We start from the raw sequence: 53,076 nt of genomic DNA on the forward strand, positions 1-53,076 counted from the left end.
TGATGGCGTGGCCGAACTCCCCCGCGACGCCGTGCCGGCCCCGTTCCAGACGGCCGTCGTTGACCATGCCGCCGCCGATCCCGGTGCCGAGCGTGACGCAGACCAGCCGGGGCTCTCCACGGCCGGCACCGAAACGCCACTCCGCCCACGCCGCCGCGTCGGCGTCGTTCGCCACATGCACCCGGCGCCGGAGACGCTCCTCCAGCCGCTCCCGCAACGGCTCGTTCCGCCAGGCGAGGTGGGGGCTGAAAAGCACGGTGCCGCCGTCGAGGTCCATCCACCCGGCGGCCCCGATGCCCACCGGCACCGCCCAGCGGCCGCGGCTCAGCTCCTGGACGAGTTCCGTGATGACCTCCTCCACCTGAACGGCGTCATGGCCCGGAGTGTCGCGGCGCAGCGTGCGCAGGATCCGGCCGCGCCGGTCCACGAGGCCTGCGGCGACCTTGGTTCCCCCGATGTCGATCCCGATGGAGAGGAGGGGACCCGGAGCCGGTGCTGAACGCTGCATGGCCCCATCGTAGGGAGCAACACTAAGTTACTGGCCAGTAGGTATAATGTGGATCACATTCCCCGCAGGACCGTCCGCCTCCGGTGGGCCCAGGTACGCTGGTGTCACGCCCTGCCGGGGGACGGGATATCGAAGGAGCCACCGTGCGAGAATTCAGCATGCCGCCCAAAGTCCACCTGGACCGGCAGAGCAACATCACCGACCTCCTGCTGCGTCACACCGGTGGTGCAGGGGACCCGGCGCTCTTCGCCACGAGGGACGCCTCCGGCGTCTGGCAGGACGTGACCGCCTCCGCATTCCTGGCCGACGTCAGCGCCCTCGCCAAGGGACTCATCGCCGCCGGGGTGCAGCGTGGCGACCGCGTCGGCATCATGTCCCGCACGCGCTACGAATGGACCCTCGTCGACTTCGCCGTCTGGTTCGCGGGCGCGGTGTCCGTCCCGATCTATGAGACCTCCTCCCCCAGCCAGATCGCCTGGAACCTGGGCGACTCCGGCGCCGTGGGCGCCTTCGCCGAGCAGGCGCACCATGAGCACGCCATCCGGGCCGCCGTCCAGGCCGAGAACCTGGACCGGATGAGGAACGTCTGGCAGATCGAGGCCGGCGGCCTCGACGAGCTGCGCGACCTGGGCACCCAGATCACGGACGCCGAGCTCGAAGAGCGCCGCAGCGCGGCCGTCCTCGATGACCTCGCCACCATCATCTACACCTCCGGGACCACCGGCCGTCCCAAGGGCTGCGAGCTGACTCACGCCAACTTCGCCGAGCTCTCCGACAACGCCCTGTCCGAGCTCGGCACGATCGTCAACGATCACTCCTCCACCATCATGTTCCTGCCCATGGCCCACGTGTTCGCCCGTTTCATCGCGGTCCTGGCCGTGGCAGCGGGCGCCCGGGTGGGCCACACCCCGGACGTGAAGAACCTTCTGGCGGACCTTCAGAGCTTCCGGCCGACCTTCATCCTCACCGTCCCCCGGGTGTTCGAGAAGGTCTACAACTCGGCGCTGTCCAAGGCCGACGACGGCGGCAAGGGGGCCATCTTCCGTAAGGCCGCCGAGACGGCCATCGCCTACTCCCGTGCCCGGCAGAACGGGGGCGCAGGACTGGTGCTGAGCCTGAAGCACCGCCTCTTCGACGTGCTGGTCTACAAGAAGCTGCGCGACGCCATGGGCGGGCGGGTCTCCCACGCGGTGTCCGGCGGCGGTCCCCTGGGCGAGCGGCTGGGTCACTTCTTCAACGGCATCGGCCTGCTGGTCCTGGAGGGCTACGGCCTCACGGAGACCACCGCGCCCATCACGGTCAACACCTTGCAACTGAACCGCATCGGCACCGTGGGTCCGCCCCTGCCGGGCAATGCGGTCAGGATCGCGGACGACGGCGAGATCCTCGCCAAGGGCGTCTGCGTCATGCGCGGCTACTACAACCGTCCGGAGCTGCAGGCCGAGGCGTTCACCGACGGCTGGTTCCACACGGGTGACATCGGCGAACTGGACGAGCAGGGCTTCCTGCGGATCACGGGCCGGAAGAAGGAGATCATCGTCACCGCCGGCGGCAAGAACGTGGCCCCCGCCCAGCTGGAAGACCAGATCCGGGCCGACGCCCTGGTCTCCCAGGTCCTGGTGGTGGGCGACAACCGGCCGTTCATCGGCGCCCTGGTCACGCTGGACGAGGAGGCCCTCCCCGGCTGGCTGGAGCGCCACGGGCTCCCCGCGGGCCTGACGGTCGCCGAGGCAGCCCGCCGCACCGAGGTCAAGGATGCGGTCCAGTCCCTCATCACCAAGGCCAACGGCTCCGTGTCCCAGGCCGAGGCCATCAAGTCCTTCCGGATCGTCCCGGCAGACTTCACGGAGGCCTCCGGGCACCTGACCCCGTCCCTGAAGGTCAAGCGCGCCCAGGTGGTCAAGGACTACTCCGAGGTCATCGAGGAGATGTACTCGGCTCCCAAACCCGCCTGATCCGCCCGGCACTGCAGAGGCCCGGCACCCCCACGGGGTGCCGGGCCTCTGCAGTGTCCGCGCTAGCCGATGACCAGCAGGAGGTCACCGCCCTGGACCTGCTCGACGTCGGAGATCGCCGCCCGCTGCACGGTGCCGCCGACGGGGGTGGTGATGGAGGCCTCCATCTTCATCGCCTCGATGGTCGCCACAGCGTCCCCCGCGGCGACGGTGTCCCCCACCTTCACCTTCAGGGACACGGCGCCGGCGAAGGGCGCGGCCACCTGCCCGGGCACGGACGGGTCCGCCTTCTCGGCCGCCTTGACGTTGCTCTGCACGGCGTGGTCGCGGACCCGGACCGGCCGGGACTGGCCGTTGAGCTTGCACAGCACCGTGCGCATGCCCTTCTCATCCGCCTCCGAGATCGCCTCCAGGCTGGCGATGAGGCGGACGCCGCGCTCCAGCTCGATCACGTGCTCCTCGCCGAGCTGCAGGCCGTAGAGGTAGTCGCGGGTGTCCAGGACGGACAGGTTCCCATAGCTCTCGCGGCTGCGCTGGTAGTCCTTGGTGGGGCCCGCGAAGAGAAGCCGGTTGAGCGTGCCACGCCGGGTGACGGAGTCGGCCTGCAGGGCGTCCTGGTCCTCGGCGCTCAGCTCCACATCACGCGGCTTCACGGCCCGGCCCTGGAGGGCCTTGGTGCGGAACGGCTCCGGCCAGCCGCCCGGGGGGTTCCCCAGCTCACCGTTGAGGAAGCCGATCACCGAATCCGGGATGTCGAAGTTCTGCGGGTTCTCACGGAACTCCTCCGGGTCGGCGCCGAGGCCCACCAGATGCAGCGCGAGATCGCCCACCACCTTGGACGAAGGAGTGACCTTGACCAGACGGCCCAGGATCCGGTCCGCGGCCATGTACATGTCCTCGATCGCCTCGAATCGCTCCCCCAGCCCCAGCGCCATGGCCTGCTGGCGGAGATTGGACAGCTGGCCGCCGGGGATCTCGTGCTGGTACACCCGGCCCGTCGGAGAGGCGAGGCCGGACTCGAACGGCGCGTACACGCGGCGCACGGCCTCCCAGTACGGCTCGAGCGCGTCCACACCGGCCAGGCTCAGGCCGGTCTCCCGCGGCGTGTGGGCCAGGGCGGCCACCAGGGCCGACATGGCCGGCTGGCTGGTGGTGCCGGCCAGGGAGGCGGAAGCGACGTCGACGGCGTCGACCCCGGCGTCCACCGCAGCCAGCAGGGTGGCCAGCTGGCCGCCTGCCGTGTCGTGCGTGTGCAGGTGCACCGGGAGGTCGAAGCGCTCCCGCAGCGCCCTCACCAGGGTGGCGGCAGCGGCGGGACGCAACAGACCGGCCATGTCCTTGATGGCCAGGATGTGCGCACCGGCGTCGACGATCCGCTGGGCCAGGCCCAGGTAGTAGTCCAGCGTGTAGAGGTCCTCCGCCGGATCCAGCAGGTCACCGGTGTAGCAGAGCGCCACCTCGGCCACGGCGGTGCCGGTCTCCCGGACGGCCCGGATGGCAGGCTCCATCTGATCGACGTCGTTCAAGGCGTCGAAGATGCGGAACACGTCGATACCGGTGGACGCGGCCTCCTGAACGAAGGCACGGGTGACCTCCTCAGGGTACGGCGTGTAGCCCACGGTGTTGCGGCCGCGGAGGAGCATCTGGAGACAGACGTTCGGGATGGCCTCGCGGAGCGCGGCGAGCCGCTCCCACGGGTCCTCACCCAGGAAGCGCAGCGCGACGTCGTAGGTGGCGCCGCCCCAGGCCTCCACGGAGAACAGGCCCGGCAGGAGCTTGGAGACGGCCGGTCCGGCCGCGACGAGGTCCCGGGTGCGGACGCGCGTGGCCAGGAGGGACTGGTGGGCGTCGCGGAAGGTGGTGTCCGTGACGGCGACGGCGGTCTGCTCGCGCAGCGCCTTGGCGAAGCCCTCCGGTCCGAGCTCCAGAAGCCTCTGGCGCGAGCCGGCGGGCGCCTCGCCGTCCGGCACTGCCGGAAGCTTCGCGGACGGGCCCGTGGTGACGCGCGGCTCGCCGTGCGGCTTGTTGACCGTGGTCTCGGCGAGCCACGTCAGGAGCTTGGTGCCGCGGTCGGCGGAGCTGCGCGCCTTCAGCAGCTCCGGGCGCTCCTCGATGAAGGAGGTGGCCACCTTGCCCGCCACGAAGTCCGGATCGTCCAGGACGGCCTGCAGGAACGGGATGTTGGTGGAGACGCCACGGATGCGGAACTCGGCCAGAGAGCGGCGGGCGCGGGCGACAGCGGCCGGGTAGTCCCGTCCGCGGCAGGTCAGCTTGACCAGCATCGAGTCGAAGTGCGGGCTGATCTCGGCACCGGAGTAGACGGTGCCTCCGTCCAGCCGGACACCCGCACCACCGGCGGAGCGGTAGCCGGTGATCTTCCCGACATCCGGCCGGAAGCCGTTGGCCGGGTCCTCCGTGGTGATGCGGCACTGCAGCGCCGCTCCCTTGAGGCTGACGGTCTCCTGGGACAGGCCGAGGTCCGCCAGCGTGGCCCCGGAGGCGATGCGCATCTGAGCCTGGACCAGGTCCACGTCCGTGACCTCCTCCGTCACGGTGTGCTCCACCTGGATGCGGGGGTTCATCTCGATGAAGACGTGCTGGCCGGCGCGCTCACCGGCCGTGTCCACCAGGAACTCGACAGTTCCCGCGTTGACGTAGCCGAGCGCCTTCGCAAACGCCACGGCGTCCCGGTACAGGGCCTGACGGATGGAATCGTCCAGGTCCGGGGCGGGCGCGATTTCGATGACCTTCTGATGCCGCCGCTGCAGGGAACAATCGCGCTCGAAAAGGTGCATGACGTTTCCCTCGGCGTCCGCCAGGATCTGGACCTCGATGTGGCGGGGCCGCAGTACCGCCTGCTCCAGGAACATCGTCGGATCGCCGAAGGCCGCATCGGCCTCCCGCATGGCGGACTCCAGCGCGCCACGCAGCTCCTCACGGGTCTCCACACGGCGCATGCCGCGCCCGCCACCGCCGGCCACCGCCTTGGCGAAGATCGGGAATCCGATCCCGTCCGCCGCGGCGAGCAGTTCCTCGATGTCACGCGAGGGCTCCGAGGACTTCAGAACCGGCACTCCCGCTTTGCGGGCCGCGGCCAGGGCCGCGACCTTGTTGCCGGCGAGCTCCAGGACCTCGGCGGGCGGGCCGATGAAGGTGATGCCTGCGTCCTTCGCGGCCCGGGCCAGGTGAGGGTTCTCGGAGAGGAAGCCGTAGCCCGGGTAGATGGCGTCCGCCCCGGACTCCTTGGCGACCCGGACGATCTCCTCGACGTCCAGATAGGCCCGGACCGGGTGCCCTTCCTGACCGATCAGATACGCCTCGTCCGCCTTCTGGCGATGGATCGAGTTCCGGTCCTCCTGGGGGAAGACGGCAACGGTCTTGGCGCCGAGCTCGTAGCCCGCGCGGAAGGCCCTGATCGCGATTTCACCGCGGTTGGCCACCAGAATCTTGGAAAACATTTCTCTCCATTGGTCATACGCCGGGTGGGTCCCGTGCCCCAAGTCTGGAGTTCGTCCCAGACGTGCGACAAGCGACCGTGATGGGTATCACAGTAACGTCCGGGAGACCGCATCACTTCAGGTGTCCACGGATTGTGACTCGCAAGGTCGGAGGCGCCAGGGCCCCTGACCCGCGGAAACGCGGCGATGTGGCGTCGCACCACCTCGACAGCTGACGGCATCCGGACCGGAAATGTGCAACGCGGGCCCGTCCAGGCACGTCCCGGCGACACACGCGCGTCCACTCCGCGCCGCAATCAGGGCGGCCAGGCGGACGCCGCCCCTATGATGGAGGAAGCGCCCGTCCCAGGGCCGGACACCGGAGGGGATCCGGACGGCCGGACGGCGCAGCACATGCGAGAGTCGAGATGGCAGGGGTGTGGAGTCAGAAGTGCGAGTCGTAAGCGTCAGCAGTCTCAAGGGTGGCGTCGGCAAGACCTCCGTCACCACGGGACTGGCCTCCGCGGCGCTGGCGGCCGGTGTGCCCACTCTGGTGGTCGACCTTGACCCGCATGCCGACGCATCGACGGCTCTCGGCGCGCACGCCGGCGACGTGACCGACATCGGCCGCCTGCTGAAGAACGCCCGTCGCGCACGCCTCGCCGGGAATCTCACCCCCAGCGCCTGGACCACGGGCCCCGGACAACTCGACGTCGCCATCGGCTCCGCTTACACGGGCATCTATGACCGGCCCGATCTGGGGCGGCGCGATCTGCGGCGGCTGAAGAACCTCCTGGCGCCGGTCACCGGCTACGAGCTGGTGCTCATCGACTGCCCGCCCTCACTCAACGGCCTGACCCGTATGGCCTGGCACGCCAGCGACGACGTGATCCTCGTGGCCGAGCCCGGCCTGTTCTCCGTGGCCGGCACGGAACGGACCCTGCGGGCCATCGACATGTTCCGCCGAGAGTTCTCCCCCGCACTGAACCCCGCGGGAATCGTGGCCAATCGCGTTCGCGTCGGCTCCAGCGAACACGTGTACCGGCTCGAGGAGATGCGCTCCATGTTCGGACGGCTGCTGCTGGAACCCGTGGTCCCCGAACTGGCCAATTGGCAGCAGATCCAGGGCGCCGCACACGCCGTGCACCAGTGGCCCGGCGATTCCGCGAAGGGCGTCGCCACCGTCTACGACAAGCTTCTGGCCGGCATCCGCCAGGCCTGACGGCACGCGGCAGTCCCGGGCAACGAAAGGGCCGCCCCACCATCAGGTGGGGCGGCCCTTTCCATGTTCCGGGGTGATCAGCTGATCTTCGCTCAGCTGATCTTCTTTTGGGCCCGGCGGCGGCTCAGCTCGTCCCCGGGAAAGTCCTGAATCAGAGCGTGCTCGCTGGGCAGCTCCGCGAGCGTCCCCTCCACCTCGCGCCAGACCCTGCCGACGGCGATGCCGAAGACGCCCTGGCCGCCCTGGACCAGATCGATCACTTCATCCGCCGAGGTGCACTCGTATACGCTGGCGCCATCACTCATCAGGGTGATCTGGGCCAGGTCTTCGACACCGCGTTCCCGGAGATGTGAGACGGCAGAGCGGATCTGCTGCAGCGACACCCCGGTGTCCAGAAGCCGCTTGACCACCTTCAGGACCAGGATGTCCCGGAAGCTGTACAGCCGTTGGGAGCCGGAACCGGCCGCTCCCCGGACAGTGGGTTCAACCAGTCCCGTACGGGCCCAGTAGTCGAGCTGACGGTAGGTGATGCCGGCCGCCTTGCAGGCCGTAGGACCGCGGTACCCGGCATCCTCGTCGAGGATCGGCAAGTCCTCGGTGAACAGCAGTCCTTGTGAACCCGCGGCGGGCACGGTGGGGACGCCTGCGTGACGGCGCTGGCCTGCCTCGACTTCCGGACTCACGTCTTCCTCCTCTTCACGGGTTCCCGGGGCGCGAAACGCTTCCCGGTTGCGGAGCCGACATGGATTGCGCCATCAGTGGTGACGATGGTGATGTTTCCAGTCTGGACGGGCCCGCGCCGGGAGGCAATGGGAACCTGATACTTCGACGTTAGGGCCGCACGGCCCCCAGGTCAAAGACGTTCGGGCCTTTTTAATGGCGTGTCGAAACTTTGAAGCTGAAGTTGAACCTTGGGACACTGTCAGGACTCAGGGCTCGAAATCCTCGGGCTCGATGTCATCCAGGAACTCGCGGAAGCGCCGGAGCTCACTCTCCTGCTCCGCCGTCGCGGCCGAGGCGTCACCCGCGCCGCCCTCCCCGGGCTGCTCCGCGGCGTCGTCGCCGACCGGACGGGCCACCTCCGCGTCCTCATCCTGCACATCGATGAGAACGCCGGCCTCCTCCAGGACCTGTTCCGCGCACCAGATACGGCAGTGACCCCGCAGTGCCAGCGCCAGCGCGTCCGAAGCCCTCGAACTCACGCTCGTTCCGTCGTCGAACTGGAGCTGAGCGTAAAAGACCGAATCCTCCACACTCACGATCGTCACCGAGACCAGTTCCCGGCCCAGCGAATGGACCACGTCGAGCAGAAGGTCGTGCGTCAGCGGACGCGGCGGAACCACCCCCTGCTGGGCCAGCGCGATGGCACTCGCCTCCGGCGGGCCGATCCAGATGGGCACATGGCGTTCCCCGTGCACCTCCTTCAGGAGGACCAGAGGCTGGTTCCCCGGAAGCTCGATCCGCACGCCGACGACTTCGACCTCGATCATCACTTCTCCAATCGGGCGATCTGCCCCTGGATCACGGCTTGATGCAGGTCCAGCAGCAGGCCGCTGAGTTCCCGCGCCGCCTCCGCGGCCCGGGCCTGTGACGCGCCGTCCCGGCGCGACGCCAGGGGCGCCACGGCCCGCTCCACCAGGGCGAACTCACGTTCCGCCGACGCCAGCACGGGACGCAGGTGGCGGGGCTGGAGCCCCTGTGCCTCCAGCTTGGCACACGCCAGCGTGACCTGCAGGGCGCATTCGTCGAACAGCCCGTCCTGGTGGGTGATGATGCCGAAGTCCAGCAACTCCTTGACCAGGCGGACGCCGGCTCCGGACTCGGTCCTCAGCTGCGCCTCGGTCAGGCGGCGGGACCGTCCCCGGAGGGCCTCCGCGGGGTCGTCGGAGACCGCGCGTGGCGCGAGCTTCATCCCACCGGGAAGATTCTCCGGACGCTCTCCGCGGTCGATGGCGTCCAGGTAGTCCCGGATGACCTTCAACGGCAGGTACTGGTCCCGCTGCAGAGCCAGGACGAAACGCAGGCGCTCCACATCCGAGTCGCTGTACTGCCGGTACCCGGCCGGGGTGCGCTGGGGCGCGATGAGCCCCTTCTCCTCCAGGAAGCGGATCTTGGAGGCGGAGATGCCGGGGAAGTCCTCACTCAGCCGAGCGAGGACTTCCCCGATGTTCAGGACGACGGCGGTGCCGGAGCGGCGGCCGCCGGGCTGTGCGAAAGCCACCAGCGGCGCGCCTCAGTGCCCGCTGGCCGGGCGTGCCGGGCTCGGGTAGTAGCTCAGGCGGAATTTGCCGATCTGGACCTCCGCACCGCTCTTGAGCAGCACCCGGTCCACCCGGTCGTGGTTGACGTAACTGCCGTTCAGGCTGCCTGTGTCCACCAGTTCGTAGCCTGACGGGGTCCGGACGAACTCCGCGTGCTTGCGGGACACGGTCACGTCATCCAGGAAGATGTCCGCGTCCGGGTGCCGTCCCACGGTCACCCTGTCGGTGTCCAGGAGGAAACGGGAGCCCGCGTTGGGACCCCCGTGGGCGATCAGCAGCGCGGAACCGTGCGGCAGCGCGCCTATGGACGCGACGTCATCGGCGCTCAGCTGGGGATCGGAAGCACCCATCCCGGAGAGCACCGGAAGGAAGACCGAGGTGGTGTCAGTCGACGTGCCGTCGGTGACGGCATCGTCCGTGGGTTCGACGGGGACCGATGGTTCTTCAGACATCGGGCGGCTCCTCACTCTTCTTCGCCTCGGAATGCATATCCGCCTCCACCATGCCGGAGGGGCGGGAAAGGGACGTGCTGCCCGGGACAGGACGTCCCGGGCAGCACGGACCTGTGGTTTTCTAGCCTACCTGCTGGCCGTAGGCTTCCGCGTTGAGCAGGCCGGACAGCTGGCCGGCATCGCTCAGGCGGATCTCGAAGAGCCAGCCCTCACCGTAAGGATCGGAGTTGATGAGTGCGGGATCCCCGTCCAGGCCCTCGTTCCGGGCCACGATCTCGCCGGAGACCGGAGCGTAGATGTCGCTGACGCTCTTGGTGGACTCCACCTCGCCGACCACGTCGTTGGCGGTGATGGAGGAGCCGAGCTCGGGGACCTGCGCATACACGACATCACCGAGGGCATCCTGTGCGAAATCGGTGATGCCGACGCGCACCACACCGTCCTGCTCCGTGCTCGCAACCCATTCGTGTTCGGCGGTGTAGGACAGCTCTGCGGGGATGTTGCTCATCGCGTGGCCTTTCATCTGGTCTTGGAAGGCTGCCGGTCCTTGGCAACCATCGCTGAAAGTATAGGCACATCCCGGCCCGTCACGGGCCGGAATCAGCCATGTTGGTGCTCGTGGGGAGTGGAAGAGCTCCAGAGCGCTTCCGCCCACGTCAGAGCGGGCAGGCAGCCCGCCTGAGGCGGCCGCCGGGCCGGCCGGACACGACGACGGCGCCGCCCGCCTGCTGCGGCGGGAGGCGCCGTCGTCGTATGCAGCGGCTTAGTAGCCGCTGCCGCCCTCGACGCGGTACTGCTCGGCGACCACACGGCCGCGGTGCAGGACCGTGCGGTCCCGGCCACGGTCCATGACCGCGCTGGTGACGGTGTCGCCGTCCACCAGGAGCAGATCGGCACGGTCGCCCACGGCCAGGCCGGGACGGTCGTTCACGCCGCTCAGACGCGCGATGGAGTGGTCCATGATGCTCGCGCCGCCGACGGTGGCGACCGCCGCGGCGTGCTCCACCAGCTTGTCCGCCCGGAAGCCGCGCGTGAATGCGAGCTGCCAGGTGCGGTCCAGCATGTCGCAGTTGCCGTACGGGCTCCAGTAGTCGCGCTGGCCGTCCTGGCCGAGGCCGACGCGGACGCCGGCCGCCACCAGGTCCTGCAGCGGCAATTGACCCGCCGCGGAAGGCGCCACGCTGGTCAGGGAGATGTCCAGCGCCGCCATCCGCTCGATGATCGAACGGGTCACGGTCTCGGACGAGCCGCCCAGGGTGTAGGCGTGGGACAGGTTGACCTTGCCCTGCATGCCGAGGGCCTTGGTGCGCTCCATGATGAGCTCGGTGCTGAAAATGGCGAGGTCCGTGGGCTCGTGGAGGTGGACATCCACCTCCACCTGGTACTTCTCGGCCAGCCCGAACACGATGTCCAGGTGCCGGGCCGGGTCACGGTCCAGCTGGCACGGGTCGATGCCGCCCATCACATCGGCGCCCTGCTTGAGCGCCTCCTCGAGCAGTTCCGGGGTGCCGTCCTCCAGGAGGATGCCCGCCTGCGGGAAGACCATGACCTGGACCTCCGCCTGGTCCTTGAACTTCTCCTTCGCCGCCACGACGGCGTCGTACTTGGCGAGTCCCGTATCCACGTCCACCTGGGCGAAGGAGCGGACGCGGGTGGTGCCTCGGCCGATCATGCGCTCCAAAGTGCCCGCGACGCGCTCGTTCAGGGGGATCTCGGCCGTGCGCCAGTTCTCCCGGTCGTTGCTCATCATGCCCCACACGCCCGGACGGCCGGTGTGCTCACGGAACGGCAGGCCGATGCGCGTGGAGTCGAGGTGGACGTGGACGTCGCTGAAGGAGGGCAGCAGCAGCCGTCCGCGGCCGTCCACCACCTCCTGCCCGTCGGTGGGGGCCTCTCCCGGGACATGGGGGCGGATCTCGGCGATGACTTCGCCGTCCACGAGCACGTCGGAGGGGGCTCCGCCCCAGGGCCGGACATTGCGGATCAGCATGGAGTGCCTTTCATTCTTCGAAGGTGATCACGGGCCGCGAAGGGCCTCAGACGAGGGTGGTGGCCGCTGCCGGGATCTCCAGCAGCGGGGCGTCGGGGTGGTGGCAGGCCACGGAACCCGTGGGGATCTCGTCCCGGCAGAGGAGTCGTTTCTCCTCCGGGAGCAGTGCATACGCGGGGCAGCGCGTGCGGAACACGCAGCCGCTCGGCGGGTTGGCCGGGGACGGCAGATCGCCCTGGAGACGGATCCGGTCCTTGCTCCCGGCGCCCAGTTCGACGCTGGGCACCGCGGACAGGAGCGAGCGGGTGTACGGGTGCTGGGGATCGCCGAAGATCTGGTCCCGGCTCCCATGCTCCATGATCTTGCCCAGGTACATCACGGCGACATCATCCGCCATGTGGCGGACCACCGCGAGGTCGTGGGCGATGAAGATGTAGGAGATCCCCAGCTCGTCCTGGATGTCCTTGAGGAGGTTGACCACCTGCGCCTGGACGGAGACGTCCAGCGCGGACACCGGCTCATCGCAGATGACGACGTCGGGCTCGAGCGCCAGGGCGCGGGCGATGCCGATGCGCTGGCGCTGACCGCCGGAGAACTCGTGCGGGAAGCGGTTGGCGTGCTCAGGGCGCAGGCCCACGCGGTCCATGAGGGACTGAACGCGTTTCTTCACGCCCTCCGGCGGGGTGATCTTCTGGGCGGCCAGCGGCGCCGCGATCGCCGAACCGACCGTCATGCGGGGGTTCAGCGAGGACGCCGGGTTCTGGAAGACCATCTGGACGCGGCGGCGGAAGGACTGCAGCTCATCCTTGCGGAGGCTCGCGACGTCCCGCCCGTCCAGCGCGATGGAGCCGGCGGTGGGCTCCAGCAGGCGCATGAGGAGCTTGCCGGTGGTGGACTTGCCGCAGCCGGATTCCCCCACCAGGCCGAGGGTCTTGCCCCGCTCCAGCGTGAAGTCCAGGCCGTCCACGGCCTTGACCACGGAGGCCTGCCGGGCGAGGCCCTTGCGCACGGTGAAGTGCTTCCGCAGACCGGTGACCTTCAGGAGCGGCTCAGACATCGGCGCTCTCCCCCTTCATGTTCCCGGCGGCGCTCGGGCCGCCGACGGCCAGCAGGCCGCGTTCGTGGGCGTGGCAGCGCACCTCGTGGTCGCCGTGGATCCGCAGGAGCGGACGTTCCTCGCGGCAGAGGCCCTCAGGCAGCAGCTTGGCGACTTCGCAGCGTTCCGCGAAGAGGCAGCCCTTGGGCAGATCCAGGAGGGCCGGCGGGGAGCCCGGGATCGGCTTCAGACGGCCGGTCTCGTCACTCAGAGCCGGCATGGACGCCATGAGACCTCGGGTGTACGGGTGGCCCGGTTCACGGAAGATCGTCCGCACCGGGGCCTGCTCCACGCACTGGCCGCCGTACATGACGACGACGCGCTGGCAGAGCTCGGCCACGACACCCAGGTCGTGGGTGACGAAGATGACCGCGGAGTTGGTCTCCTGCTGAAGGCCGGAGATGAGATCGAGGATCTGAGCCTGGACGGTCACGTCCAGGGCCGTGGTGGGCTCGTCGGCGATGAGGAGTTCGGGCTCGCAGACCAGTGCCATGGCGATCATGGCGCGCTGGCGCATGCCGCCGGAGAACTCATGGGGGTAGGAGTCTGCGCGGCTGCGGGCGGCGGGGATGCCGACGCGGCCCAGCATGTCCACGGCAACCTCCTTGGCAGCCTTCTTGCTCACCTGGTTGTGCACCCGGTACGCCTCCGCGATCTGCTCCCCGACCGTGTAGAAGGGGTGCATCGCGGACAGCGGGTCCTGGAAGATCATGCCGATCTTCTTGCCGCGGTACTCGCGCATGCGATTCTCGCTCAGGGAGATGAGATCGGTGCCTTCGAAGTCGATGGTGCCGCTGACCCGGGCCTTGCTGTCCTTGAAGAGACCCATGATGGCCTGGGTGGTCACCGACTTGCCGGAGCCGGACTCCCCCACGAGCCCGACGGTCTCGCCGCGCTCGAGGGAGAGGTCCATGCCGTTGACGGCGGAGACGAGCCCGTCATCCGTGGGGAACTCGACGTGGAGGTCCTTGACGCTGAGGAAGCTTGTCACTAGTTGATCCTCACTCGGGGGTCGATGGCCGCGTAGACCAGGTCGACGACGACGCTGGCGACGATGATGAAGAACGCCGCGAGCATGGTGATGGCCATGGTGACGGGAAGGTCACCCGAGGTGGCGGCGTGCACCGCAGTGAAGCCGAGTCCCGGCACCGAGAAGATCTGCTCGGTCAGCACGGCGCCGCCGAGGAGGCCGCCGATGTCCATGCCGAGCATGGTGACCACGGGGGTGATACCGGCGCGGACGCCGTGCTTGAACACGATCGAGCGGCGCGCCAGGCCTTTGGCCCGGGCGGTGCGCATGAAGTCCTCGTTGAAGGTCTCGATCATATTGCTGCGGGTCACGCGGATGTACTGGGCGCTGAACAGGATGGCGATGGCCAGCCACGGCAGCAGGTAGTTGAGGACCCAGGCCCAGGGACCGGCCGCCCCGAAGGGGCTGTTGATGCTGTTGCTCGTGAAGGGCAGGACGTGGAGGATGCCCACGAAAACCAGGAGGAGCACCAGGCCGGTGACCGGGATGGGAAGGGAGACGCCCACGGAGGCGCCGCCCACGATGATGCGGTCAGCCGCCTTCCCCTTGCGCATGGCCGCCAGCAGGCCCAGTCCGACGCCTGCGATGGTCCACAGGACCACCGCACCGATGGCGATGGACAGCGTGAACGGCAGCGCGTTGGCGATCATGTCCGTGACGTTCTCATTGGTCTGGAAGGACTTTCCGAGGCACGGCCACGCGCAGGCGGATTCGGCGCCGGGGGCGCCGATCATCCGGGGCATGATGAAGCCGGACATGTACGTCAGGTACTGCACGAAGAAGGGCTTGTCGAGGCCGAGGGCGATCCTGGCCTGTTCCACGCGGTCCGGGGTGCACTCCTGGCCGCATGCGGCGGAGGCCGGATCGGCAGGGCCGAAGTGGAACAGGCTGAAGGTGATGAAGCTGACCACGATCAGCAGCAGCAGCATCGCGCCGAGCCTGCGCAAGAGGAAGGCGATCATGATTACTTCTCCACGCCCACTTCACTGAGGTCGATGGAACCGAAGAAGTATCCGACCTGGGCGTTGTGGATCTTGGATCCGACCACGCTCAGGGTGTAGCTGTGCACGAACGGAACCAGCGGGGTCTGCTCCATGGCCTTGTTGTAGACGTCGAACCACTTCTTGCCGAGTTCGTCCTTGCTGCCGTTCTGGCTGCGGAGGTCGAACATCTCCTTGGAGAGGGTGGTGTCGTAGAAACGCGGGATGTTGGAGAATCCCCAGGTCTTTCCGTCGATGGACGGGCCGACGCCCGGGTCCACGGTGAAACGGGCGGAGGAGCTGTCCGCACCACCGCACCAGCCGGAGCGGGCGATGTCCGGCATGTTGTCGCCGGCCAGGGTGGTGTAGTAGTTCGCGGCCGGGATCGGCTGGAGCTGGAGGTCGATGCCGAGCTCCTTGAAGTTCTGCTGCAGCACCGTGCCGATGTTCTTGTACCGCGGAGCCGAGTTGGCGTAGCCGTAGCTCAGGGTCTTCGGGACCGTCTTGCCCTGGAGCAGCTTCTTGGCCTCATCCAGCTTGGGCTTGCCGCTGGGGTCGAGGTCGGTGACGGGAGCCTGGTAGCCGGCCATCTTGTCCGTCAGCTGGGACTGGGCGATCTGGCCGAAGCGCTGGCCACCGTACTGGACCTGCATGGCGTTGCGGTCCATCGCCAGGGACAGGGCCTTGCGGACATCGGGGTCCTTGACGCTCTGGGTGTTGAAGGCGATGATGTCGATGCAGCCGAGGAAGCCGCCGGCCAGACGGGACTTCACGTCGGCGTCATTCAGCTTCGCGGTGTCCGAGGCCTGCAAGGCGCCGTTGGAGTCCAGCGTGATCGCGGTCGGGTCCGAGTTGGAGATCAGCTGCTGGCTGATGGTGGACTGGGACGTGGACAGCGAGAAGGTGAAGGAGTCCGGCAGGGCGCTGCGGTTGGGGTCGGTGGAGGCGTCCCAGTTGGGGTTGCGCTCCAGGACCAGCTGGCGGCCGCGCTCGTAGCTCTTGACCTTGTACGGGCCGGAGGACACCGGGTGGTTGGTGTAGTCCAGCTTGGTGTCCTTGGCCTGCGGCACCGGGGCGGAGTTCGACCGGGAGGCGAGAGCCGGGAAGTCCGGGTTCGGCTGCTTGAGGTGGAAGACGATCGTGGAGTCGTCAGGGGTCTCCACCGACTTCAGATCGCCGCCCTGGTACGGGCCCTTGTAGCCGTCATCGGCCAGTGCCGAGTCGAGTTCCTGAGGGGCCTGGGTGTAGACATCGCGGGCGTAGGTGCGCTCGATGCCGTACTTGATGTCCTTGGACGTGATGGGGCTGCCGTCCTCGAACTTGACACCCTTCTTCAGGGTGTAGGTCCAGCTCATGCCGTCGGCGGACGCCTTTCCGGTGTCCGTGGCCAGATCGGGGACGATCTTGGGCGGCTGACCGGCGGTCTCCTTGGCCATGGTCAACGTGCGGTAGTACAGCTGACCGACGTTGGCCGTCTGCACGTAGTTGCTGTTGCCCGGGTCCAGGGTGGCGAAGTCGGCGGACATCAGCACGTTGACGTTGCCCCCCTTGTCCTTGAAGCCGTCCTTCACGATCAGTGGCGCGTAGGGATCCGCCTTGCTCGTGGAGGAGCCACCGTTCGCGGTGGATCCGCCGGAGCAGCCGGCCAGCGCGAGGGCCAGGATCGCGATCGATCCGATGGTGGCCGAAGCACGCATCTTCATTTCTCTCCTAAGGGTGATTGTCAATTGCGAGAGGACTTGGGATCCAGGGCGTCGCGGACCGCGTCGCCGAGGAGGTTGAACGCCAGCACGGTGATGATCAGCGCGATGCTGGGCACGGCGAGGAACCACGGGTCATTCAGGTACCAATTGCCTTGCTGGGCGGCGTTGAGCATCTGACCCCACGACGGCGTGGGGTCCTTGACGCCGACGCCGAGGAAGGACAGCGCGGCCTCGGCCGTGATGTTGGTGGGGATCATCATGGTGGCGTACACCAGGACGACGCCGGCCACGTTCGGGATGATCTGCTTGAGGATCATGGACAGGTGGCTGGTGCCGAAGGACCGCGCCGCTTCGATGTACTCCTGCTCACGGATGCTGAGCACCTGGCCGCGGACGATGCGGGCGAGGTAGGCCCATCCGAAGAAGCCCAGGACCACCACCAGAGAGGTGATCGGCACGAAGCTGCCTTGCGCCAGGGGCGAGTCCTTCAGCCTCGACTGAAGGATCGGGGCGATGGACAGCACCAGCAGCAGATGCGGGAAGGCGAGAAACAAATCGATCAGACGACTGATGACTGAATCGATCTTTCCACCGAAATAGCCGGCCGCGGCACCCAGGACGGTTCCGAGGATCACGGAGACGATGGTGGACAGCAGGGCGATGATCAGAGAGACCTGAGCGCCGTAGGCCAGACGGGCGAAGAGGTCGCGGCCGAGGCCGGGCTCCACGCCGAGCCAGTGTTCGGCCGAGGGGAACATGTAGCCCGGCAACGGGAGGCCGGGATTCTCAAAGGCGTCCAGTACATCCGGGCCGGTGTTGGTGGCGTCCGGATTCTGGCCTTCAATGGCGGTCAGGACCGGGGCCAGCAGGGCGAACAGGACCATCAGAATGACGATGGCCAGGCTCACCATGGCGATCTTGCTCCGGCGAATGCGCATCCACGCGGTACCGAGCAGGGAGCGCCCTGTGACAAGTTTCGGGGCGCCCTCCGGGGGCGCGGTAGCCGTTGCGGCAGTACTCATGATTTCCTTCTCAGCGGCGAAGCGTTCCAGTACTGTATACCAAAATTGCTGTGACCCATGCAACAGTCAGATGAGATCCGGTTCTCAATTCAAGGGTCCAGCTCGCATCATGCCCAGCTTCAGGAGTACCGTGAGATCTTTTGGATACCAAAGCCCTAGAGTGGTGGCATGAAGACCCTCTTGACCTCGGCATTCGTTCTGGCCCATGGGCCCTCCGGACACGGGTTACTCCGCGACGGAGCGGTCCTGGTGGAGGACCGGCGGGTGGCATGGGTGGGCCCTCGAGAAGAGGCCCCCGTGGCGGAAGCCCACCGCATCCTCGGGCTGGGACAGTCGCTCCTCATGCCCGGCCTGATCGACCTCGACGCCCTGGCCGACATCGACCACCTCATCCTCGACTCCTGGTGCGATGACGAACACTCGGCCCGGCTGCGCTGGTCCGAGGAGTACCTGCGCTCCGCGCGTCACGACGTTCTCACGGCCGAGGAGCGCAGCACGATGCGGCGCTATGCCCTGGCCCAGCTGGCCCTGCACGGCATCACGAGCTTCATGCCGATCGCCGCCGAGGTCAACACCGCCTGGGCCGAGACCCACGACGATCTCCTGGACCTGGCCCGGACCGCGTCCAAGCTGGGACTGCGCGGCTTCGTGGGCCCCTCCTACCGCTCGGGGGTGCACGCGACCACCGCGGACGGCGGGCACGTGATCGCGTTCGACGACGAGGAGGGCCGCCGTGGTTTCGAGGAGGCCGTGCGCTTTCTGGACACCGTGGAGGAACTGGCCGATCCGCTCCTGACCGGCGTTCTGATGCCCTGCCGGATCGAGACGGTCCGCGAGGAGCTCCTGGCGGAGACCGCACGCATCGCCGCAGAGCGTGGCGTCCTGGTCCGCGTCCACGCTCTTCAAGGCCTGAGCGAACGGTCCGAGGTCCTGCGCGAACACGGCACCACTCCCCTGGAGCTGCTGGAACGCACGGGTCTGCTCAACGACCGTCTCCTCATCGCACACGGCGTCTACCTGGACATCCATGACGCGGTGCACGGCGAAGACCGCGGCGATCTGGCGACGCTCGCGGAAGCGGGGGCCTCCATCATCCACTGCCCCCTGACCAACACACGGTACGCGGATCACCTGGTCAGGCTGGGCCGCTATCTCGATGCCGGGGTACAGATCTGCCTGGGCACCGACTCCTTCCCGCCGGACCTCATCCGCGGTATCGATGCCGGGATCCACGTGGCGCAGGAGCAGTACGGCGAGCCGGCGAACCACTTCACCGCCGACTACATCAACGCGGCCACCCTGGGCGGCGCACGCGCACTGCACCGGCCCGATCTGGGGCGCCTGGAGTCCGGGGCCACCGCGGACCTCGTGGCGTTCGCCCTGGACGACTTCAGAGCCGGCCCCGTGGAGGATCCGATCCGCAGCCTTTTGCTCTCCGGGACCGGGCGCGACTGCCGGTTCAGCATGGTTGACGGCAGAATCGTCACACAGGACGGACTGATCCCGGGCGTCGACCTGGAACAGCTCCGCCGGGACGGCCAGGCGGTCTTCGACAAGCTCCGCGGCGCCTACACGGAGCGGGACCACCTGGCAGGGTCCGTGGACGAACTGTTCCCGCCGGTCTTCCCCGTGCACTGAGGCTTCCCCTCGCACTGGGGCACGGCGCCTCCGGTCCAGGAGGCGAAAGGCCCCGGTCGCCGCTCAAGCGGCGACCGGGGCCTCGGTGCATCCGGGACTCAGATGTCCACGTGGGTCTGTTTGGCGATGGCCTGGGTACGGCTGGTGACCATGTGCTGGCGGATGAGCACATCCACCCGGTCGACGTCGCGGTCCGCAATCGCCTCGTAGAGTGCGGCGTGCTCCTCGGCGACACGGACCAGATCGTCGTGCTGGCCCATGAGCCACCGGATCCGGCTGCTCAAAATGCCCTGCAGCTCATTGAGGAGCTCGTTGCCGGCCATGGAGGTCACCAACTCGTGGAAGTCTGCGCCGGAGCGCCGCGCCTGCACGGCATCGCCCGCCTCGGCCGCCAGGAACTCGCCGTCGAGGGCGTCCTTGAGACGCTTCAGTCCTTCCCTGTTGTGCCGCTGGGCAGCCAGGGTGAAGGTCAGGTGCTCGAAGGACGCCTGGACCTCGTTCAGGTCCACCACATCGGATGCCGTGAACTCGCGGACCACTGCCCAGGTGCGGGGGCGAGGGGTCACCAGGCCCTCCGCGACGAGGGTCCTGAGGGCTTCACGGACCGGGAGCCGGCTGACGCCGAGTTCATTGGCGAGGTCACGCTCCACGAGCTTGCTGCCCGGTAGGCGGACCCCGTCAAGGATCTCGTCGCGTATCTGGCGTGTGACGCGGAATGACTCCGGTTCGAAAATCTCCGAGGTGGACATTTTCCTATTATCACATCAGCGAAGTCCCGATTTGGAATACCAAACGAAGTATGTCGGGCCGCCCGGACGCGGAGCTACGAAGACCCCTCCCGGCCGAAGATCCCACTCCCCCGGCCACCGGAGAACGGTCCTCGCCGAACGCTGTTCGGGCGCTCAGGCGGAAAGCTCCCCCGCCGAGGGCACCACCACACCGTAGACGTCAGCGATGGTGGCCAGGGCCGACCGGTGCAGCTCCTCCGCCGAGACGTCCCCCACGACCGAGGGCAGCGGACGCGTGGCGCAGGCCCGGGCGACGACGGTCGGCCGGCTGCCGTGCAGCATCGCCCCTTCCGCCGTGAATGTGACACACATGTGCGTCATGAAACCGGCGATCACGACGTCCTTCCGCCCCGCGGCGTCGAGCAGTTCCGCGAGGCGGGTGCCGACGAAGGCGTTGGGGACGGTCTTGACGACCACCTCTTCGCCGTCCGCGGGCGCCAGCCGCGGGTGGATCGCCCCGCTCTCACCGTCCAGGTCGTACAGACTCCCGGCCCCGCCGTCGTGCACCACATGGAAGACCGGGGCGCCGGCCGCACGCGCGGCATCCAGCAGCCTGCGCGCCTCCTCGAGCGCGGGCTCCCACCCGTGGAGTTCCATGGGACCCCGGGTGTAGGTGTTCTGGTAATCCACCAGAATGAGGCTCGCGTCCGCGAGGGACGCCGGCCGGGTGGTGTCGCCTCCGAGTTCGCGCAAGGTGGCACTGGTCATGGTCTTCACTCCTTGTCGATGGTGCGGTGAACCGCTGCGCCTACCATGATTCCTGAGCCGATCCACCGTGAACAGCGTGGATCGGGTCAGGGAAGCACGGATCCGGACGGAAGGGGACGCGGCATGGCGGCAGGAGATACCCGGGAGGCGGCGGTGCCGCGCGTGGCCGTGCTGGCCTTCGACGGCATCAATCCGTTCCACCTCTCGGTGCCGTCCCTCGTGTGGGGAGCGGAATCGCCGGCCGGCGATCTGAGCCCGTGGGACATCACGGTGGTGGCCGAGCGGCCCGGGCCGCTGCGAACGGCCGCCGGGTACTCGATCGTCGTGGAGCACGGCCTCGGAGAGCTGACCACGGCGGATCTGGTGGTGGTGCCCTGGTGGTCGGATCCGACGACGGCGGCCCCGGAACCGGTGCTGCAGGCGCTCCGCGGGGCGCATGCGAACGGGGCGACGGTGGTGGGGCTGTGCCTCGGGTCGTTCGTCCTCGCCGACAGCGGGCTGCTGGACGGCTTCACGGCGACGACCCACTGGAAGTGGGCTGAGACGTTCCGCCGGCGGTTCCCCGAGGTCCGGCTCCGGCCGGAAGAGCTCTACGTGGACGAGGGACGGCTCGTGACGGGTGCCGGGGCCACCGCGGGCATCGACACCTGCCTCCACCTGCTGGCCCGGCATCAAGGGCAGCAGGCGGCGAACCGGGTGGCCCGGCGCATCGTGGCGGCCCCGCATCGCGCGGGCGGCCAGGCGCAGTTCATCGAGGTCCCGCTGCCCGAGCCCGGGCCTGACCCGCTGGGAACCGCCCTGTCCTGGGCGAGCGGCCACCTGGACGAGCCGCTGAGCATCGACGTGCTGGCGGCGCGGGCCCATTTGAGCCGCAGCAGCTTCACCCGGGCCTTCCGGGCCCGGACCGGGACGAGCCTGCACCATTGGCTGGTGGCCCGGCGGCTCGCCGCCGCGCGGCAGCTCCTGGAGACCGGAGACCTGGACATCGAAGCGGTGGCACGCCGCAGCGGCTTCGGCACGGCGGCACGGCTCCGTGAGCACTTCACCCGGGCCGTGGGAACCACCCCGAGCCGGTACCGGGAGGACTTCGCAGCTCAGCGGGGCTGAATCCCACGCCCCGGGCCACTTCCGTGAGTATGATTTTTGGGCAATGGACAAGGGCCTGCGCTTCGGACCCGGCCCATCCCCCCACCCTGAAGCGGAACGTGAGCCATGAACCAGTCCTCCCCCCAGACACGGCGCGGTGCCACCCTGCTGGAGACGCCCGGTGCCGACGCCGGGCTGCAGCGCCGCCTGTCCACCCGGCACATCCGCTTCATCGCCCTCGGCTCCGCGATCGGCACCGGCCTCTTCTACGGCTCTTCCGCCACGATCCAAGCGGCCGGCCCGGCGGTGCTTCTTGCCTACATCGTGGCCGGGATCATGGTCTTCATCGTCATGCGCGCCCTCGGTGAGATGGCCGTCCGTCACCCGGTGGCCGGCTCCTTCGCCCAGTACGCGGACCGTTACATCTCCCCCTGGGCCGGCTTCCTCACGGGCTGGGTGTTCGCGTTCGAGATGCTCATGGTGGCCATCGCGGACATGACCGCGGCCGGGAAGTACATGGGGCTCTGGTTCCCCAGCACCCCCGGCTGGGTGTGGATGCTCTCCGCACTGCTCATCATCTGTGCACTGAACCTCATGAAGGTGAGTGTCTTCGGCGAACTCGAGTTCTGGTTCTCGCTCATCAAAGTGGCCACCATCATCGCCATGATCGTGGGCGGCCTCGGGCTGATCGTGTTCGGCGTGTCCACGGGCGGTGTGCGGCCCGGCGTGAACAACCTGGTGGACTATGACGGCTTCGCTCCGTTCGGAGTCTGGGGCATCGTCATGAGCCTGGGGATCGTGGTCTTCAGCTTCGGTGGTGTGGAGACCCTCGGTATGACCGCCGGCGAGACCGGCGACCCCGGCACGGCCATCCCCAAGGCCGTCAACTCGGTGCCCTTCCGGATCCTGATCTTCTACATCCTGTCCCTGGGCGTCATGTTCTGCCTGTTCCCCTGGAACAAGATCGGCTCCCAGGGCAGCCCCTTCGTCCAGGTCTTCACCGGCCTGCACATCCCCGCCGCCGAGCACATCATCAACGGTGTGGTCCTGACAGCGGCCCTGTCCGCCATGAACGCGATCTCCTACACCCTGGTGCGCACCCTCTTCGGTCTCGCCCAGCAGGGCCAGGCCCCCAGATCCTTCCTGCGCCTGACCCGCTCCGGCGTCCCGCTCGTCCCCGTGGCCGTGGTCCTCGGCGGTCTGGTCCTGGGACTGTTCGCCTTCCTGCTGATCCCCGACACCCTGTTCCTGCTCGTGGCGTCGATCGCCTCCTTCGCCACGGTGTTCACCTGGGTCATGATCCTCGTGTCCCACTACCGGATGCGGCGTGAGCTCCGCCGGGACGGCGTGCGCAGCTCGGCCTACCGCATGCCGGCATGGCCCGGGCTCAGCTGGATCGCCCTGGCCTTCATGGCGTTCGTCCTCGTGATTCTGCTCGTCTCCGAGGAGGGCCGCGTGGCAGTGGCGGTGGGGCTCGGCCTGACGGCGTTCCTGACGATCGTCTACGTCCTGGCCATCCGTCCCCGGCATGCCGGGCGGATCGAACTGCCCGTGGCCGAAGACGCCTGAACCGCAGAGACGGACACGAGGTACATGACATGAAGCCGGTCCAGCGCGTCTCCCTGGTGGACGCCGCCGTCGAACAGCTCAAGCACTCCATCACCAGCGGTGACTGGCCGGTGGGCACCCGGATCCCCACCGAGCAGCACCTGGTGGAACTGCTCGGGGTCAGCCGCTCCTCCGTGCGGGAGGCCGTACGGTCCCTGGTGCAGCTCGGCCTCCTGGAGACCCGGCAGGGCAACGGCACATTCGTGATCGCCGAGGACGAGATGACCGTGACGCTGCAGCGCAGCGTCGAAGCCGCCGAGGAGGGCGAGGTCCTGGCCGTCCGTCGGGCCCTGGACATCCTCGCCGCCCGGGAGGCGGCCACACGCCGGACGGCGGAGGATCTGGAACTGCTGCGCCAGAGCCTGAATCGCCGCACCGCCGCCGTCGACGCCCACCGGCTGGACGACTTCGTGCGGGCCGACGTCGGCTTCCACCTGGGCGTGGCGCGGGCAGCGCACAATCAGCTGCTCCTGGCCATGTATCTGAGCTTCGAAGGGTCCCTAACGGATTCCGTGGCCCGCTCCAACGCCCACGGAATCCTGGAGGACGACCACTCCGGAGTGCACCGGCGGCTCTTCGACGCCATCGTGGCCGGGGACCCCGAGCAGGCCGGCACGGCGGCCCGGCGTGTGCTGGACGACCATCGTTCGCGCCTGGCGCGCAGTCACCCCACGGACCCTTCTGAGCCTCCCGCCTGATCACTGGCCCGCCAGGCTTTCTTTGGCATACCATTTGCCCATGCCTTCCATGATTCTCTCCAATGTCCGCCCCTGGGGCGGCCCCGCGGTGGACCTCGAGATCGACGGTGCCCTTCTGACGGCCCTGCGCCCCCACGAGGGTCCGGTCTCGCCGGCCTCCGGGCAGGAGGTGATCGACGGCGGCGGCCTTCTGGCGCTCCCCGGCTTCATCAATACCCACGCCCACGTCGACAAGAGCTGGTGGCACCGCCCCTGGGTTTCCTACGGCGGCGAACGCACCACCCAGGGCCGCATCGCCCACGAGCGTCTGGAACGCGATCAGCACGGTATCCCAAGCGTCCTGGGCGCCCGGACCGTGCTGCAGGAGTTCCTCCGGCACGGCACCACGGCCGCGCGCAGTCACGTGGACGTGGATCTGGGGGTGGGCCTCGAGGGCATCCGCATGGTCCGTGAGGCGTCCGCCGAACTGGACGACGCGGTCGAGCTCACCCTCGTGGCCTTCCCCCAGGACGGCGTGATCCGCCGGCCCGGCGTGCTGGAGCTTCTGGACCGCGCCGCGGCGGAGGGCGCGGACTACATCGGCGGCCTCGATCCGGCGGGCATCGACATGGACCCCGTCGCCCAGCTGGACGGCCTGTTCCGCATCGCCGTGGACCGCGGCGTGGGCATCGACATCCACCTGCACGACGGCCAGAACCTGGGCGCCTTCCAGTATGACCTGATCATCGCCCGCACCATCGAGGCCGGCCTTCAGGGCAGAGTCAACATCTCCCACGGCTTCGCACTCGGCGACACCCAGGGCACCCGCCAGCGGGACCTCCTGGACGGGCTGCAGGAGGCCGGGATCTCCTGGACCACCGTGACCCCGCGCCCGAGCCCGCTGCCATGGGAGGACATGCTGCGGCGCGGGATCGGCATCGGTTTCGGCACGGACGGCATCCGGGATCTCTGGAACCCGTACGGCGACGGCGACATCCTCCGCATCGCCCTGGACTTCGCCAAGCAGCACGGCGTGCGCACCGATGAGGAGATGCACGACGTCGTCGAGCTGGCCACCAAGCGCGCCGCGTCCTTCGTGGGCCGCGGCCTGCACGACCTGCTCCCCGGGGCGCGCGCCGACGTCGTACTCCTGGACGCCGAGAACGTCCAGGACGCCCTGACCCGCGTCCCCCGCCGCGAGCTGGTGCTCGCCGGCGGCCGCGTGACCACCCGGCACGGCGAGGTCCGGCTCTGAATGGTTGAAACCACCGAACACGCTCACGGCGGCGCGGAGGATGAACGGCTCAGGCCGGGCCTCGGCGCCGCTGTGAGCGCACTGCGGGGCAATCGGGCCTTCCAGTGCCTGTGGTTCTCCAATCTCTTCTTCTTCGGCGGGGTCTGGATGCAGACCCTGGTCCTGGGCTGGCTCGCCTATGAGATGACGCACTCGGAGTTCCTGGTGGGCGTGTACACGGCGGTGCGCCTGGCGCCCATGCTGGTGGGACCGCTCTCCGGGGCCCTGGCCGACCGCTTCAACAAGGTCCGCCTGCTGATCGTGGCCTGCGGGTGGTCCACGCTGGGCATCGCCGTGGTGGCCGCATTGGCCTCCGCCGGCGCGCTCTCCTACCCCGCACTGGTGATCGGCGGCCTGGTGATCGGCCTGGCGCAGTCTCCGTCCCAGCCGGCCCGTGGGGCCCTGGCGATGGAGCTGGTGGGGCCGTCCCACGTCAGCAATGCCAACGCCCTCAACGCCCTGGCACTGAACATGACCCAGGTGATCGGCCCCGCGATGGGCGGGGCGCTGATCGCCACGCTCGGCGCACCGACGGCCCTGTGGATCTCGGTTTCCTGGTACGTCCTGTCCCTGCTGCTGATGCTTCCCCTGCGGGGCCGCGGCAAGCCCGCCTCAGGCCACCACGGTTCCCCGTTCGCCATGGCCGCGAGCGGCTTCCGGGTGATCGGGGCCAGCCCCGTGGCCGTCGCCGCGCTGCTGGTGACGGTGGGTGCGAATGTGCTGATCTGGCCCGTCTACCAGTCGTTCATGCCGGTGTTCGCGGACCGAATGCTCCACCTGGACGCGGCAGGGCTCGGCGTGCTCCTGAGCTGCGCGGGCACCGGCGGGCTGGTGGGCTCACTGCTCATCGCCGGGCTGGGCGACTTCCGTTTCAAGGGCGCCCTCTTCGTCTACGGGACGGCCGTGTGGGCGGCCCTGTGGACCGTGTTCTCACTCTCCGGGACGGTGTGGCTCTCCTACGGGCTGCTGGTCCTCGCCGGCGTGGCGAGCGCCGCCTTCGGCGTCCTGCAGAGCACCCTGGTGCTGCTGGCGACGCCCCCTGCGGTCCACGGCCGGGCCATGGGCCTGCTGGAACTGGCCATCGGGGTGATGCCGCTGTCCACGCTGGCGCTCGGCGCGATCGCCGAGCTCACCGGGGTGGCGGCCATGTCCGCGGTCGCCGGCGTGCTCATGCTGCTCACGCTGGGCGGGGTGGTGCTGCGCTTCCCCGGCCTGCGGACCTTCCGAGGCGTCCAGGGGACCCCGGACTGAGCTTCCGACGCCCGACGACGGCGCCCTCCGCACCGAGCGCGGAGGGCGCCGTCGTTCCCGCCGTGGGCGGCCCGGTTCAGAGGGCGATCGCGGCCCCGTTGCGCACGACGCGCAGGGGCGCCGGGCGGTCGACCACGAGCTGCGCCGCGGACTCCGCCTGGAACTCGACGCGGTGGGCCGCGTCCGGGCCGGAGAAGTCCAGGATCTCCTGCACCCCGAGAAGCTCCGCTCCGTCCAGGGTGGCGATGCGCAGGCATCGCTCCAGCTCGGCGTCGGTCATCGCGCCGGTGCGGTAGCCGAGCAGATGCGTCCGGTCCACCATGCTGCCGTTGCCGTACGGCGACCACGAGTCGCGGACGCCGTCGGAGCCGAGCGCGACGCGCACACCGTGGGCCTCCAGGAGGTCCAGGACCGGAACGGGGTCCGCGCCCAGGGCACAGGTGGCCATCCAGATGCCGGCATCCGCCAGGGCATCCAGGGTGCGGCCCAGATCCGGCTCCTCCGTGTCGCACAGCGCGAAGGCGTGCCCCACGGTCACGCGGCCCTGCAGGCCTTCGGCCACAGTGCGGCGGGCGATCTCGCGCAGCTGTCCGAGGGCCTCGGAACCCATGTCGTGGAGGTGGATGTCCAGGTCACGGTCATGCTTGCCGGCCACGCCGAAGACCGCGTCCAGATGGCCATGGAGATCGCCGTCCAAGGACTGGGGGTCGATGCCGCCCACCAGATCGGCGCCTTCGCCCAGGGACGCCTCCATGAGGTCCAGGGTGCCGGGGTTGGTCAGCAGGCCGAACTGCGGAAAGGCCACGATCTGGACCTTCAGGTAGGGCGCCAGGCGCTCGGCGGCGGCCCGGACACCGTGGACGTTCTTGAGCCCGATCTGCGTTCCCACGTCCACATGGGCCCGCAGCGCCATGGCGCCGTTCTCCACGGCGTGACGCATGAGGTCGTACGACCGCTCCTCCACGCTCTGCTCGGTGAAGCCCAGCTGGAGCTCGAGGTCGTTGGCGATGAAGTCCTTCAGCTGCGGCGCCGCCTTGCGGGACAGCCAAGGGCCGCCCCAGGTGGTCTTGTCCGGGTGCACATGGCCGTTGACGAATCCCGGGGTCACCAGCGTCCCGTCCTCCCGGCGGAAGGCCACCGGCCTGTTCACAGCGTCACTCATCGCAGGTCCTTTCCTGTGGGCGGCGCCGGCTCCATCGCCAGGGCTCCACCGCCACCCATGACGGTATCCCAATGTCCGGCCACCAGGGAAGAGTGGCGTTCAGAGGCTTTCTGACAAGGCTCCCGACGCTCCTATGGCATACCAAATGTGGACAGCTCATGTGATCTGACTTACTCTTATGAACGGCATTCATTTTGTGAGCCAGTTCTCACACCAGCATTGCAGGAGTCCCCCGTGCCCCTCTCCCCCAGCCAGACCCCGGCCCCCGGAGCCCAGTCCCCCACCACGCTCAAGCGTGTCCTGGGACTGCCGTCCCTCATCGCATTCGGTCTGACCTCCATGGGCATCCTGTCCGTCGTGTCCGTCTACGGCTCCGGCACCCAGCTCAGCGACGGCCACCTCCCGGCCGCCTACCTGACCGCCGTCGTCGCCATGCTCTTCACCGCCCACAGCTACGGCCGCATGGCCCGCTTCGTCCCCGTGACCGGCGGCGCCTACGCCTATACCTCCCGCGCCTTCGGCACGCCCACCGGCTTCCTGGTCGGCTGGGCCATGCTGCTGGACTATCTCTTCCTGCCGATGGTCAACTTCCTGATCTTCGGCCTCTACTTCAACAGCCTCTTCCCGGTGGTCCCGCCGCAGCTCGCGGTGCTGGCCTGTCTGCTGGTGGTGGGCCTGTTCAGCGTGGTGGGCGTCGGCTGGGTCAAGCGCATGAACGTGGTGGTGGTCATCGCCTCGGTGCTGGTCATCGCGGCATTCCTGGTCCTGGCCGTGATGCACGCCCCGAGCCCGAACCTCGACGCATTCGTCCGTCCGCTCAGCTACGGCAGCGGCGGCATCGCCCCCATCATGGCCGCCGCGGCCATCGTGGCGTTCGCCTTCCTCGGCTTCGACGGGGTCTCCACCCTCTCCGAGGAGTCCAAGAACCCGCAGCGTGACGTGCCCCGCGGCATCGTCCTCTCCACCCTCATCGCCGGCCTCGGCTACACCCTGTTCTCCGTGGCCGGCAGCCTGCTGGTGCCCGATTGGAAGGACCTGCAGAACCTCGACGCCGCCGGCACCGAGCTGATGCAGAAGGCCGGCGGCGACGTCCTCATGGTCGTCTTCGTCCTGGTCAACCTGACCGGCCTGGTGCTCTGCGGCACCGCAGCCCAGATGAGCGTCAGCCGCGTCATCTTCGCCATGGGCCGTGACGGCATCCTCCCGGCCGCGTTCTCCCGCCTGCACCCGCGTTTCCGCACGCCGTGGATCGCCGCGCTGGTGGTCTCCGTGGTCTCCCTGGTGGCCCTGTTCATCACGCTGGACCAGGCCGTCTACATGATCAACTTCGGAGCCCTCATCGCATTCGCCATGGTCAACCTGGCCACCATCAAGGTCCTGTTCTTCGACGACCGGCGCCGTGGCCTGCTCGGCGTGCTGCGCCACCTGGTGCTGCCCCTCATCGGCTTCGCGTTCATCGCCTGGCTGTGGACCTCCCTCGCGTGGTTCACCTACGCCTTGGGCGGCAGCTGGCTGCTGGTGGGTGTCATCGTCTTCCTGGTCCGTCGTCGGAAGGCCGGCGGCATGGCCCTCGACTTCGACGAGTCCGAGCCCCGGGAGGCGGAGTCCCAGGAGGAGGGCGCCCGGGTCACCGCAGGCGTCTGAGCCGAACGCTGCCGCCGTCGTCCCGGGGAGGAACGACGGCGGCAGAGGCGTCTGGGGGCACGCTCGCCCTAGGCGACCGGCGCTTCCTCCGGGGCGGCCTGGAGCCCCTGCACGTCCCCGGAGAGGATCCGGTGGGACGCCGCGTACACGTTCATGGACCGTCCACGGAGGAAGCCCACCAGGGTCAGCCCAGTGGACTCGGCCAGTTCCACTGCCAGGGAGGACGGCGCCGAAACGGCGGCCAGGACCGGGATTCCGGCCATGACGGCCTTCTGGACCAATTCGAAACTGGCCCGGCCGGACACCTGCAGCACCGTGCCCCGCAGCGGCAGGCGGTGGTTGAGCGTCGCCCAGCCCACCACCTTGTCCACGGCATTGTGCCGGCCGACGTCCTCGCGGACCACGAGCAGTTCTCCGCTGGCGGCGTCGAAGAGCGCCGCGGCGTGCAGGCCGCCGGACTTCTCGAACGCGGCCTGCCGCTCCCGCAGGCGGTCGGGGAAGGTGGTGAGCAGGCCGGCGTCGACCGTCACGGGGTCCGTGGCCACCTCGTGGCGGCTCACCGTGTGCACCGCCTCGATGCTCGCCTTGCCGCACAGCCCGCAGGAGCTGGTGGTGTAGAAGTTGCGCGCGGCCTCGGGTGCGGGCGGTGGCACATGGGGGGCGAGGGCCACGTCCATGATGTTGAAGGTGTTCTCCGTGCCGCCGGTCCCGGGACCGCCGCAGTGGATGGCGGTGCGGATGTCCTCACCGCGGGCGATGATCCCCTCCGAGACGAGGAACCCCGCGGCCAGCTCGCGGTCATGGCCCGGGGTTCGCATGGTGACGGCCAGGGGGCTGGACGCCACCCGGATCTCCAACGGTTCCTCCACGGCGAGCGTGTCGGTCTTCCTCACCGCGCCCTCGCCGAGGACGAGCTTCATGACAGGACGGCGTCGCGTGATCTGGCCCACGCAACCAGGCTACACGCCGTGTGGTAGACATGTTCGCATGTCTCGCTCCCCGGCCCCCTCGGCCGTGCCCTCGTCCCGGACACACGGGATGATCTCCGTGGAAGACCACCAGGAGAGGATCCTCGGCGCCGCGGCCCCGCTGCCCGCCGTGAGGATCCCCCTGCACGACGCCTTCGGCCTGGTCCTCGCGGAGGACGTGCGGCGCCGCTGGGCGCTCCCCCTCTTCGACAACTCCGCCATGGACGGCTACGCGGTCCGGCGCGCCGATGCCGTGGACGGAGCCCGCCTGCGCGTCGTCGCAGACCTTCCCGCCGGCTCATCCGATGAGCCGGCGCTCGGGCCGGGCGAAGCGGCCCGCATCATGACCGGGGCCCCGGTTCCCGCCGACGCGGACGCCGTCGTCCCTCTGGAGGAGACGGAGGAGGGCACCGCCGTGTCCTCGACGCCGCCGTCGCACGTGACGGTGCAGCGGCAGCCGCGCCCCGGGGCGCACATCCGCCGTGCAGGCGAGGACGCCGCGGTGGACAGCGTCGCCGTGACGGCCGGGACCCTCCTGGGGCCCTGGCACCTGTCCGCCATCGCGTCCGCGGGCCATGCCCACATCGCCGTGCACCCCCGGCCGCGCGTGGCCGTGATCTCGACCGGCTCGGAATTGGTGTCCCCGGACGCCGAGCCGCTCCGCGGTCAGATCCCCGAGTCCAATTCCGTCCACCTGGCGGCGGCCGTCCGCGAGGCCGGTGCCGACGTCGTGTTCGCCGCCATCGTGCCCGACGACGAGGCGGCCCTGCGCCGGACCCTCGAGTCCATCGAGGCCGACGCCGTGATCCTCTCCGGCGGTGCCAGTGTCGGCTCCTTCGACGTGGTCAAGGCCGTGCTGAACGGCATGGGCGGCGTCCGTTTCGACGCGGTGGCCGTGCGGCCGGGCAAGCCTCAGGGCTTCGGCCCGCTGGACGACGGCACCCTGGCGTTCTGCCTGCCCGGCAACCCGGTGGCCGCGGCGGTCTCCTTCGAACTGTTCGTCCGCCCGGCGCTCCGCGCGCTGGCCGGGAGCCCTCAGGCCCGCCGGCCCCACCGCACGGCTGTGGCGGGAAGCGCCTGGCACAGCCCCCGGCACCGCGTGCAGGTTCTTCCTGCGGTCCTGGACGGGGACACCGCGCATCCCGTCCCCCGGCACGCGGCGTCCGCTCCGGGCACACCCACTCTGGCAGGCACGGACGCCTTGATCGTCGTGCCGGCCGGCGTCGAGGAGGTGCACGGCGGCGACGCGGTGACGGTGCTCCCGCTCGGCGGAGGAGCGCTCCGATGACGCGGGCCGCCATCGTCCTCGCGGGCGGCCGCGGCTCACGCCTGGGCGGCACCGACAAGGCCGCCGTGGACCTCGGCGGCCGGACGCTCGCCGAGCGTGTGCTGGACGCCGTGCCGGAGTGCTCTCCCCTCATCGTGGCCGGGCCTGCCTGGCTTGCCCGCACCGGCGCGCTCCTGGTCCGCGAGGACCCGGAGTACGGCGGCCCGGTGGCCGCTCTCGCCGCGGCGCTCGGCGCCGTCGTGCCGGTGGAGGACGACGCGCTGGACGACGACGCCGAGACCTGGGTTCTGGCATGCGACCTCGCCAGGCCGCGGGAACTGGTGGCCTGGCTCGCCGGCGTGCCGATGCCCGCCGATGCGGACGCACTCGTCCCGCTGGACCATGACGGCCGGCCACAATGGCTCGCCGCCCGGTACCGGCTGGGTCCGCTGCTCAGCGCCGTCCGGGCACTCCCCCGGACGGACGGTGCCGCGCTCCGTCAGATCACGGCCGGGCTCCGGACGTCTTTCGTGGACGACCCGGATGGGCTGACACTGGATCTGGACACGTGGCCGGCCGTGGAACAGCACCGCGCGGCCCTCCGGGAGGCCGGAGCGGCATCTGAGAAAGGAAACACCATGACGGACACCCCCGCAGGACTCGACGACTGGGTCGCCGAGCTCTCCCAGGCGCTCGGGCTGGAAGGGACGGACGTCCCCACGGGCCTTCTCCTGGACCTGACCCGGGACGCGGCGCACGGCGTGACCCGGCCGGCCGGGCCGCTCACCACCTACCTGGTGGGGCTCGCCGTGGCCGGCGGCGCCGAGCCCGAAGCCGTGGCCTCCACGGTGCGGGAGCTGATCGCCCGGCACCAGGGCTGAGCGTCCCCCCCAGGGGGGGGTGTTCCCCGGAACGGCTCCGGCGTGACAATGAAGCATGAATGCCAAGGACAAGGACTTCGCGGGTTCGATCCCCGCGCTCTATGACGAGCTCCTGGTGCCGCTCATGTTCCAGGACTACGCCCGCGACCTGGCCGCCCGGGTGGCGGCGTGCGCCCCAGCCACCGTGCTGGAGACGGCCGCGGGGACCGGTGCCGTGACCCGTGAGCTCCGCAAGGCGCTCCCGGACGCACGTCTGACCGCCACCGACCTCAACCCGGCCATGCTGGCCCGGGCGGCCTCCGTCCTCCCCGGCTCGGACACGCTGGAATGGCTTCAGGCCGACGCCCAGAGGCTCCCTTTCGACGATCACTCCTTCGACGCCATGGTCTGCGCCTTCGGCGTGATGTTCTTCCCCGACCGTCCCGCTGCATACCGTGAGGCCCGGCGTGTCCTGGCACCGGGCGGCCGACTGGCCCTGGCCGTGTGGGACAGCCTCGCCAACAACCCCCTGCCGCGGGCCGTCGCCGAGGCCCTGGCCGAGCTGGGCCTGACCCAGGCGACGTCGTTCCTGGAGCGGGTGCCGTTCTCCCTGGCCGACCCCTGGAAGCTGGGAACCGAGCTGGAGCAGGCCGGGTTCTCCCAGGTGCGGGTGGAGACGGTGGCCCATGAGAGTGCCGTGACGACCGCCGGGATCGTGGCGCGGTCCCATGTGCTCGGCACTCCGACCTTGAACCACGTGGAGGCGGACCGGCCAGGTCAGGCCGAGGCTGTCAGCGACGCGGTGGCCACCCTCCTCGCCCGGAACCTCGGCGAGGAGGAGTTCCGGCTCCCGGTCAGCGCCCTCCTGGTGACCGGCACGGCCTGAGCCGGCACCACTCCATATGTTTCATAACGCAACATTATGAGGAGTATCGTGGAAATGACGCGGACCGGAGGCAGTGCCCGCGCCGCCCTGCCGGTCCCGGGACCGGGCCCCGTCATGGGGCGGTCCACGGCGGGGCCCGCTCATCGTCAGCAGTGAGGATCGATCCCCTATGAAGGCATTGCAGTACACGGCCATCGGCCAGGCCCCCGAAATCCGCGACGTGCCCATCCCCGTGCCCGGCGCAGGCCAGGTCCTGGTCAAGGTCACGGCCGCGGGCGTGTGCCACTCGGACCAGTTCGTCATGAGCCTGCCGGAGGACGCGTACCGCGGCTCCGGCTTCCCCCTTCCCATGACGCTTGGTCACGAAGGTGTCGGCGTGGTCCACCAGGTCGGCGCCGGTGTCTCCAGCGTGGCCGTGGGAGACGCCGTGGCGATCTACGGCCCCTGGGGCTGCGGGCTCTGCCACCTGTGCCAGCAGGGCAAGGAGAACTACTGCGAGCGCGCCAAGCGGGACGGCATCTTCCCTCCGGGCCTGGGCCGGGACGGCACCATGGCCGAGTACGTGCTCATCGACGATCCCCGTCACCTGCTCCCCCTGGGCGATCTGGACCCCGTGGAGAACGTCTCCCTCACGGACGCAGGGCTCACGCCCTACCACGCCATCAAGCAGTCGCTGCCGAAGCTCGGCGCCGGCACCTTCGCCGTGGTCATCGGCACGGGCGGCCTGGGCCATGTCGCCATCCAGATCCTGCGGGCTCTCTCCGGCGCCACGGTGATCGCGCTGGACGTCAGCGAAGAGAAGCTGGAGCTGGCCCGCAAGGTGGGCGCGCACCATGCGGTGCTGAGCGACGACGGCGCGGAGGCCGCCATCCGGGAACTCACCGGCGGGCGGGGCTCCAACGCCGCATTCGACTTCGTGGGCATCACGCCCACCATGAATCTGGCTGTGCGCACGACGGCGGCCGAGGGCGATGCGACGATCGTGGGCATCGGCGGTGGCACGGCGAGCCTTGGCTGGGGCACACAGGCCTACGACGTCGCCGTGCGGATCCCCTACTGGGGCAGCCGCTCGGAGCTCTCCGAGGTACTGGACCTGGCCCGTGCCGGGCAGCTCAGCGTGGAAGTGGAGCGCTTCTCCCTCGACGACGGGCCGGAGGCGTACCACCGGCTCCACGAGGGAACGATCGCGGGCCGCGCCGTCATCGTCCCCTAGCCGCGCCTCGTCCGGGGACCACCGGCCCGTGGAGCGTGCATGGCCCAGTCGGCCACGCTCGCCGGGAGCGGCCGGGCGGCGGCGACGAAGCCGTCCGGCCGCACCAGGAGCACCACCCCCGCGGCGCCGCTCGCCTCGGCGCGCAGCCGCGCATTGCCGAGCACGTCGAAGTGGTGCACCGGCAGCCGGCTCTCCTTGCCCATCCGTTCCAGCGCGGCGTCGTCGGCGTCCCCGTAGACGTGCAGCTGCCAGGCGAACTCGCGCAGAGCCGCGAAGTTGTCCCCGTTCCAGGGCAGCCGGCGCCCGACGACGGCCCCACGCCGGCCGTGCGCTCGGCGCCGGGCGTCGGGGTCCATCCAGTAGTGGATGCGGATCTGGGAGACGTACTCGAACAGTCCGGCCCTCTTGGCCAGGCGCGGCAGAATCCGTCCTGCCACGGGGGCCACCCTGGGCAGGACTTCGGAGCGGATGAAGCGGCTGAACGGCGAGTCGGCGGTGACGGCCCCGAAGAGGCGGTCCGTGCTGCGGACCAGCGTGCGGGCCACCGGCCTTCGGTCCTCCTGGTACCCGTCCAGACGATCCTCGGCGGCGCCGTTGTGGATCACGTCGGCGAGCGCGCAGGCGAGGTTGTGGGCGTCCTGGAGCCCGGTGTTCATGCCCTGCGCCCCGACGGGCGAGTGGACGTGCGCGGCGTCTCCGGCCAGGAACACCGGCCCGTCCCGGAACCGCCGGGCCACCCGGTGATGGACACGGTAGGTGGAGAACCAGGCCGTGTCGTCGAAGCGCACCCCGAACTCCCGGGCCAGTGTGGCGTGGGCGGACTCCTCCGAGACCTCCTCCCCGCCGTCCGTCCGGACCACCCCGATGAGCCTGTGACGCCCCGGGGCTCCCTGCGGGAAGGTCAGGAGGAAGTCCGTGGCGCTGAAGCGCAGGTTCACGCAGTCCGGCACCAGCCCCTGGACGCCCCTGGCATCCGCGACGTAGAAGGTGTGCGGGTTGGTGACCCCGTCGAAGGGGATGCCGGACAGCTCCCGCACCGCCGAGGACGCCCCGTCGGCACCCACCAGGTACCGTGCGCGGACGCGGGCCGGGGCGCCGTCGTCGTCCCGGAGCAGCGCGGTGACGCCCCCGGCGTCCCGCTCCAGGGCTTCAAGCCGGTGCCCCCAGAGGACCCCACGGCCGTCCTCCTCCAGCGCGTCCACCAGAAGCCGCTCGTTCCGGCTCTGTTCGAAGACGTAGATCCCGGGATACGGCGTGAGATCCCCGCCCAGGCCCCGGAAGGAGAAGGTGGCGAAAGGGCGGTCCCGGAAGCCCGGAACGATGGCCGGTGCCGCGGAGGCGCCCGCCAGGACGCGGTCCGCCAGGCCCAGCTGATCGTAGATCTCCAGGCTGCGGGCCTGCAGGGCCAGGGCGCGCGACTCTATCGTGGGTCCGTGCTTGTGGTCCGCGATGAGGAACGGGACGCCGAGCCGTTCCAGGCACACGGCGAGCATGAGCCCCGTGGGCCCCGCCCCGATGATCATCACGTCCGTGGAATGCCCGTCCATGCCGTCCTCCCTCATGCCCAGCCCTGCCCATGCCCGGGTCCCGGGCCTCACTCGCCGCTGCGGACCTCCGTGACGCCGTCGGCGCTGAAGCGGACATCCCGGAATGTCGCACTGGTTCCCGTGCCGCGCGGCGACTGCACGGCGATCCCCGCCCGGAGCGCTCCTTCGGAGCCGGTCACCGGGAAGTCGAAGTAGCGGGCCAGGTTCCACCGGGCGCCGTCGGTGCAATAGTGCAGGCTGACCATCGTCCCGGAGCGGGAGATGCGCAGCCGGACCGGTCCACCGTCCAGGTGGATGCCGGTGGCGTCGTCCGAGCGTTCCCGGGTGACCACGGACATGATCCGGGGGCTGCCCAGCTCGTCCCGCTCCGCGCAGAGCTTGAACCAGTGCCGCTCGTCCAGGTATCCCACCAGAACCGCCGAGTCGAAGTCGCTGAGGAACTCCACCTGGACCTCGGCCTCGAGCCGGAAGTCGCCGTCCACGGCGAATCCGAACACCTTGGCGGTGGCCACGGCACGGTCGGTCCCGGGACGGCGGAACAGATCATCCCCGGCCCCCGCGTGCAGCGTCACCGCATCGCCGTCCTGCTCCGCCCGGCCCCCAGAGGAAAGCAGCGGACGGAAATCATGGGGCACACCGGGGAGGCTGAAGGACGTCATGACAGCATTCTCCCCCTCCCCGGTCGGCGGCCTCCACCCGCGGATCTCCACCCGGCGTTCCACCCTGGGATGGTCCCGTCCCGGGGCCGGAGACCGGAAGCTGGATTCACCGGCAACCGTTGCCGGAAAGCTTCCCGAAAGGCACGGCCATGTCCCTGCAGATGATCGGCAACGTACTCCTCGCCCTCGCGCTGATCGGCTGGATCGGCTACCGGCAGATGACCTGGCGCCCCGTCGCCATCTCCACCATGTGGCGCATGCCCCTGATCATGGGCGTGGTCGGCGTCGCGATGCTGATGCAGACCGCCTCACCCAGTGCACTCACGCCCCTGGACCTCGGCGTCCTGGTGGCCGAACTCGTCATCTCGCTGGGGATCGGGGCTTGGATGGGCGCCCTGGCCCACTTCCGCCCGCTGTCCGCGCCGCGGCCCGTGGGACGCAATGGCGCCATGGCCACCCTCGAATCCCGGACCGGCGCTTTGGGCCTTCTCCTGTGGGTGCTGGTGATCGCGGTCCGCGTGGGCCTGGACGTCCTGGCGTCAATGGCCGGTTCCCAGGTGGCCGCCTCCACCGGGGCGATCCTGCTGATGCTCGCCGCGAACCGCGCCGCACGCACCTTCGTCTTCGCCCAGCGGATCGCCACGCCGCCGTCCGCGGCAGTTCAACAGCCCGGGGCACGCCGTCCTGTCGCATGATGGACTCATGACCACCACGGGCCGGCCGGGATGGACCCTCGCGCTGCTGAACCTCCTCGGAGCCGTCGCCGTCGGCTACGCACTGTTCCCCCTGGATGACCACACGCGCCCCTTCTGGGCCACGGCGACGGGTTTCGTCGCCGTGGCCTCCTGGGCCGCCCGGGGCCCCGTCGCGATGATCCCCCACGGTCAGGCGGCCTCACTCTCGCTCAGTGCGCTCGCAGCCGTCAGCGGAGGCTTCGCAGCGGCCGCCACGCACGGCCTCACCGTGGTCCCGGCCGCGATCGGCACGGTGGCCGTGATCGGCACGCTCGCCGCACCGCTCACGGCGGGCGTGACCCTCGCCGTGCTCAGCTGCGGGCTCATCGCCACGGGTGCCGCCGTCCACACCACGGCCGTGCCGGACACCCTGACCATGATGGGCGGCGTGCTGCTGGCCGCGGTGGCCGGATACAGCCGCCGCCAGTTCCGGGTCGCCGAGGAGCAGTCCGCCCTGCTGCGGGAGAAGGAACTGCTGATGCGCCAGGAGGCGCAGAGGGTGGCGATCGCGCGGGACCTCCACGATGTCCTGGCGCACAGCCTCGGCGGACTGGTCCTCCAGCTCGACGCCGTCGAGGCGCTGCTGGAGGCCGGCGACCGGGACGCGGCGGCGGCAAGGGTCACGGCCGCCCGTCGCCTCGCCTCGGACGGGCTTCAGGAGGCTCGACGGGCGGTGACCGCTCTGCGGGACACCGGCGCTCGCATGCCGGAGCCCTCGGCCGGGCTGGCCGGAACGTTCACGGGCCTTCTCGAGGCGCACCGCTCCCTGGGCGGGGTCGCCGACTTCACAGAGATCGGCGCCGCCGTGCCGCTCACCTCCGGGCAGCAGGAGGCGCTTGGCCGCGCCCTGCAGGAGGCCCTGAGCAACGCCCGCAGACACGCGCCGGGCGAACCGGTCCGGGTGTCCCTCCACTGGAAGAATGGCAGCGTGCTTCTCACCGTCTCCAATCCGATGCCGGACTCCGCCGAGGACGATGGTCCACGCCCGGGCGGCGGCTACGGGCTTCTGGGCATGCGCGAGCGTTTCGGCGCCCTGCCTGCGGGCGGCTCGGCCGGCTCCGGGGTGCACGGGGACCGTTTCGTGGTGACGGCCGAGGTGAGAACACCGTGAGTGAAGCTCCGATCCGCGTCCTCGTGGCCGATGACCAGGCGATCGTCCGTGACGGCCTCGTCACGCTTCTGGAGCTGACGGCCGGGTTCGAGGTGCTCGGCCAGGCTTCGGACGGAGCGGAGGCCGTGGAACTGGCGCTGCGGCTCCAGCCGGACGTGGTGCTCATGGACCTGCGCATGCCGCGGCTGGACGGCGTGGGTGCGACGGCCCGGCTCACCGCCGAGCTGCCGGGCACGGCCGTCCTCGTCCTGACCACCTACGCCGACGACGAGTCGATCGTGCGGGCACTGACGGCCGGCGCACGGGGCTACCTGACCAAGGACGCCGGCCGGGCCGAGCTCGCCGCGGCGATCCGCGCCGTCGCACGCGGGCAGTCAACCTTCGCTCCCGAGGTCAGCGCCGTCCTGCTCGGGGCGCTGAGCCATGGCACGACGCCGGGAGGCTCTCTTCCGTCGTCCAGTCCGGCGTCGTCGCCGGAACCGGCGGACGGCCTCCTGGCGCGCTTCCCGCAGCTGACCCGGCGGGAGGCGGAGGTGCTGGCGCTCGTCGCGGACGGGCTGAGCAACGGAGAGATCGCCGGGAGGCTCTTCCTGGGGGTCTCCACGGTCAAATCGCACATCAACTCGCTCTTCGCCAAGCTGGCCGTGCGCGACCGGGCCCAGGCCATCGCCCTGGCCCGCTCCTGAACCCGCCCCAAACCAGAACCATGGGAGCATGGGGACATGCTGAGCCCCACCTACCCGATCCGGACCGCCCGACTGCTGCTGCGCCCCATGACCGGCGACGACGTCGAGCCCATGCTGCGTTACAAGTCCCTCCCGGACGTGGTGCGGTACGTGCCCTACGGGCCTCTGAGCCGGGAGGACATCGCCGAGCGGATCACCACGCGCTGGGGCCGGACGGAACTCACGGAGCCCGGACAGGGCATGACCCTCGCGATCGAGGAACAGGGCACCGGCCGCCTGGTCGGTGACGTGGTGCTGTTCTGGCACAGTGCCGAGAACCGTTCAGGCGAGGTCGGTTACATCCTGGCGCCGGATGCCATGGGCCTGGGCTACGCCACCGAGGCGGCGGAGATGATGCTCCGGCTCGCCTTCGAGGAACTCGGGCTGCACCGCGTGGTGGCCCGCCTGGACGAGCGGAACGCGGCCTCGGCCCGGCTGGCGGAGCGTCTGGGCATGCGCCGGGAGGCCCGGATGGTGGACGAGGAATGGTGCAAGGACGAATGGTGCACCATGCTCATCTACGCGCTGCTCGAGGATGAGTGGCGGGCCGCGAACGCTGTCTGAACCTCGTTAAACACCTCAGGGCCGGTGAAAACCGGCCCTGAGGTGTTCAACGCGCACTGCGCGTTCATCGATCTACAAGATCAGATGGCCTCGATGTTCGCGGCCTGCAGACCCTTGGGGCCCTGCTGGACCTCGAAGGAGACACGCTGGCCCTCTTCGAGGGAGCGGTAGCCGTTGGAGTTGATCGCGGAGAAGTGCGCGAAAACGTCCTGGCTGCCGTCATCGGGGGAGATGAAGCCGAAGCCCTTTTCCGCGTTGAACCACTTCACGGTACCTGTAGCCATAATCTGTGTCCTTACTGAAGCCGGAGCTCAGTCCCGACTTTCGGGTCTCCGGTGTGGGATGCTCTCCACGGCTTACCTCAGAAAGACACCACGGTCACCCGTGGGCACTGCTCTGAACTACCCAATGCAAAACAACTGTTCCCAGTCTACAGGTGTACGCCGCTTGCGCCAGATCTGATTCCTTCATTCACGAAGACTTTCCTTCCATGACCCGCAGGCTGAGCCAGAGCACCAGCGTGTCGTCGGCCCCGGTCAGGCCGGCACCGGACAGGTCCACCCCGAAGATCTCCTCGATCCGCCGCAGACGGTAACGCAAGGAATTCTGGTGGAGGGACAGCTCCGCGGCCGTCCGGGCGGAGTCGCGCCCGGCGTCCAGGTAGGTCCGCACCGTGCGGATGTAATCGGTTCCGTGGCGTTCGTCATGACGGGCCATGGCCAGGGCCGCCGGGGACAGCAGGCCCTCACGTGAGCCGAGGACCGCACCCAGCTCCACCAGAGTGAGCCGGCTGTGTTCCTGAGCTGCGGTCGTGTAGTCGTGTCCGCCCGCCGTCGTCGACTGCAGGAGGAGGACCCGGTCCGCCGAGCGCCGTGAGCCTGCCAACTCCCCCACCGCGCCCACGACGGCGCCGAGGGCGGCCCGGAGCGGGAGCCGGAGGGAGACGGCCGCGCGGTCGATGACCCGCCGGGCCAGCGACTCCACGGACCGTTCCTGCCCGGGCTCCAGGCCCGACAGGAGGGCGTAGATGGTCCCTTCCAGCAGGACGCACCAGGTGCCGCGGCGTTGGGATTCGCATTGGATGCTGACCAGGTCCATGAGCCGGCTGAGGGTCACGGCCTCGGAGCCGGGCACCACATCCGGGGCGAAGGCGAGCACGGCGAACGGGCCTTCCGGCGCGAGGTTCAAGTGCCGCGCCACGAGCGCGCCATCGCCGTCACCCTCCAGGAGCCGCCGGAGGCCGTCGGCGCGCTGCTGGCGAGCCAGGTCGTTGCTGCTGCGCGCCTGGAGGAGGTGGAGGGCGGCGATGTCCGCCGAGCGTTCCAGGGCGGCCACCGAATCCTCCGGGAGGTCACCGTCGGCGTCCACCACCCAGATGGACCCGATCGGCTGGGTGCCGGCCCGCACCGCGATCGCCAGGCGGTCCATGGCGCCTTCACCCACGCCCTGGATGCGCACCGCGCCACGGGAACGGAACACCGCGGCGTACTGCTCGGCGTTCTCGGGCAGATAGGGCACCTGCCGGCCCAGGATGCCTCGCTGACGGTCGTCATCGATGGGCTGCTCGGGGAGGGTGGAGTAGGCCAGGACCTCCTCCTGCAGGTTCTCGATGGTGGTGGCCCCGCCGACCATCGCGGCGATGGCGTTCGCGAGGGCGAAGAGGTCGCCGACCCCGAGGGCCGTGGGGGCGTTGCTGGCCTCCGCCACGGCTCCGAGTGCCGATTCCAGGAGCGTGTCCAGATGCCGCCAGGAGAGCTCACCCTCCACCAGGAGCACGGCGGGCCCCTCGCCCGCGAGCGCCTCCAGCGCCTGACGCCCCTGGGGATCCGGCGCGGCCGGCCCGGACTTGAGCACGACGGCGGCGTACCCCTGCCGGGCGGCGCCGGCCAGGGCCTGCGCGGTCACCTCCGTCGCACCCGCCGGGAGCCCGACGCCCAGGAGGATTCCACCGGGCAGGGCGGGCAGTGGCTCCAACGGGTCCAGGATGACAGGACTGGACAGGGCCAGCTCAGGATTGCCGCCCAGGTGGTGCAGGCTGAGCCCTGCGGTGTCCAGCACGGACGTCAGCTCACGCAGCGTCCGCGGTCTGGTATCGGCAGCCATGGCACTCCTTGGTGTTCCAGCACTAAATTCTTTACCTACTTTAGTGCTCCACACTGAAGCCCAGGCCGGATCCGGACGACATAGTTGAGTGCATGCCCAACAGCCTTGAACCCCATCCCGTCGCAGCACAGGCCCGCCAGGCGGCGGAGGACGCCGCCCGGACCGCCGGGGTGACCGTGGTGGACGAACATGATCTGGAGAAGCAGCGGGACATCGACGCCCTGCTGGTCCAGATCTGGGGGACGTCCCCGCAGGGATCCCCGGTCCCCTTCGACATCCTCCGCGCCATCTCCCACGCGGGATGCAACATCACGGCCGCCTACCGCCCGGACGGAACCCTGTGCGGCGCGGCAGTGGCGATCGTGACGCCCGGCAGCACCGCCACCTATTCGCTCATCGCGGGCGTGGCGCCCGGCACCGGCGACCGGGGCGTCGGCTTCGCCCTCAAACAGCACCAGCGGGCCTGGTCCCTGGAACGGGGCATCGACACCATGACCTGGACGTTCGATCCGCTGGTCAGCCGCAACGCCCGCTTCAACCTGGCGAAGCTGGGTGCCCACGTCTCCGAGTACACCCGCAACTTCTACGGGCTCATGGAGGACGAGATCAATGCCGGTGACGAAAGCGACCGCCTGACCGCCGTCTGGCCCCTGGCCACCCGGACCGCCGTGGACTGCAGCGAAGGCCGGCCGCGCGCCGTCGAGCTCCCGGACCTCGCGGACGCCGCCGTCCTCGGGACGGGCCCCGACGGCGAGCCCCACCTGCTGGGCCACGGCGAGACCCTCTGGGTCCGCGCACCCCGCGACATCGTGAGCCTGCGCGCCCAGGATCCCGCCCTCGCCTCCGCCTGGCGCATGGCTCTGCGCAACGTCCTCGAACCCGCCTTCGCCTCCGGCCGAGTGGCCGACGGCGTCACCCGCACCGGCTGGTACCGGCTCTCCCCCACCCTCGTGGAGAACACCGTGGCAGCCGCCCAGGGCCTCGTCACCCACGCCTGACCGCCCCCTCCTTCACCTCCCAAGCCTCACTCCCAGTCCCGAGGAGCACTCATGCAGCACCACACCTCACTCACGCGTACCCGCTTCGCCCGCGCCGCCGTCGCGGTCTCCCTCCCTCTGGTCCTCGCCCTGTCCGCCTGCAGCGGCGGCGCCGAGGCCGACAGCGCCGCCCCCGCGGCCGCGCCCTCGGGCAAGGCGGATCCCGCGGCGTCGGCCGCGGTCCCGGACAGCTTCAAGAAGGCCGGTGTCATCAAGGTCGCCTCCGACATCCCGTACCCGCCCATGGAGTTCTTCGACGACGACCAGAACCTCATCGGCTTCGACGTGGACCTGGCGAAGGCCCTTGGAGACCGGCTCGGCGTGAAGCTGGAACTGCAGAAGCAGTCCTTCGACAGCATCATCCCGTCCCTGCAGTCCGGCAAGCACGACATCATCATGTCCGGCATGAACGACACGGCCGAGCGCGAGCAGGCCCTCGATTTCGTGGACTACCTGCACGCCGGATTCTCCATCCTGGTCAAGAAGGGCAACCCCGAGAAGATCACCGGCATCCTTGACCTCTGCGGCAAGAACGTGGCCGTGCAGAAGGCCACCGTGCAGGGAGACATGCTCCGCGGCTACGAGCAGAAGTGCAAGGACAAGGGCTCCAGCGGCATCAACGTCTCCGAACTGCCGCTCGAGACCGATGTCCAGACCGCCGTCCGCTCCGGCAAGGCCGTGGCCGACGTCTCCGACTCCCCCGCCTCCAGCTACACGGCGAAGACCGCGGACGGCGGCAACGCCTTCGAGATCGTCACCGACCCGGCCAACCCGTCCGGCTACATGCCCGTTCACACCGGCATCGGCGTGCTGAAGAAGGACAGCGGCCTGTCCAAGGCTCTGGAACTCGGTATGAAGTCCCTCCTGGCGGACGGCAGCTACGCAAAGATCCTGGACAAGTACGGCCTCTCCGACTTCGCCGTCAAGGACGCCGGCATGAACCTCGGCAAGGACACCAAGTGAGCAGCGCGGCTCCCACGGCACCGACGAGCCGCCGTGCGGCGGCGGTGGCCTCAGCGCCCGACGACGACGTCGTCGCGATCCCCCTGCGCCACCCGTGGCGCTGGGTGGTCGCCACGGTCCTCGGGCTCAGTCTGGTGTGGCTGATCTATTCGATGTGGACCAACCCGAACATCAGCCATCAGACCGTCACCAAGTACCTGTTCAACCCCCGGATCGTGAACGGCGTGCTCCTGAGCATCCTGATCACCGTCATCGCGATGCTGGTCTCCACCGTCCTGGGCGTGTTCCTGGCCATCATGCGCCTGGCCCACAACCCGGTCATGAACTTCTTCGCCTGGCTGTACGTCTGGGTGTTCCGTGGCACCCCTCTCCTGATCCAAATCGTGTTCTGGGGCTACCTCGGCCTGCTGTACCAGCAGATCACCCTGGGCGTCCCGTTCACCGACTTCACGGTGTTCTCCGTGGACACCAACACCCTGGTCCCCGCCTTCACGGCCGGTCTGCTGGCCCTGACCCTGAACCAGGCCGCCTACTCCGCGGAGATCATCCGCGGCGGCATGCTCTCCGTGGACCCGGGCCAGACGGAGGCGGCCGCATCCCTGGGCATGTCCCCGGCCTACACGCTGTTCAAGGTGATCCTGCCGCAGGCCACGCGCGTCATCATCCCGCCCATGGGCAATGAGACCATCTCCATGCTCAAGCAGACCTCATTGCTCTCCGTCATCGCGGTGCTGGAGGTCTACACGGTGGCCACCCAGATCTCCTCGCAGAACCTGCGCCAGGTGGAACTGCTGCTGGTGGTCAGCTGCTGGTACCTGTTCCTGACCTCGGTCCTCTCCGTCCCGCAGTACTACCTGGAGCGCCACTTCGGCCGCGGCAACGGTGCCGCCCAGGCTCCCACCCCCCTCGGCCGCCTGGCCGCCCTGCTGCGCCGTGCCGGCGTGCTGAAGGCCCGCCCCGCCGTCGTCCGCCCCACCGAAGGAGGCCAGCCGTGAACGCCCTGACCGTCACCGAGCCCGTTCTGGACGCCGTCCAGACCGGCGCCCTGGTCCAGGCCCGCAACGTCCGCAAGAGCTACGGCCACGTGGAGGTCCTCAAGGGCATCACCCTGTCCGTGAAGCAGGGCGAGGTCATGTGCCTGCTGGGGCCGTCCGGCTCCGGCAAGTCGACCTTCCTGCGCTGCATCAACCACCTGGAGAGCATCGACGGCGGCCGGATCATCGTGGATGAGGAACTGGTGGGCTACGCCCAGCGGCACGGCCGGATCTACGAGATGAACGCCCGGGAGGTGTCCCGGCAGCGCAGCGGAATCGGCATGGTGTTCCAGCGCTTCAACCTCTTCCCGCACATGACCGCCCTGGAGAACATCATGGCGGCGCCCGTGGGCGTGAAGAAGGTGGAGCGGAACGCCGCGAAGACCCGTGCGCTGGAGCTGCTGGACCGGGTGGGCCTGTCCCATGTGGCGCAGCACTACCCGGCCCAGCTCTCCGGCGGCCAGCAGCAGCGCGTCGCCATCGCCCGCGCTCTGGCCATGGAACCGCAGCTCCTCCTCTTCGACGAGCCCACTTCGGCCCTGGACCCGGAGCTGGTGGGTGACGTCCTGGAGGTCATGCGGCAGCTGGCCGCGGACGGTATGACCATGATCGTGGTGACCCATGAGATCGGCTTCGCCCGCAGCGTCGCGGACACCGTGGTCTTCATGGACGGAGGCGTGGTGGTGGAGGCCGGCCCGCCCGCCGAGGTGCTGGATGACCCGCAGAACCCGCGCACCGTCGCGTTCCTGAATTCCGTGATGTGAAAGGACACCCGTGAAGATCACCAAGGCGACCATCACCCGCCTCGAGGTCCCGCTCAAAGAACCGTTCGTCGTCGCCTACGACACGTACCACACCATGCCCAGCATCGTGCTGACGCTGGAGACCGACGACGGCCTGGTGGGATACGGAGAGAGCGTTCCGGACGCGCACGTCACGGGTGAGACGCCGGGCGGCGCCGTGGAGGTGCTGCGGCATGAGCTCCTGCCGGCGATCCTCGGTATGGATCCGCGGGACATCACGGCCGTGCACCAGCGCATGGACGCCGCGATCCTGCGGAACGGCTCGGCGAAGGCCGCCGTGGACATCGCCTGCTGGGACCTGGCGGGCAAGGTCGCGGGGCAGCCCGTGTATGCGCTGCTCGGCGGGCGCAAGGAAGCCAACCCGTTCATCGCCCGGGTCATGAGCATCCTGGCCCCCGAGGTGCTCGCGGAGCAAGCCGTGCAGGCCCGGGCCGAAGGGTTCACCCATCTGAAGATGAAACTCGGCGGGAAGGACGGCCTGGACGTGGAGCGCGTGCGCGCCGTGCGCGCCGCGATCGGCCACGACCTGGCCATCCGGGTGGACGCGAATCAGGGCTGGGGCGATCCGGCCACGGCGATCGGCATGATCCGGGCGCTGGAGCCGTTCGGGATCGACTGGGTGGAGCAGCCCATCCGTGCGGACGACGTGGACGGCTTCGAGCTGATCCGCGCCCAGGTGGGCGTGCGTCTCATGGCGGATGAGGCCGTGGTGACGCAGGGCGATCTGGCCCGCTTCGTGAAGGCCCGGAGCGTGGACATGGTCAATCTGAAGCTGCAGAAGAGCGGCGGCATCCGCGCGTGCCACCGGCTGGCCACGCAAGCCGAACTGGCCGGATTCACCGTGCAGATCGGCTCCATGTTGGAGACGAGCATCGCCTCCGCCGCCGGCTACCACCTGGCCCTGGCGCACCCGGCCATCGTGTCCACCGAGCTCTCCGGCCCCGTGAAGTTCGCCAAAGAACCGGGGAACCTGGAGTTCCGCATCCCGGAGGTCCTGGTCTCCGAGCGGCCCGGCCTGGGCGTGGACGTTGACCAGGACGTGCTGGACGAGCTGACGGTGGACCGCTGGGAGGTCACGGCGTAGCCGCGCCCGCCTGATGCGTGGGAACCCCTGAGGAGCCGTCCTCAGGGGTTCTTCGCGTCAGGGCCCCTGGCCGGAAGATCTCCCGAACGGATTGTCACGCTCCTGTCGATCGGCGCCGCGCCCGATCGTCTTGAGAGTGAGCCCGGAAGGGGCCACCATCGAATCAAGGAGGACAGAGCCATGCGATACACACTGCTGCTGCACTACCCGGAGATGACCGCGGAGGAACTTGGTGAGGAGGTCCTGGACCAGGGCAAGGCCGCCATGGCGGGCTACGCCGCCACGCTTCAGCAGGCCGGTGTGCTCCTGGGCGCCGAGGTCCTGCAGCCCTCGCATGCCAGCACCACCGTGACCACCCGTGACGGGAAACTCAGGATCCAGGACGGGCCGTTCGCCGACTCCCGTGAGCAAATGGGCGGCTACTTCGTGATCGACGTCGCGGACCTGGACGCCGCCATCGGCTGGGCAGCTCAGGCGCCCGGCGCCCAGTGGGGCACGGTGGAGATCCGCCCGGGGGCCGTGCACACGGTGGACGGCGTATGGACGCCGAACGCCTGAGCCATCCACGGGGAAGGGACGACGACGGCGCGCGGGCGGCCGCCGAACTGGCCGCCCGCGCGTCGTACGGGCGCCTGGTGGCATTCCTGACGAGCGGCTCCGGGGACGTACTGCTGGCCGAGGACGCCCTGGGCCACGCATTCGAGCAGGCGCTGCGGCGCTGGCCGGTGGACGGTGTCCCGGACCGCCCGGACGCCTGGCTGCTGTCCGTGGCCCGGAACCGGCAGCGTGACGACTGGAAGTCGGCGCGTCGCCGGCTGTCCACTCCCCTGGACGAGGCCGGAGAACCTGCCATGACCGATCACTCCGAGGATTTCCCGGACCGCCGGCTGGCCTTGCTGCTGATGTGCGCGCACCCGGCCATCGCGGAGGACATCCGCACGCCGCTCATGCTGCAGGCCGTCCTGGGATTCGACGCCGCTCAGATCGGGGCCGCTTTCGCCGTACCCACGGCGACAATGGCCCAGCGTCTGGTCCGGGCCAAACGCCGTATCCGGGACGCCCGCATTCCGTTCGAACCACCTGGTCCGGAGGCACTGCCGGACCGCCTTCCCCCGGTGCTGGAGGCCGTGTACGGCTGCCTGGCGGTGAGGCCTTCCGGTCCTGACGATGGACCGGCTCCGTCCTTGGCCGAGGGGTTGTTCCTCGCGGAGCTCCTCGCGTCGAGCCTGGCCACTGATGCCGAGGCGTGGGGGCTCGCCTCCATGGCGGCGTTCCTGGCGTCCCGGCCGGCGACCGGACCGTTCGTCCCGCTCGAGGAGCAGGATCCCCAGGCCTGGCACCCGGTGCTGATGCGGCGGGGACGGGAGTATCTGGAACGGTCCTCCCGCCTGTCCGCCGGCGGGGCACCCGGCCGCTTCCAGCTCGAGGCCGCGATCCAGGCCGCGCACGCGGATCGTGCCCGTACCGGAGAGACCCCGTGGACAGACCTGGCCACGCTGTACGCGGCGCTGAACACAGTGGCTCCGACCCTCGGCTCCCTCGTGGCGGAGGCCGCGGTGCTCCGTCGCGCCGACGGGCCCCACGCCGCACTGCGGAGACTGGACGCCGTCGCATTACAGTTCCCCGGTGCCGTCGAGAGGTTCCAGCCCTTGGCGGCGGTGCGCGCCGATGCACTGGAGGCGGCCGGCGACGCCGACGGTGCGGCGGAGGCCTGGGAGAGAGCGCTGGAGCTCAGCGCCGAGGAGCGTGTACGGGCGTACCTGCGGCGGCGCCTGGATCTGCTGCGGACGGATCGGCTGCAGACGGACGAGGGCAGGGTGTGAGCCGCGCGGCCGGCGTGACGCCGGCCGTCCCGCTTGGCAGACTGGGGCCATGACCCTCCGACTCAGCCCACTCAGTCCTGACCGGTTCCCGCAGTGGTTCGCCAGAAGCTGCTCCGAATACGAGGCGGACCTGGTGGCCACTGGGGAAACCCCGGAGGACGCCCGGCGGCATGCCCAGCTTTCCCTGGAATCGGCGTTCCCCACCGGGTCCCAGACGGCCGGCAATGCCGTCTTCGACGTCCTGGACGGTGACGACGTCGCAGTGGGCTATGTGTGGGTGAGAAGCGGTCCGCCGGAGGAACCGCACGAGTGGTGGATCTACGACATCGTGGTGGAGCCTGGTCACCGTGGCAAGGGGTTCGGCCGGGCCACCATGCTCCTGGCCGAGGACTACGCCCGGAGCCAGGGCGCCACCGCAATGCGCCTGAGTGTGTTCGGCTTCAACGCCACGGCCCGCGGGCTGTACGAGTCGCTGGGCTACGAGACGGTGACCTTGAAGATGAAGAAGTCCCTCGTGCCGGACCATTGACAGATGTTAGATTCTTTACATGAGTAAGGATCTTCCGACGAACCCCGTGGCGGCGCGGTCGCGCCTCGCACTGCTGGACGCCGCCACCGGGCTCCTTGATGCCCGCCCCGCCGCGGAGATCTCGATCAAAGATGTGGTCTCCGCTGCCGGTATGAGCCGCCCGACCTTCTATCAGCACTTCACCGACGTCGGGGATGCGTTCGCGGCCGCCGGCATGAGCCGTTTCGAGAGCGCCGTGGCCGGCATGCCGGATGCCGGGCACAGCGACGGCGTGCCCGGTACGGTCCCCGCACTGTTCGGCGCCCTCCTGAGTCGTCTGAGTGAGCACTCGCTCTTCTACGCACGGGTCGGTGAAAGCCCCGGCGGCGCACCCTTCCACGCCGAGGCGGTCCGGGCCACTTCGGAGTGGCTGCACCGGGAACCACAGCTGACAGGCACGGTGACGGAAGATGGCGCCACCCGCGAGTTCCTCGCCGCCGGGGTGGTCTGGACGGTGATGCGGTACCTCACCGAGAGCTGCCGGGACACCTCGGTCCCGAGCCCCGAGGGGACGCTCGCCCGGCTCCTCCTCTCCTTCGAGCCGGTTCAGTCCTCCGAGTAGAGATCCATCAGCTCCCGTCCCAGCCGCGCCAGGAGCCGTCCGACCTCCGGAGAGTCCACGACCTCCACCAAAGAGCCCCAGCCGGCCAGCTTCCGCGCGACGTCCATCGGCACCGATCCGGCGACGCTCACTCTGGCCCTTCCGTCCGGCTCCGTGCCGAGTTCGTCCAGGTGGGTGCCGAAGTGGTCCCTGAGGACGGGAAGGTGCCCGGGATCGAGAAGGACGGTGACACGGACCCGTGAACGCCGGCCCTCGATCTCCGCGGAGACGCCGTTCCAGAGCCGGAGGACATCCAGATCCGCGGGACGCTCGAACAGTTCCCCGGAATCCTCCAGCCCCTCGATCCGGTCCACCCTGAACGTTCGCGGCCCGTTGTCCGTCCCGGCCAGCACGTACCAGATACCGCCCTTGTCCACCACCGCCCACGGATTCACCGCCCGGACGCTCCGCTCTCCCGCACTGCGGCGGTAGTCGAGCCGGAGCCGGCGGCGGTCGACGACGGCGTTCTCCAGAGCGTCTGCCAGCTGCGGGCGCTGCGGAGCCGGTTCGCCCCAGCCGGCACGGTCGGTGACCCTCGCCGCCGCGGCGGCCTCGGCGTCGTCCCGGAAGCTGGGCGGCAGTGCCCGGAGGAGCTTACGCAGGGCGGGGGCCGCGCCGTCGGGCAGCTGCGGTGCGGAGCCCAGCAGCAGGAAGAGCGCGCGAGCCTCCGGGGCGGTGAGCCCTGTCAGATCCGTGCGGGAACCGCCCAGGAGCTGCCAGCCCCCTCCCCGGCCGGGTTCGGCGTAGACGGGTATGCCGGCCACGGACAGCGCCCCGAGGTCACGGCGGGCTGTGGCCAGGGAGACTTCGAGCTCCCCGGCCAGTTCGGCGGCGGTGACCTTGCCCCGGGCTTGAAGGATGAGCAGGGCGGACACCAGACGATCGGCACGCATGGGACCAGAATCCCAGAAAAACAGCTCATAAGGTGAGCACTTATCGGGCGCACAGTGATTCCAGGAGCCCGGGCACACGGCCCGGCCGAAGGAAGGATCCGGTCATGCTGCGAGGAATCGCCACCGTGAACATCTACGCGGAGGACCTCAAGGAGGCCCGCCGCTGGTACACCGAACTGCTGGGCGCGGAGCCGTACTTCGCGCGGGAAGTCGACGGCGGACTCGCCTATGTGGAGTTCCGCATCGGTGATTTCTCCACCGAGCTCGGCATCATCGACGCCCGGTTCGCTCCGCAGCCGCGCGGCACCCGGGAGACCGTCTCGGGTGCGATCGCCTACTGGGCGGTGGATGACGCGGAGGCTGCCTTCACCCGTCTGCTGGAACTCGGCGCCACGGAGCATCAGGCCGTCCGGACGCAAGGGCCCGGCTTCGTGACGGCGTCCGTGGTGGACCCGTTCGGGAACTTGCTGGGTGTCATGGAGAACAGCCACTACGTCGAGGTGGTGGAGTCGGTCCGGTGAAGGCGGTCATTCCGGCACATTGCCGGTGTCCGCGCCCAGACGGAATGGCGTCGTGACCCCCTCATACACCACGTGGGTCATGAGTCCCTCGGCAGCGTGGGGAAGATTGTGGCAGTGATCCATCCAGAGGCCCGGATTGTCCGCGAGGAACGCCACCTCGTAACTCTCCCCCGTTTCGACGTTGAGCGAGTCCACCCACCAGGGGCTCCCCGTGGCCGGCGTGCCATTGCGGCTCAGGACCACGGCGTGGTGCCCGTGCAGATGCATCGGATGCGATTCACCGCTGGCGTTGCTGATGCTGATGACCACCACGTCACCGCGTGAGGCAGGGAACGCGGGTATGTCGCGGCCGGTCTTGCCGTTGACCGTCCACCAGAATCCCGGCTTCCCGTCCAGGAATCCGGGCGCACGGCCGATGTCGTAGCGGTAGCGCCGGTTGGCCTGCGAAGGGTCGAAAGGCAGGCTCACCGGTGAGCCGTAGCTGAGCGGGTCGAGCGTCGCGGACGGTGCCGCGGTGTCCCGCACGGTGGACGACGACGGCGCGCGGCCCGCCGTCGTCGTGCTCAGCAGCAGCGACGCACCGGGGACCTGGACGCGGACGCTTGAGCCTTCGGGCACTGTGACGCCCAGATCCGCGCGGGCGCCGGCCGTGACGAGGACCTTCTGGCCCGTGACCGGAGTCGGGCCATTGACCTCGTGGCCGTCGATGGCCAGGAGCCGGTACGGAGCGCCGGTGGTCCAGGCGGAGATGGGCGAGTTGTCCGTGTTGATGACCCGCACGCGGACTTCCCGGCCTGCGGGCACCTCCTGCCGGAGCTCACGGCCCTGGCCGTTCAGGCTGCGGGACGCTCCCGGGTAGTTGTGCACCACCAGGGGGATGTCCAGGCTGCCCGGCACCTCGGCGGCGGGCAGCAGGACCAGCGCACCGAAGAGGCCCTCCTGCACTTGGGTGTGGGACATCTGGTGGGAGTGGTACCAGAACGTCCCGGCCTGGCGGGCCAGGAACCGGTAGACGAAGTCATGGCCCGGGCGTAATCGGGCCACCTTGGTGCCGTAGGAGATCCCCAGAAGCACCAGGGCGACCAGAGGGATGAGCATCTCTCCGTTCATCCCATGGATCATGAATCCGAAGACCTCGGGGAATGGTGGCGGACCAGATCTGCTCTCGGGATCGAATGCCCCTCCATTGGTGAGGAAATGGTCGAGCCCGGCAGCTCCCCAAGCGACCGTGGCCGCCTGGACAGCCACGAGGGCGCACAGAAGATAAGCAAGAATTCTGTAGGTGGTACGCATCTGACAGTCCCTGTCTGGGCGAAGCGATATCGGTCAGGCAGCGACGTCGCGTGGGCGGCCACGGTTCGGCGGGTGCTGCCCTTCGGTGTTCGTGACGGGTCTGTGTGGCCTTGCCGGGCGGTCGTGTCCCGGGTGTTAAATGCAGCGGCCCCGGGAGCGTCGTTGCTTCCGGGGCTTCGCTGGTGGTTGTGTCCGGCGGTGTCCTACTCTCCCACACTCTCTCGGGTGCAGTACCATCGGCGCTGTGGGTCTTAGCTTCCGGGTTCGGAATGGGACCGGGCGTTTCCCCCACGCTATGACCGCCGTA

General features: G+C 69.5%; 50 protein-coding genes and 1 rRNA gene (1 of these 51 only partly in view). 27 read left to right on the forward strand and 24 right to left on the reverse strand.

All coding sequences use genetic code 11. The features are described from left to right. Positions 1–508, reverse strand: partial view of an ROK family glucokinase gene (locus Q9R02_RS03540; protein ID WP_305995244.1) — the beginning only. 524 nt of this gene lie to the left of the window's left edge; only the first 508 of its 1,032 coding nucleotides appear in the window; its start codon is at positions 506–508; its stop codon lies beyond the left edge, outside the window. Positions 509–651: 143 nt separating this feature from the next. Here Q9R02_RS03540 and Q9R02_RS03545 point away from each other — a divergent pair, with 143 nt between their 5' ends. Then, entirely contained in the window at positions 652–2,463 is a 1,812-nt protein-coding gene (locus Q9R02_RS03545) for an AMP-dependent synthetase/ligase (protein WP_305995245.1), read from the forward strand. 62 nt (positions 2,464–2,525) lie between these two features. Here the strand turns inward: Q9R02_RS03545 and Q9R02_RS03550 are convergent, their stop codons facing one another. Further along, positions 2,526–5,921, reverse strand: a complete 3,396-nt coding sequence (locus Q9R02_RS03550) for a pyruvate carboxylase (protein WP_305995246.1) — start codon at positions 5,919–5,921, stop codon at positions 2,526–2,528. A 430-nt stretch (positions 5,922–6,351) separates the two neighbouring features. Between Q9R02_RS03550 and Q9R02_RS03555 the strand changes: the two genes are divergently transcribed. After that, positions 6,352–7,122, forward strand: coding sequence for a ParA family protein (locus Q9R02_RS03555; RefSeq protein ID WP_305995247.1), 771 nt, complete (start codon positions 6,352–6,354; stop codon positions 7,120–7,122). A 92-nt stretch (positions 7,123–7,214) separates the two neighbouring features. On the opposite strand, the gene Q9R02_RS03560 is transcribed toward Q9R02_RS03555, so the two are convergent. From Q9R02_RS03560 to Q9R02_RS03610, 11 genes are all read right to left on the reverse strand, one after another. Further along, positions 7,215–7,805 carry a MerR family transcriptional regulator gene (locus Q9R02_RS03560; RefSeq protein ID WP_305995248.1) on the reverse strand — a complete coding sequence of 197 codons (591 nt, stop codon included), beginning with the start codon at positions 7,803–7,805 and terminating at the stop codon, positions 7,215–7,217. A 246-nt stretch (positions 7,806–8,051) separates the two neighbouring features. Further along, on the reverse strand, positions 8,052–8,612 hold the full coding sequence (locus tag Q9R02_RS03565) for a bifunctional nuclease family protein (protein ID WP_305995249.1): 561 nt from the start codon (positions 8,610–8,612) through the stop codon (positions 8,052–8,054). Further along, on the reverse strand, positions 8,612–9,343 hold the full coding sequence (gene ftsR, locus Q9R02_RS03570) for a transcriptional regulator FtsR (protein WP_305995250.1): 732 nt from the start codon (positions 9,341–9,343) through the stop codon (positions 8,612–8,614). The genes Q9R02_RS03565 and ftsR overlap by 1 nt, the downstream gene beginning before the upstream one ends. A 12-nt stretch (positions 9,344–9,355) precedes the next feature. After that, complete coding sequence (locus Q9R02_RS03575; protein WP_305995251.1) at positions 9,356–9,835, reverse strand: FHA domain-containing protein; 480 nt, start codon at positions 9,833–9,835, stop codon at positions 9,356–9,358. A 121-nt stretch (positions 9,836–9,956) separates the two neighbouring features. Beyond that, complete coding sequence (gene gcvH / locus Q9R02_RS03580) at positions 9,957–10,343, reverse strand: glycine cleavage system protein GcvH (RefSeq protein WP_305995252.1); 387 nt, start codon at positions 10,341–10,343, stop codon at positions 9,957–9,959. A gap of 255 nt (positions 10,344–10,598) precedes the next feature. Next, positions 10,599–11,825, reverse strand: coding sequence for an amidohydrolase family protein (locus Q9R02_RS03585; protein ID WP_305995253.1), 1,227 nt, complete (start codon positions 11,823–11,825; stop codon positions 10,599–10,601). A gap of 46 nt (positions 11,826–11,871) precedes the next feature. Further along, the gene (locus Q9R02_RS03590) at positions 11,872–12,882 is read right to left on the reverse strand and encodes an ABC transporter ATP-binding protein (protein ID WP_305995254.1); all 1,011 of its coding nucleotides are present in this window, start codon (positions 12,880–12,882) and stop codon (positions 11,872–11,874) included. Continuing rightward, positions 12,875–13,912: an ABC transporter ATP-binding protein gene (locus Q9R02_RS03595; RefSeq protein WP_305995255.1), complete on the reverse strand. Its 1,038-nt coding sequence runs from the start codon at positions 13,910–13,912 to the stop codon at positions 12,875–12,877. The genes Q9R02_RS03590 and Q9R02_RS03595 overlap by 8 nt, the downstream gene beginning before the upstream one ends. Further along, on the reverse strand, positions 13,912–14,913 hold the full coding sequence (locus tag Q9R02_RS03600; protein WP_305995256.1) for an ABC transporter permease: 1,002 nt from the start codon (positions 14,911–14,913) through the stop codon (positions 13,912–13,914). Before Q9R02_RS03600 ends, Q9R02_RS03595 begins: the two co-directional genes overlap by 1 nt. 2 nt (positions 14,914–14,915) lie before the next feature. Then, positions 14,916–16,634: an ABC transporter substrate-binding protein gene (locus Q9R02_RS03605; RefSeq protein ID WP_305995257.1), complete on the reverse strand. Its 1,719-nt coding sequence runs from the start codon at positions 16,632–16,634 to the stop codon at positions 14,916–14,918. A gap of 20 nt (positions 16,635–16,654) precedes the next feature. Then, positions 16,655–17,656, reverse strand: coding sequence for an ABC transporter permease (locus Q9R02_RS03610; protein WP_305995258.1), 1,002 nt, complete (start codon positions 17,654–17,656; stop codon positions 16,655–16,657). A 168-nt stretch (positions 17,657–17,824) separates the two neighbouring features. Between Q9R02_RS03610 and Q9R02_RS03615 the strand changes: the two genes are divergently transcribed. Continuing rightward, on the forward strand, positions 17,825–19,294 hold the full coding sequence (locus tag Q9R02_RS03615; protein WP_305995259.1) for a chlorohydrolase family protein: 1,470 nt from the start codon (positions 17,825–17,827) through the stop codon (positions 19,292–19,294). 98 nt (positions 19,295–19,392) lie between these two features. Here the strand turns inward: Q9R02_RS03615 and Q9R02_RS03620 are convergent, their stop codons facing one another. Together Q9R02_RS03620 and Q9R02_RS03625 are read right to left on the reverse strand one after the other, a co-directional pair. Further along, positions 19,393–20,043: a GntR family transcriptional regulator gene (locus Q9R02_RS03620; protein ID WP_305995260.1), complete on the reverse strand. Its 651-nt coding sequence runs from the start codon at positions 20,041–20,043 to the stop codon at positions 19,393–19,395. Between the two features lie 153 nt (positions 20,044–20,196). Then, positions 20,197–20,790 (reverse strand): cysteine hydrolase family protein, encoded by a 594-nt coding sequence (locus tag Q9R02_RS03625; protein ID WP_305995261.1) that lies wholly within the window; start codon positions 20,788–20,790, stop codon positions 20,197–20,199. Positions 20,791–20,913: 123 nt separating this feature from the next. Between Q9R02_RS03625 and Q9R02_RS03630 the strand changes: the two genes are divergently transcribed. The 5 genes from Q9R02_RS03630 (at position 20,914) to Q9R02_RS03650 (ending at position 26,706) form a co-directional block, all read left to right on the forward strand. Next, complete coding sequence (locus Q9R02_RS03630) at positions 20,914–21,897, forward strand: GlxA family transcriptional regulator (RefSeq protein ID WP_305995262.1); 984 nt, start codon at positions 20,914–20,916, stop codon at positions 21,895–21,897. A 105-nt stretch (positions 21,898–22,002) separates the two neighbouring features. After that, entirely contained in the window at positions 22,003–23,445 is a 1,443-nt protein-coding gene (locus Q9R02_RS03635) for an amino acid permease (protein WP_305995263.1), read from the forward strand. A gap of 29 nt (positions 23,446–23,474) precedes the next feature. Next, on the forward strand, positions 23,475–24,182 hold the full coding sequence (locus Q9R02_RS03640) for a FadR/GntR family transcriptional regulator (RefSeq protein ID WP_305995264.1): 708 nt from the start codon (positions 23,475–23,477) through the stop codon (positions 24,180–24,182). A gap of 40 nt (positions 24,183–24,222) precedes the next feature. Beyond that, on the forward strand, positions 24,223–25,416 hold the full coding sequence (locus Q9R02_RS03645) for an amidohydrolase family protein (protein ID WP_305995265.1): 1,194 nt from the start codon (positions 24,223–24,225) through the stop codon (positions 25,414–25,416). Next, on the forward strand, positions 25,417–26,706 hold the full coding sequence (locus Q9R02_RS03650; protein ID WP_305995266.1) for an MFS transporter: 1,290 nt from the start codon (positions 25,417–25,419) through the stop codon (positions 26,704–26,706). It abuts the gene before it with no gap. Positions 26,707–26,782: 76 nt separating this feature from the next. Here Q9R02_RS03650 and Q9R02_RS03655 read toward each other — a convergent pair whose 3' ends face one another. Then, positions 26,783–27,868 (reverse strand): amidohydrolase family protein, encoded by a 1,086-nt coding sequence (locus tag Q9R02_RS03655; RefSeq protein WP_305995267.1) that lies wholly within the window; start codon positions 27,866–27,868, stop codon positions 26,783–26,785. A gap of 234 nt (positions 27,869–28,102) precedes the next feature. Here Q9R02_RS03655 and Q9R02_RS03660 point away from each other — a divergent pair, with 234 nt between their 5' ends. Beyond that, on the forward strand, positions 28,103–29,512 hold the full coding sequence (locus tag Q9R02_RS03660) for an APC family permease (protein ID WP_305995268.1): 1,410 nt from the start codon (positions 28,103–28,105) through the stop codon (positions 29,510–29,512). Between the two features lie 68 nt (positions 29,513–29,580). On the opposite strand, the gene fdhD is transcribed toward Q9R02_RS03660, so the two are convergent. Beyond that, entirely contained in the window at positions 29,581–30,462 is an 882-nt protein-coding gene (gene fdhD / locus Q9R02_RS03665; protein WP_305995269.1) for a formate dehydrogenase accessory sulfurtransferase FdhD, read from the reverse strand. Positions 30,463–30,499: 37 nt separating this feature from the next. Here fdhD and Q9R02_RS03670 point away from each other — a divergent pair, with 37 nt between their 5' ends. The 4 genes from Q9R02_RS03670 to Q9R02_RS03685 all read left to right on the forward strand — a co-directional run bounded on the left by Q9R02_RS03670 (position 30,500) and on the right by Q9R02_RS03685 (position 34,706). After that, positions 30,500–31,768 (forward strand): molybdopterin molybdotransferase MoeA, encoded by a 1,269-nt coding sequence (locus Q9R02_RS03670; RefSeq protein ID WP_305995270.1) that lies wholly within the window; start codon positions 30,500–30,502, stop codon positions 31,766–31,768. Continuing rightward, positions 31,765–32,628 (forward strand): NTP transferase domain-containing protein, encoded by an 864-nt coding sequence (locus Q9R02_RS03675; protein WP_305995271.1) that lies wholly within the window; start codon positions 31,765–31,767, stop codon positions 32,626–32,628. Before Q9R02_RS03670 ends, Q9R02_RS03675 begins: the two co-directional genes overlap by 4 nt. Before the next feature lie 55 nt (positions 32,629–32,683). After that, a complete protein-coding gene (locus Q9R02_RS03680) occupies positions 32,684–33,493 on the forward strand; it encodes a class I SAM-dependent methyltransferase (RefSeq protein WP_305995272.1) in 810 nt (269 codons plus the stop codon). 169 nt (positions 33,494–33,662) lie between these two features. Next, the gene (locus Q9R02_RS03685) at positions 33,663–34,706 is read left to right on the forward strand and encodes an NAD(P)-dependent alcohol dehydrogenase (RefSeq protein WP_305995273.1); all 1,044 of its coding nucleotides are present in this window, start codon (positions 33,663–33,665) and stop codon (positions 34,704–34,706) included. On the opposite strand, the gene Q9R02_RS03690 is transcribed toward Q9R02_RS03685, so the two are convergent. Then, entirely contained in the window at positions 34,703–36,253 is a 1,551-nt protein-coding gene (locus Q9R02_RS03690; protein WP_305995274.1) for an FAD-dependent monooxygenase, read from the reverse strand. The genes Q9R02_RS03685 and Q9R02_RS03690 overlap by 4 nt on opposite strands. Positions 36,254–36,300: 47 nt before the next feature. Continuing rightward, positions 36,301–36,912, reverse strand: a complete 612-nt coding sequence (locus tag Q9R02_RS03695; RefSeq protein ID WP_305995275.1) for a DUF1349 domain-containing protein — start codon at positions 36,910–36,912, stop codon at positions 36,301–36,303. A 149-nt stretch (positions 36,913–37,061) separates the two neighbouring features. On the opposite strand from Q9R02_RS03695, the gene Q9R02_RS03700 reads away from it, so the two are divergent. Genes Q9R02_RS03700 through Q9R02_RS03715 form a run of 4 tightly spaced genes read left to right on the forward strand, consistent with a single transcriptional unit; the run spans position 37,062 to position 40,046 of the window. Further along, positions 37,062–37,607, forward strand: coding sequence for a hypothetical protein (locus Q9R02_RS03700; protein ID WP_305995276.1), 546 nt, complete (start codon positions 37,062–37,064; stop codon positions 37,605–37,607). Positions 37,608–37,614: 7 nt separating this feature from the next. Continuing rightward, positions 37,615–38,757 carry a sensor histidine kinase gene (locus Q9R02_RS03705; RefSeq protein WP_305995277.1) on the forward strand — a complete coding sequence of 381 codons (1,143 nt, stop codon included), beginning with the start codon at positions 37,615–37,617 and terminating at the stop codon, positions 38,755–38,757. Further along, complete coding sequence (locus Q9R02_RS03710; protein WP_305995278.1) at positions 38,754–39,443, forward strand: response regulator transcription factor; 690 nt, start codon at positions 38,754–38,756, stop codon at positions 39,441–39,443. Before Q9R02_RS03705 ends, Q9R02_RS03710 begins: the two co-directional genes overlap by 4 nt. 36 nt (positions 39,444–39,479) lie before the next feature. Further along, positions 39,480–40,046, forward strand: coding sequence for a GNAT family N-acetyltransferase (locus Q9R02_RS03715; RefSeq protein ID WP_305995279.1), 567 nt, complete (start codon positions 39,480–39,482; stop codon positions 40,044–40,046). Between the two features lie 80 nt (positions 40,047–40,126). Here Q9R02_RS03715 and cspE read toward each other — a convergent pair whose 3' ends face one another. After that, positions 40,127–40,330, reverse strand: coding sequence for a transcription antiterminator/RNA stability regulator CspE (gene cspE / locus Q9R02_RS03720; protein ID WP_305995280.1), 204 nt, complete (start codon positions 40,328–40,330; stop codon positions 40,127–40,129). Between the two features lie 187 nt (positions 40,331–40,517). After that, positions 40,518–42,149, reverse strand: a complete 1,632-nt coding sequence (locus Q9R02_RS03725; RefSeq protein ID WP_305995281.1) for a helix-turn-helix domain-containing protein — start codon at positions 42,147–42,149, stop codon at positions 40,518–40,520. Positions 42,150–42,241: 92 nt separating this feature from the next. Here Q9R02_RS03725 and Q9R02_RS03730 point away from each other — a divergent pair, with 92 nt between their 5' ends. From Q9R02_RS03730 to Q9R02_RS03770, 9 genes are all read left to right on the forward strand, one after another. Further along, entirely contained in the window at positions 42,242–43,147 is a 906-nt protein-coding gene (locus Q9R02_RS03730; RefSeq protein ID WP_305995282.1) for a hypothetical protein, read from the forward strand. Between the two features lie 51 nt (positions 43,148–43,198). Then, positions 43,199–44,149, forward strand: coding sequence for an ABC transporter substrate-binding protein (locus Q9R02_RS03735; RefSeq protein WP_305995283.1), 951 nt, complete (start codon positions 43,199–43,201; stop codon positions 44,147–44,149). Further along, positions 44,146–45,144 (forward strand): amino acid ABC transporter permease, encoded by a 999-nt coding sequence (locus Q9R02_RS03740; RefSeq protein WP_305995284.1) that lies wholly within the window; start codon positions 44,146–44,148, stop codon positions 45,142–45,144. Before Q9R02_RS03735 ends, Q9R02_RS03740 begins: the two co-directional genes overlap by 4 nt. After that, on the forward strand, positions 45,141–45,947 hold the full coding sequence (locus Q9R02_RS03745; RefSeq protein WP_305995285.1) for an amino acid ABC transporter ATP-binding protein: 807 nt from the start codon (positions 45,141–45,143) through the stop codon (positions 45,945–45,947). Before Q9R02_RS03740 ends, Q9R02_RS03745 begins: the two co-directional genes overlap by 4 nt. Before the next feature lie 10 nt (positions 45,948–45,957). Beyond that, positions 45,958–47,070 (forward strand): mandelate racemase/muconate lactonizing enzyme family protein, encoded by a 1,113-nt coding sequence (locus Q9R02_RS03750; RefSeq protein WP_305995286.1) that lies wholly within the window; start codon positions 45,958–45,960, stop codon positions 47,068–47,070. A gap of 180 nt (positions 47,071–47,250) precedes the next feature. Beyond that, positions 47,251–47,628 (forward strand): YciI family protein, encoded by a 378-nt coding sequence (locus tag Q9R02_RS03755; protein ID WP_305995287.1) that lies wholly within the window; start codon positions 47,251–47,253, stop codon positions 47,626–47,628. Continuing rightward, complete coding sequence (locus tag Q9R02_RS03760; protein WP_305995288.1) at positions 47,610–48,893, forward strand: RNA polymerase sigma factor; 1,284 nt, start codon at positions 47,610–47,612, stop codon at positions 48,891–48,893. The genes Q9R02_RS03755 and Q9R02_RS03760 overlap by 19 nt, the downstream gene beginning before the upstream one ends. 49 nt (positions 48,894–48,942) lie before the next feature. Beyond that, positions 48,943–49,422 carry a GNAT family N-acetyltransferase gene (locus tag Q9R02_RS03765; RefSeq protein ID WP_305995289.1) on the forward strand — a complete coding sequence of 160 codons (480 nt, stop codon included), beginning with the start codon at positions 48,943–48,945 and terminating at the stop codon, positions 49,420–49,422. Between the two features lie 19 nt (positions 49,423–49,441). Further along, a complete protein-coding gene (locus tag Q9R02_RS03770; protein WP_305995290.1) occupies positions 49,442–50,023 on the forward strand; it encodes a TetR/AcrR family transcriptional regulator in 582 nt (193 codons plus the stop codon). Here Q9R02_RS03770 and Q9R02_RS03775 read toward each other — a convergent pair. Beyond that, positions 50,008–50,955 carry a helix-turn-helix transcriptional regulator gene (locus Q9R02_RS03775; protein WP_305995291.1) on the reverse strand — a complete coding sequence of 316 codons (948 nt, stop codon included), beginning with the start codon at positions 50,953–50,955 and terminating at the stop codon, positions 50,008–50,010. The genes Q9R02_RS03770 and Q9R02_RS03775 overlap by 16 nt on opposite strands. A gap of 104 nt (positions 50,956–51,059) precedes the next feature. Between Q9R02_RS03775 and Q9R02_RS03780 the strand changes: the two genes are divergently transcribed. Then, positions 51,060–51,476, forward strand: coding sequence for a VOC family protein (locus Q9R02_RS03780; protein WP_305995292.1), 417 nt, complete (start codon positions 51,060–51,062; stop codon positions 51,474–51,476). A gap of 6 nt (positions 51,477–51,482) precedes the next feature. Here the strand turns inward: Q9R02_RS03780 and Q9R02_RS03785 are convergent, their stop codons facing one another. Both Q9R02_RS03785 and rrf read right to left on the reverse strand, forming a co-directional pair. Next, positions 51,483–52,586 carry a multicopper oxidase family protein gene (locus Q9R02_RS03785; RefSeq protein WP_305995293.1) on the reverse strand — a complete coding sequence of 368 codons (1,104 nt, stop codon included), beginning with the start codon at positions 52,584–52,586 and terminating at the stop codon, positions 51,483–51,485. Between the two features lie 373 nt (positions 52,587–52,959). Continuing rightward, positions 52,960–53,076, reverse strand: a 5S ribosomal RNA gene (gene rrf, locus Q9R02_RS03790).

This window comes from Arthrobacter horti (genome assembly GCF_030731045.1).
GTDB classification, from domain to species: Bacteria; Actinomycetota; Actinomycetes; order Actinomycetales; family Micrococcaceae; genus Arthrobacter_E; species Arthrobacter_E nanjingensis.

Bases quoted from the DNA above. Each gene is read 5' to 3' on its own strand.
- Q9R02_RS03550 (WP_305995246.1), bottom strand. From the start codon at position 5,921: ATGTTTTCCAAGATTCTGGTGGCCAACCGCGGTGAAATCGCGATCAGG.
- Q9R02_RS03565 (WP_305995249.1), bottom strand. From the start codon at position 8,612: ATGATCGAGGTCGAAGTCGTCGGCGTGCGGATCGAGCTTCCGGGGAAC.
- Q9R02_RS03575 (WP_305995251.1), bottom strand. From the start codon at position 9,835: ATGTCTGAAGAACCATCGGTCCCCGTCGAACCCACGGACGATGCCGTC.
- gcvH (WP_305995252.1), bottom strand. From the start codon at position 10,343: ATGAGCAACATCCCCGCAGAGCTGTCCTACACCGCCGAACACGAATGG.
- Q9R02_RS03585 (WP_305995253.1), bottom strand. From the start codon at position 11,825: ATGCTGATCCGCAATGTCCGGCCCTGGGGCGGAGCCCCCTCCGACGTG.
- Q9R02_RS03590 (WP_305995254.1), bottom strand. From the start codon at position 12,882: ATGTCTGAGCCGCTCCTGAAGGTCACCGGTCTGCGGAAGCACTTCACC.
- Q9R02_RS03600 (WP_305995256.1), bottom strand. From the start codon at position 14,913: ATGATCGCCTTCCTCTTGCGCAGGCTCGGCGCGATGCTGCTGCTGCTG.
- Q9R02_RS03605 (WP_305995257.1), bottom strand. From the start codon at position 16,634: ATGAAGATGCGTGCTTCGGCCACCATCGGATCGATCGCGATCCTGGCC.
- Q9R02_RS03610 (WP_305995258.1), bottom strand. From the start codon at position 17,656: ATGAGTACTGCCGCAACGGCTACCGCGCCCCCGGAGGGCGCCCCGAAA.
- Q9R02_RS03615 (WP_305995259.1), top strand. From the start codon at position 17,825: ATGAAGACCCTCTTGACCTCGGCATTCGTTCTGGCCCATGGGCCCTCC.
- Q9R02_RS03620 (WP_305995260.1), bottom strand. From the start codon at position 20,043: ATGTCCACCTCGGAGATTTTCGAACCGGAGTCATTCCGCGTCACACGC.
- Q9R02_RS03625 (WP_305995261.1), bottom strand. From the start codon at position 20,790: ATGACCAGTGCCACCTTGCGCGAACTCGGAGGCGACACCACCCGGCCG.
- Q9R02_RS03630 (WP_305995262.1), top strand. From the start codon at position 20,914: ATGGCGGCAGGAGATACCCGGGAGGCGGCGGTGCCGCGCGTGGCCGTG.
- Q9R02_RS03635 (WP_305995263.1), top strand. From the start codon at position 22,003: ATGAACCAGTCCTCCCCCCAGACACGGCGCGGTGCCACCCTGCTGGAG.
- Q9R02_RS03640 (WP_305995264.1), top strand. From the start codon at position 23,475: ATGAAGCCGGTCCAGCGCGTCTCCCTGGTGGACGCCGCCGTCGAACAG.
- Q9R02_RS03645 (WP_305995265.1), top strand. From the start codon at position 24,223: ATGCCTTCCATGATTCTCTCCAATGTCCGCCCCTGGGGCGGCCCCGCG.
- Q9R02_RS03650 (WP_305995266.1), top strand. From the start codon at position 25,417: ATGGTTGAAACCACCGAACACGCTCACGGCGGCGCGGAGGATGAACGG.
- Q9R02_RS03655 (WP_305995267.1), bottom strand. From the start codon at position 27,868: ATGAGTGACGCTGTGAACAGGCCGGTGGCCTTCCGCCGGGAGGACGGG.
- Q9R02_RS03670 (WP_305995270.1), top strand. From the start codon at position 30,500: ATGTCTCGCTCCCCGGCCCCCTCGGCCGTGCCCTCGTCCCGGACACAC.
- Q9R02_RS03675 (WP_305995271.1), top strand. From the start codon at position 31,765: ATGACGCGGGCCGCCATCGTCCTCGCGGGCGGCCGCGGCTCACGCCTG.
- Q9R02_RS03680 (WP_305995272.1), top strand. From the start codon at position 32,684: ATGAATGCCAAGGACAAGGACTTCGCGGGTTCGATCCCCGCGCTCTAT.
- Q9R02_RS03685 (WP_305995273.1), top strand. From the start codon at position 33,663: ATGAAGGCATTGCAGTACACGGCCATCGGCCAGGCCCCCGAAATCCGC.
- Q9R02_RS03690 (WP_305995274.1), bottom strand. From the start codon at position 36,253: ATGGACGGGCATTCCACGGACGTGATGATCATCGGGGCGGGGCCCACG.
- Q9R02_RS03695 (WP_305995275.1), bottom strand. From the start codon at position 36,912: ATGACGTCCTTCAGCCTCCCCGGTGTGCCCCATGATTTCCGTCCGCTG.
- Q9R02_RS03700 (WP_305995276.1), top strand. From the start codon at position 37,062: ATGTCCCTGCAGATGATCGGCAACGTACTCCTCGCCCTCGCGCTGATC.
- Q9R02_RS03705 (WP_305995277.1), top strand. From the start codon at position 37,615: ATGACCACCACGGGCCGGCCGGGATGGACCCTCGCGCTGCTGAACCTC.
- Q9R02_RS03715 (WP_305995279.1), top strand. From the start codon at position 39,480: ATGCTGAGCCCCACCTACCCGATCCGGACCGCCCGACTGCTGCTGCGC.
- cspE (WP_305995280.1), bottom strand. From the start codon at position 40,330: ATGGCTACAGGTACCGTGAAGTGGTTCAACGCGGAAAAGGGCTTCGGC.
- Q9R02_RS03725 (WP_305995281.1), bottom strand. From the start codon at position 42,149: ATGGCTGCCGATACCAGACCGCGGACGCTGCGTGAGCTGACGTCCGTG.
- Q9R02_RS03730 (WP_305995282.1), top strand. From the start codon at position 42,242: ATGCCCAACAGCCTTGAACCCCATCCCGTCGCAGCACAGGCCCGCCAG.
- Q9R02_RS03735 (WP_305995283.1), top strand. From the start codon at position 43,199: ATGCAGCACCACACCTCACTCACGCGTACCCGCTTCGCCCGCGCCGCC.
- Q9R02_RS03755 (WP_305995287.1), top strand. From the start codon at position 47,251: ATGCGATACACACTGCTGCTGCACTACCCGGAGATGACCGCGGAGGAA.
- Q9R02_RS03760 (WP_305995288.1), top strand. From the start codon at position 47,610: ATGGACGCCGAACGCCTGAGCCATCCACGGGGAAGGGACGACGACGGC.
- Q9R02_RS03765 (WP_305995289.1), top strand. From the start codon at position 48,943: ATGACCCTCCGACTCAGCCCACTCAGTCCTGACCGGTTCCCGCAGTGG.
- Q9R02_RS03770 (WP_305995290.1), top strand. From the start codon at position 49,442: ATGAGTAAGGATCTTCCGACGAACCCCGTGGCGGCGCGGTCGCGCCTC.
- Q9R02_RS03775 (WP_305995291.1), bottom strand. From the start codon at position 50,955: ATGCGTGCCGATCGTCTGGTGTCCGCCCTGCTCATCCTTCAAGCCCGG.
- Q9R02_RS03780 (WP_305995292.1), top strand. From the start codon at position 51,060: ATGCTGCGAGGAATCGCCACCGTGAACATCTACGCGGAGGACCTCAAG.
- Q9R02_RS03785 (WP_305995293.1), bottom strand. From the start codon at position 52,586: ATGAACGGAGAGATGCTCATCCCTCTGGTCGCCCTGGTGCTTCTGGGG.